The sequence below is a fragment of the Bacillus sp. ISL-39 genome (genome assembly GCF_018613295.1).
Lineage (GTDB): Bacteria > Bacillota > Bacilli > Bacillales > Cytobacillaceae > Mesobacillus.
The window spans coordinates 160,736-218,406 of record NZ_JAGGQM010000025.1 but is presented as its reverse complement, the minus strand read 5'-3'; the positions used below and the strand labels follow the sequence as shown (position 1 = coordinate 218,406).

The 57,671-nt window shown below is 40.8% G+C and carries 55 protein-coding genes and 1 riboswitch (1 of these 56 cut by a window edge); of the genes, 44 read left to right on the top strand and 11 right to left on the bottom strand.

The window, feature by feature from the left end; all coding sequences use genetic code 11:
- From J7E37_RS17955 to J7E37_RS17920, 8 genes are all read left to right on the top strand, one after another.
- Window positions 1–3,114 carry the 3' portion of a hypothetical protein gene (locus J7E37_RS17955; protein WP_215025931.1) on the top strand. It extends 450 nt beyond the left edge of the window, so the window shows 3,114 of its 3,564 coding nt (coding positions 451–3,564); its start codon lies beyond the left edge, outside the window; its stop codon occupies window positions 3,112–3,114.
- A 526-nt stretch (window positions 3,115–3,640) separates the two neighbouring features.
- Window positions 3,641–4,192, top strand: a complete 552-nt coding sequence (locus tag J7E37_RS17950) for a hypothetical protein (protein WP_215025928.1) — start codon at window positions 3,641–3,643, stop codon at window positions 4,190–4,192.
- A gap of 22 nt (window positions 4,193–4,214) precedes the next feature.
- Window positions 4,215–4,415 carry a hypothetical protein gene (locus tag J7E37_RS17945; protein WP_215025925.1) on the top strand — a complete coding sequence of 67 codons (201 nt, stop codon included), beginning with the start codon at window positions 4,215–4,217 and terminating at the stop codon, window positions 4,413–4,415.
- Between the two features lie 858 nt (window positions 4,416–5,273).
- Window positions 5,274–5,795, top strand: a complete 522-nt coding sequence (locus tag J7E37_RS17940; RefSeq protein WP_215025922.1) for a hypothetical protein — start codon at window positions 5,274–5,276, stop codon at window positions 5,793–5,795.
- 5 nt (window positions 5,796–5,800) lie between these two features.
- Window positions 5,801–6,619 carry a hypothetical protein gene (locus J7E37_RS17935; protein WP_215025919.1) on the top strand — a complete coding sequence of 273 codons (819 nt, stop codon included), beginning with the start codon at window positions 5,801–5,803 and terminating at the stop codon, window positions 6,617–6,619.
- Between the two features lie 352 nt (window positions 6,620–6,971).
- Window positions 6,972–7,799, top strand: a complete 828-nt coding sequence (locus J7E37_RS17930) for a hypothetical protein (protein WP_215025916.1) — start codon at window positions 6,972–6,974, stop codon at window positions 7,797–7,799.
- A 433-nt stretch (window positions 7,800–8,232) separates the two neighbouring features.
- Window positions 8,233–9,510: an IS110 family RNA-guided transposase gene (locus J7E37_RS17925; RefSeq protein ID WP_215025913.1), complete on the top strand. Its 1,278-nt coding sequence runs from the start codon at window positions 8,233–8,235 to the stop codon at window positions 9,508–9,510.
- A 918-nt stretch (window positions 9,511–10,428) separates the two neighbouring features.
- Window positions 10,429–11,760, top strand: coding sequence for a CoA-disulfide reductase (locus J7E37_RS17920; protein ID WP_215025911.1), 1,332 nt, complete (start codon window positions 10,429–10,431; stop codon window positions 11,758–11,760).
- Between the two features lie 104 nt (window positions 11,761–11,864).
- Here the strand turns inward: J7E37_RS17920 and J7E37_RS17915 are convergent, their stop codons facing one another.
- A complete protein-coding gene (locus tag J7E37_RS17915) occupies window positions 11,865–12,341 on the bottom strand; it encodes a GNAT family N-acetyltransferase (RefSeq protein ID WP_215025907.1) in 477 nt (158 codons plus the stop codon).
- A 552-nt stretch (window positions 12,342–12,893) separates the two neighbouring features.
- On the opposite strand from J7E37_RS17915, the gene J7E37_RS17910 reads away from it, so the two are divergent.
- The 6 genes from J7E37_RS17910 (at window position 12,894) to J7E37_RS17885 (ending at window position 17,807) form a co-directional block, all read left to right on the top strand.
- Window positions 12,894–13,742, top strand: a complete 849-nt coding sequence (locus J7E37_RS17910) for a GNAT family N-acetyltransferase (RefSeq protein ID WP_215025904.1) — start codon at window positions 12,894–12,896, stop codon at window positions 13,740–13,742.
- The gene (locus J7E37_RS17905; RefSeq protein WP_215025899.1) at window positions 13,733–14,221 is read left to right on the top strand and encodes a YdbC family protein; all 489 of its coding nucleotides are present in this window, start codon (window positions 13,733–13,735) and stop codon (window positions 14,219–14,221) included. Before J7E37_RS17910 ends, J7E37_RS17905 begins: the two co-directional genes overlap by 10 nt.
- A gap of 301 nt (window positions 14,222–14,522) precedes the next feature.
- Window positions 14,523–15,605, top strand: coding sequence for a hypothetical protein (locus J7E37_RS17900; RefSeq protein ID WP_215025896.1), 1,083 nt, complete (start codon window positions 14,523–14,525; stop codon window positions 15,603–15,605).
- Window positions 15,606–15,697: 92 nt separating this feature from the next.
- Complete coding sequence (locus J7E37_RS17895; RefSeq protein WP_215025893.1) at window positions 15,698–16,303, top strand: hypothetical protein; 606 nt, start codon at window positions 15,698–15,700, stop codon at window positions 16,301–16,303.
- Between the two features lie 29 nt (window positions 16,304–16,332).
- Entirely contained in the window at window positions 16,333–16,875 is a 543-nt protein-coding gene (locus J7E37_RS17890) for a GNAT family N-acetyltransferase (RefSeq protein ID WP_215025889.1), read from the top strand.
- 296 nt (window positions 16,876–17,171) lie between these two features.
- Window positions 17,172–17,807: a YczE/YyaS/YitT family protein gene (locus J7E37_RS17885; protein ID WP_215025886.1), complete on the top strand. Its 636-nt coding sequence runs from the start codon at window positions 17,172–17,174 to the stop codon at window positions 17,805–17,807.
- An 84-nt stretch (window positions 17,808–17,891) separates the two neighbouring features.
- On the opposite strand, the gene J7E37_RS17880 is transcribed toward J7E37_RS17885, so the two are convergent.
- Window positions 17,892–18,695, bottom strand: a complete 804-nt coding sequence (locus J7E37_RS17880; RefSeq protein ID WP_215025883.1) for a nuclease-related domain-containing protein — start codon at window positions 18,693–18,695, stop codon at window positions 17,892–17,894.
- Between the two features lie 135 nt (window positions 18,696–18,830).
- On the opposite strand from J7E37_RS17880, the gene J7E37_RS17875 reads away from it, so the two are divergent.
- Window positions 18,831–19,406: a hypothetical protein gene (locus J7E37_RS17875; protein WP_215025880.1), complete on the top strand. Its 576-nt coding sequence runs from the start codon at window positions 18,831–18,833 to the stop codon at window positions 19,404–19,406.
- 68 nt (window positions 19,407–19,474) lie between these two features.
- Complete coding sequence (locus tag J7E37_RS17870; RefSeq protein WP_215025878.1) at window positions 19,475–19,822, top strand: ASCH domain-containing protein; 348 nt, start codon at window positions 19,475–19,477, stop codon at window positions 19,820–19,822.
- Window positions 19,823–20,340: 518 nt separating this feature from the next.
- Here J7E37_RS17870 and cypC read toward each other — a convergent pair.
- On the bottom strand, window positions 20,341–21,597 hold the full coding sequence (cypC, locus tag J7E37_RS17865) for a CYP152 family fatty-acid peroxygenase CypC (RefSeq protein WP_215025875.1): 1,257 nt from the start codon (window positions 21,595–21,597) through the stop codon (window positions 20,341–20,343).
- A 502-nt stretch (window positions 21,598–22,099) separates the two neighbouring features.
- On the opposite strand from cypC, the gene J7E37_RS17860 reads away from it, so the two are divergent.
- The 3 genes from J7E37_RS17860 to J7E37_RS17850 all read left to right on the top strand — a co-directional run bounded on the left by J7E37_RS17860 (window position 22,100) and on the right by J7E37_RS17850 (window position 24,699).
- The gene (locus J7E37_RS17860; RefSeq protein WP_215025872.1) at window positions 22,100–22,771 is read left to right on the top strand and encodes an HAD family hydrolase; all 672 of its coding nucleotides are present in this window, start codon (window positions 22,100–22,102) and stop codon (window positions 22,769–22,771) included.
- A 215-nt stretch (window positions 22,772–22,986) separates the two neighbouring features.
- Complete coding sequence (locus J7E37_RS17855) at window positions 22,987–24,405, top strand: hypothetical protein (RefSeq protein ID WP_215025869.1); 1,419 nt, start codon at window positions 22,987–22,989, stop codon at window positions 24,403–24,405.
- A gap of 57 nt (window positions 24,406–24,462) precedes the next feature.
- Window positions 24,463–24,699 (top strand): Rossmann-fold NAD(P)-binding domain-containing protein, encoded by a 237-nt coding sequence (locus tag J7E37_RS17850; RefSeq protein WP_215025866.1) that lies wholly within the window; start codon window positions 24,463–24,465, stop codon window positions 24,697–24,699.
- A gap of 135 nt (window positions 24,700–24,834) precedes the next feature.
- Here the strand turns inward: J7E37_RS17850 and J7E37_RS17845 are convergent, their stop codons facing one another.
- A complete protein-coding gene (locus J7E37_RS17845) occupies window positions 24,835–25,782 on the bottom strand; it encodes a DMT family transporter (RefSeq protein WP_215025863.1) in 948 nt (315 codons plus the stop codon).
- Between the two features lie 209 nt (window positions 25,783–25,991).
- Here J7E37_RS17845 and J7E37_RS17840 point away from each other — a divergent pair, with 209 nt between their 5' ends.
- From J7E37_RS17840 to ilvA, 11 genes are all read left to right on the top strand, one after another.
- Window positions 25,992–26,474, top strand: coding sequence for an Lrp/AsnC family transcriptional regulator (locus tag J7E37_RS17840; RefSeq protein WP_215025860.1), 483 nt, complete (start codon window positions 25,992–25,994; stop codon window positions 26,472–26,474).
- A 382-nt stretch (window positions 26,475–26,856) separates the two neighbouring features.
- Window positions 26,857–26,970, top strand: a riboswitch (TPP riboswitch).
- Window positions 26,971–27,098: 128 nt separating this feature from the next.
- The gene (thiC, locus tag J7E37_RS17835) at window positions 27,099–28,886 is read left to right on the top strand and encodes a phosphomethylpyrimidine synthase ThiC (protein ID WP_215025857.1); all 1,788 of its coding nucleotides are present in this window, start codon (window positions 27,099–27,101) and stop codon (window positions 28,884–28,886) included.
- 89 nt (window positions 28,887–28,975) lie between these two features.
- Complete coding sequence (tenI, locus tag J7E37_RS17830; protein WP_215025854.1) at window positions 28,976–29,587, top strand: thiazole tautomerase TenI; 612 nt, start codon at window positions 28,976–28,978, stop codon at window positions 29,585–29,587.
- Window positions 29,584–30,720 carry a glycine oxidase ThiO gene (gene thiO, locus J7E37_RS17825; protein ID WP_215025851.1) on the top strand — a complete coding sequence of 379 codons (1,137 nt, stop codon included), beginning with the start codon at window positions 29,584–29,586 and terminating at the stop codon, window positions 30,718–30,720. The genes tenI and thiO overlap by 4 nt, the downstream gene beginning before the upstream one ends.
- Window positions 30,717–30,920, top strand: a complete 204-nt coding sequence (thiS, locus tag J7E37_RS17820) for a sulfur carrier protein ThiS (RefSeq protein ID WP_215025848.1) — start codon at window positions 30,717–30,719, stop codon at window positions 30,918–30,920. Before thiO ends, thiS begins: the two co-directional genes overlap by 4 nt.
- A gap of 1 nt (window position 30,921) precedes the next feature.
- Window positions 30,922–31,689 (top strand): thiazole synthase, encoded by a 768-nt coding sequence (locus tag J7E37_RS17815; protein WP_215025845.1) that lies wholly within the window; start codon window positions 30,922–30,924, stop codon window positions 31,687–31,689.
- On the top strand, window positions 31,686–32,708 hold the full coding sequence (locus tag J7E37_RS17810; RefSeq protein WP_215025842.1) for a MoeB/ThiF family adenylyltransferase: 1,023 nt from the start codon (window positions 31,686–31,688) through the stop codon (window positions 32,706–32,708). The genes J7E37_RS17815 and J7E37_RS17810 overlap by 4 nt, the downstream gene beginning before the upstream one ends.
- Before the next feature lie 354 nt (window positions 32,709–33,062).
- Window positions 33,063–34,496 carry an alkaline phosphatase PhoX gene (locus tag J7E37_RS17805; protein ID WP_215025839.1) on the top strand — a complete coding sequence of 478 codons (1,434 nt, stop codon included), beginning with the start codon at window positions 33,063–33,065 and terminating at the stop codon, window positions 34,494–34,496.
- Between the two features lie 130 nt (window positions 34,497–34,626).
- Entirely contained in the window at window positions 34,627–34,821 is a 195-nt protein-coding gene (locus tag J7E37_RS17800; protein ID WP_215025835.1) for a twin-arginine translocase TatA/TatE family subunit, read from the top strand.
- A gap of 61 nt (window positions 34,822–34,882) precedes the next feature.
- A complete protein-coding gene (tatC, locus tag J7E37_RS17795; RefSeq protein ID WP_215025832.1) occupies window positions 34,883–35,608 on the top strand; it encodes a twin-arginine translocase subunit TatC in 726 nt (241 codons plus the stop codon).
- Window positions 35,609–35,934: 326 nt separating this feature from the next.
- On the top strand, window positions 35,935–37,140 hold the full coding sequence (gene ilvA / locus J7E37_RS17790; RefSeq protein WP_215025829.1) for a threonine ammonia-lyase: 1,206 nt from the start codon (window positions 35,935–35,937) through the stop codon (window positions 37,138–37,140).
- A 157-nt stretch (window positions 37,141–37,297) separates the two neighbouring features.
- On the opposite strand, the gene J7E37_RS17785 is transcribed toward ilvA, so the two are convergent.
- Window positions 37,298–38,161 (bottom strand): STAS domain-containing protein, encoded by an 864-nt coding sequence (locus tag J7E37_RS17785; RefSeq protein WP_215025826.1) that lies wholly within the window; start codon window positions 38,159–38,161, stop codon window positions 37,298–37,300.
- Window positions 38,162–38,469: 308 nt separating this feature from the next.
- Here J7E37_RS17785 and J7E37_RS17780 point away from each other — a divergent pair, with 308 nt between their 5' ends.
- Entirely contained in the window at window positions 38,470–39,366 is an 897-nt protein-coding gene (locus tag J7E37_RS17780) for a GNAT family N-acetyltransferase (protein ID WP_215025824.1), read from the top strand.
- 191 nt (window positions 39,367–39,557) lie between these two features.
- Here the strand turns inward: J7E37_RS17780 and J7E37_RS17775 are convergent, their stop codons facing one another.
- Entirely contained in the window at window positions 39,558–40,073 is a 516-nt protein-coding gene (locus tag J7E37_RS17775) for a CBO0543 family protein (RefSeq protein WP_215025822.1), read from the bottom strand.
- A gap of 180 nt (window positions 40,074–40,253) precedes the next feature.
- Here J7E37_RS17775 and J7E37_RS17770 point away from each other — a divergent pair, with 180 nt between their 5' ends.
- Window positions 40,254–41,240, top strand: a complete 987-nt coding sequence (locus J7E37_RS17770; protein ID WP_215025819.1) for a Gfo/Idh/MocA family protein — start codon at window positions 40,254–40,256, stop codon at window positions 41,238–41,240.
- 415 nt (window positions 41,241–41,655) lie between these two features.
- Here the strand turns inward: J7E37_RS17770 and J7E37_RS17765 are convergent, their stop codons facing one another.
- Complete coding sequence (locus J7E37_RS17765; RefSeq protein ID WP_215025817.1) at window positions 41,656–42,342, bottom strand: TVP38/TMEM64 family protein; 687 nt, start codon at window positions 42,340–42,342, stop codon at window positions 41,656–41,658.
- Between the two features lie 380 nt (window positions 42,343–42,722).
- Here J7E37_RS17765 and J7E37_RS17760 point away from each other — a divergent pair, with 380 nt between their 5' ends.
- The 3 genes from J7E37_RS17760 (at window position 42,723) to J7E37_RS17750 (ending at window position 44,346) form a co-directional block, all read left to right on the top strand.
- A complete protein-coding gene (locus J7E37_RS17760) occupies window positions 42,723–42,890 on the top strand; it encodes a hypothetical protein (protein ID WP_215025815.1) in 168 nt (55 codons plus the stop codon).
- A 329-nt stretch (window positions 42,891–43,219) separates the two neighbouring features.
- Window positions 43,220–43,645 (top strand): ASCH domain-containing protein, encoded by a 426-nt coding sequence (locus J7E37_RS17755; RefSeq protein WP_215026083.1) that lies wholly within the window; start codon window positions 43,220–43,222, stop codon window positions 43,643–43,645.
- Window positions 43,646–43,851: 206 nt separating this feature from the next.
- A complete protein-coding gene (locus tag J7E37_RS17750; protein ID WP_215025813.1) occupies window positions 43,852–44,346 on the top strand; it encodes a CBO0543 family protein in 495 nt (164 codons plus the stop codon).
- Window positions 44,347–44,431: 85 nt separating this feature from the next.
- Here the strand turns inward: J7E37_RS17750 and J7E37_RS17745 are convergent, their stop codons facing one another.
- Both J7E37_RS17745 and J7E37_RS17740 read right to left on the bottom strand, forming a co-directional pair.
- The gene (locus J7E37_RS17745) at window positions 44,432–44,836 is read right to left on the bottom strand and encodes a hypothetical protein (RefSeq protein ID WP_215025810.1); all 405 of its coding nucleotides are present in this window, start codon (window positions 44,834–44,836) and stop codon (window positions 44,432–44,434) included.
- A gap of 345 nt (window positions 44,837–45,181) precedes the next feature.
- Complete coding sequence (locus tag J7E37_RS17740) at window positions 45,182–45,742, bottom strand: hypothetical protein (RefSeq protein ID WP_215025806.1); 561 nt, start codon at window positions 45,740–45,742, stop codon at window positions 45,182–45,184.
- 304 nt (window positions 45,743–46,046) lie between these two features.
- On the opposite strand from J7E37_RS17740, the gene J7E37_RS17735 reads away from it, so the two are divergent.
- From J7E37_RS17735 to J7E37_RS17715, 5 genes are read left to right on the top strand one after another with little or no spacing between them, the layout of a single operon-like run.
- Complete coding sequence (locus J7E37_RS17735; protein WP_251009733.1) at window positions 46,047–46,604, top strand: RNA polymerase sigma factor; 558 nt, start codon at window positions 46,047–46,049, stop codon at window positions 46,602–46,604.
- Window positions 46,594–47,352 carry a hypothetical protein gene (locus J7E37_RS17730; RefSeq protein ID WP_215025800.1) on the top strand — a complete coding sequence of 253 codons (759 nt, stop codon included), beginning with the start codon at window positions 46,594–46,596 and terminating at the stop codon, window positions 47,350–47,352. The genes J7E37_RS17735 and J7E37_RS17730 overlap by 11 nt, the downstream gene beginning before the upstream one ends.
- Window positions 47,353–48,225, top strand: a complete 873-nt coding sequence (locus J7E37_RS17725) for an ABC transporter ATP-binding protein (protein ID WP_215025797.1) — start codon at window positions 47,353–47,355, stop codon at window positions 48,223–48,225.
- Window positions 48,222–49,478, top strand: coding sequence for a hypothetical protein (locus tag J7E37_RS17720; RefSeq protein ID WP_215025794.1), 1,257 nt, complete (start codon window positions 48,222–48,224; stop codon window positions 49,476–49,478). The genes J7E37_RS17725 and J7E37_RS17720 overlap by 4 nt, the downstream gene beginning before the upstream one ends.
- Before the next feature lie 14 nt (window positions 49,479–49,492).
- A complete protein-coding gene (locus J7E37_RS17715; RefSeq protein WP_215025791.1) occupies window positions 49,493–50,635 on the top strand; it encodes a hypothetical protein in 1,143 nt (380 codons plus the stop codon).
- 1,007 nt (window positions 50,636–51,642) lie between these two features.
- Here J7E37_RS17715 and J7E37_RS17710 read toward each other — a convergent pair.
- The gene (locus J7E37_RS17710) at window positions 51,643–52,143 is read right to left on the bottom strand and encodes a hypothetical protein (protein WP_215025789.1); all 501 of its coding nucleotides are present in this window, start codon (window positions 52,141–52,143) and stop codon (window positions 51,643–51,645) included.
- A 496-nt stretch (window positions 52,144–52,639) separates the two neighbouring features.
- Between J7E37_RS17710 and J7E37_RS17705 the strand changes: the two genes are divergently transcribed.
- The 4 genes from J7E37_RS17705 to J7E37_RS17690 all read left to right on the top strand — a co-directional run bounded on the left by J7E37_RS17705 (window position 52,640) and on the right by J7E37_RS17690 (window position 57,123).
- Complete coding sequence (locus J7E37_RS17705) at window positions 52,640–53,329, top strand: response regulator (protein WP_215025787.1); 690 nt, start codon at window positions 52,640–52,642, stop codon at window positions 53,327–53,329.
- Entirely contained in the window at window positions 53,329–54,330 is a 1,002-nt protein-coding gene (locus J7E37_RS17700) for a sensor histidine kinase (RefSeq protein ID WP_215025785.1), read from the top strand. Before J7E37_RS17705 ends, J7E37_RS17700 begins: the two co-directional genes overlap by 1 nt.
- 101 nt (window positions 54,331–54,431) lie before the next feature.
- On the top strand, window positions 54,432–55,193 hold the full coding sequence (locus tag J7E37_RS17695; protein ID WP_215025782.1) for an ABC transporter ATP-binding protein: 762 nt from the start codon (window positions 54,432–54,434) through the stop codon (window positions 55,191–55,193).
- On the top strand, window positions 55,183–57,123 hold the full coding sequence (locus J7E37_RS17690; protein WP_215025780.1) for an ABC transporter permease: 1,941 nt from the start codon (window positions 55,183–55,185) through the stop codon (window positions 57,121–57,123). The genes J7E37_RS17695 and J7E37_RS17690 overlap by 11 nt, the downstream gene beginning before the upstream one ends.
- 365 nt (window positions 57,124–57,488) lie before the next feature.
- On the opposite strand, the gene J7E37_RS17685 is transcribed toward J7E37_RS17690, so the two are convergent.
- A partial coding sequence (locus J7E37_RS17685) for a hypothetical protein (protein ID WP_215025778.1) occupies window positions 57,489–57,671 on the bottom strand: 183 nt, incomplete at its 5' end.

Sequence of the window (57,671 nt, the reverse complement as noted above, 5' to 3'; positions counted from 1 at the left end):
TATGAAAACCCGGAAATAGCATTTGATTTACCAAGTGAACAATATTTTATTTCTGTTAAGGAGTATATACTTAATTTAAATTTAAACAGATATTCAAAAGAGTTTATTAAATGCCTTCTTACAGATACGTCAACAATAGAAAAAGCACATTTTATAAGAAAAGATAATAATGTTTACCCATTATTTAATGCCTCTTTAATGGTGGATGTTTATCATCATTTAGTAAAATCTTTAGATACAGTTAGTCTTGAAAGTAAAGTGCAAACCACCATATATAAAATATTAAGGAATAACTTCAATTTTTTTAATTCTAAGAATCCCAATATTATATTTCCTGTTCAAATTTTAAATAATAATGTAAAAGACCAAATGTATTTTACATTTATCGCACCAGTAGAGAATGGTTTGATAATAGTCTTCAACAAAGAAGCTTTTCCAAATCATATAATAAAACGGGACCTAAAAAAGATACACGAACTACATCAAATGGGTGAGTTAATCCTGGCTGAAATAACTAGAGGTAAGGGACTTGCAATAAAAGTGCCGAAAGAATGGAATATTTATACAATAGGTTATGATAATTACACAGATGTTACTGAAGTCAAGTTTGAAGGAATTGACCACCTCGACTATACCTATATGTCAGCATTGGATTTATTATTAATTTTAAATAACATAGAAAACTTTAGTGAGTTAGCCGAATTTCTTGAGTGGAATAAAAATAATGAAGAAATGTCGTCAATATATACATTATCAGGCACCTCTGGATTGTATCTTTTATTTAACGATATGAAGGGAGTAATTTCAGAAGGGGCTATTAATTTTAATATGATAAATGTTTCTTATGAGTTTCCAAGTAGCCACACATATGAGATTTTTAGTAACGAGTATAACAATTACCCATATTACTGCAAATCTGAAATGTTTGAACATCCACATCAATGGAAAATCAGGGAAATGGACTTTGGGTTTAAGGGCTATGCAAATAAATCAGAATATGGATTTTTCGGGTATGGAAAACAAATAACTAAAAAAGGTTTTATTTTTTTCACACATAATGCGAGCTTTGTTAGTTCACAAGAACTGGAAGAAAATTTTTACGAAAAAATAAGGACTTTAGATGAACTAAATCAGCGAATGATCGAAAGATATCAGGAATTATTAGAACAAATTGAACCTTTTAATAGTACTTGTCTACAATTATTATTTATGCCATATAATTATGCAAAATATAAAGTCAGAGGATTTCAATTTAACTCTAACAATAAGTATGTATTTGGTGATTGCAACCACTCTCATTTGGATCATATTGTTTGTAGGTTTACTGTTAATATTGATCAGTTGTTTGAAGACATTATATATGCCAATGATAGAAGTGTGGAAAACCAATACTTTATAGAATTGTTAAGTATATTTGAAGAGGTTCTAAGCAGTAAAAAGGAACTGTTATATAAAGCCATAAGAACTGATAACTCAAGAAAGAAAACAATAGATATTTTTGCTGCAACAATTGATTATTATTATAATCCAAATGTTTTTTATTCAATGCCAAAAGAGAAAGCCTTTAAGTTGGTCAGAAAGAATATAGCTGTAATCTGCAAGGAAAGTGGAATAGAGCCTGGTACTTATGAAAAGCAAGAGGCAAAAAACATAGTTAGAAGGATGCAGGTTGCTCTTGTACAAAGTTTTGAGGAAAAGATAAAAGGTTTTTCCCAAGACGAACTTCATAAGGAAGCACTAGCTCATTACTCTTATTTGTTACACGAACGTCAAGTATCACAAATGAGATATTCAAATTTTACGAATTTAGACCAGGATTTACTGGATGAATTCAGAGAAAAAACGATTGAAACTCGTGAAGCTGCGAAAAAAAATATCCGTTCAGTACAATATTTAATTGAATCCAATTTTGCAGTTAATAGGGAAAATGTTGAAAAAGACGTAGATAAAGAGGATTATGAGTATTTATTGGCATATGCTGATTGGTTAGTAGTATTACAAGACAATTCAGACGTAGCTCATTTTGAAATGGACTCTGCTGTGATAGAGATATCTTCTCTTTATAATGTGAATACAATTTTAAGTGAAGAGGTTCAGGTCCAGAGTAACGAACTAGTAAAAAGGAAGTATAATTCACCTGATTATCCAATAAAGGGTGATATGACAGATAAGGAATTTTTATTAAAGGTTTCTGATGCGTTCCAGGAGGATATGGGATTCTCTCTTGCACTATTTTTTGATGTTTTGACCTATCTAAAGTTTGATATCGCATTTACAGGAATAGAAGATAATGTAGCTAATAATGTAATTTCTGTAAAAAAAGAAGATATATTGGCTGGAATATTTGAATTAAGTGATGATATCTCAGTAGAGGAAGTAATGAAGATACTAGATTATTTAACTATCAAAGAAGAAAAGTTAAAAATGTATAATGGAATACCAACAGATTTATTACCTATATGGGAGAGAGAAAGACGAGAAAATAGATTTGACCAGAAACCACTTGTTTTAAGGAATAATTCTTATCTATATTCTCCTTCAGTTCTTCACTCTTTACATTTGCTATGGATGCACGGCTTACCTAATTTTTATCCACCCTTTGAAATAGGCATGGATAAAACATTAGAAGTATTGGACAAGTGGAAAAAAAGGTATGAAGATTTAATGGTACAGGATTTAAGTGATATCTTTCGAACACTTGGTGTTAATAATGTCTTTTCAGAAATAGAACTTTATAAATTGGATAAAAAGGGGAACCATCCAAGAAATTTAGGTGATTATGATTTATTAGTAATAGATGATAAAAATAAGGTTATCTGGAACTTAGAAAGTAAAGTCTTGCAAAAAGTCGGTTCTGTTTTTGAGGATGCAATGCAGCAAAGAAGTTTCTTTGAAAAGCATAAATTTGATGAAAAGTTTCAAAGAAGAATAACTTATCTTGAAGAAAATTATAAAAAATTGTTAAAGTCCTTAATGCTAGAGATAAATGATAAGTATGAGATTCGCTCTTATATGGTTACTAATAAGGTTTTTACATCAAGAAAGAAGAAGGTGAAATTTCCTATAGTATCCTTCTCTGAAATCAAAGAGAAGTTAGAGAAGTGCTATGGTTAACACGGAGACGTAGGGACGGTTCTCTTGTCCCATACGGGAGTCGAAATAAAAGCTTGTAGAATCTTAATTGCCATATTAATAAAGGGAAGTTAATTACTGTCCCTTTAAATTTAGTAAGACCGAAACATGCAAGTGGGGTTTTTTATCTGATTAATAATCAAGAAGCATGGGTTTTCGGGACACAAGAACCGTCCCTGTGTCACTTTAGGCATATTTGTAAAATTGAAAGCATAAAGGTTTTTATCGATCCAGTAGCTATTGAAAAGTGTGGGCAAGTTCAACGTATGAATTAGTAGATGATAATGATTTTATTGATACCCTTGTTAAAAGTATGTAAGATAAAACCTTCAATAACAAGCTCTCTTTATAAAGAGGGCTTGTTGCATTTCAATGGATGTATATTGTTTAAACAAACGGGAATTTTATCATTACCACATGATTTGTAAATAAAATCATATTGTTTGTAAATAAATTATTTACAATTCGAGTGAGATGATTTACAATGATTGCATAAGGAGTGCAACATATGACTAGTTACAACAATATTAAAAAAACTACATTGAGGGGAGCGAAGGTTAGAAAGGTTTTAAAATTTTTACAAAGTTATCAGCGGGTTTTTGGGGAGCCAAACTTTCCGATAAAAGATATTTCCGATGATCTTAAAAGTGAAAAGAGAAAAATGGAAGTGTCATTTTATGGAGTTAATTTGGCTGTTGAAAAAGTTAATAACTATGTAGAAAAGGTATTTCAGAGAGTACAATATGGTAAAAAGGAATTTAATAAGAAAATCTTTTCAGGGGCAAAAGTAGTAAACGTTTTAGAATTTGTTGATTTCGAGATGGATCATGTTCAAAGGAATATTGCCTTACTAAAAGATAAGTATGATGGTTTAATTTCAAATTCAGAAAATGTTGAAATATTTTTGGAGTTTTGGGAATTACAGTTAGATACATTTTCAAATATGAAGAAAATAATAATTATTGGACTTACTCAAGAAAAACTAGAAAGTGAAGATGAAGATATTTGGTTAGGTGTGAAGCCATTAATTTTTGATTTAGATGAAGAAGATGATGATTAAAAATATTGGAGGATTGGTATTTATGAAAGGTAAAGTTTATAACGAAAAAACAGGAAAATGGATTTCAGGTGGGGCTCTCCAACAGCATATAATAAAAGAAAATGGAGGCTGGGAGCAGCATCATCGCAAAGTTATAGAACAAACTACTGAGGAAGTATATGTTAAAATCATGACTGGAATGGATAATGAGGTAAGAAGAAAGTCCTTAAGAAGGGTAAAGTAGCAAGTAATAGGAGTCATTGCGTTAATGAAAGCATGTTGGTATTTTTATCTACTATGTCTCTATATAAAATTAAGGTTTCTTATATAAAATAAGCGTTCCTTAAATGAAATTAATTTTCCTAATCCGAAGGTTCTTCCGGTACTTCTCCCGGCGGATCTTCGGTTTTTTAATGCAATAATCTGGGGAGATCCTATCGAAATCCAATCCCATTTTCAATCAAAATTCAATCCATATCCAGTCGCTTTTGTCTATTCTGTTGTTCCTCTATAGCGGTGCCCATTCCAGGTACACCACCGTAAATTGCTTTATCAAAAGACCAATCTAATGCCTTCATCATTGAGTCGTGTGTTAAAGCTTTTGTTTTACACAATTCAACTCACCTTTCTCCCCTAGATATATGGTAATATTATACTATAAAACTAAGTTTGGAATTTAAAGTTTTTGGATAAAATCAAGGTTTTAAACTACTAAAATAATTTAAAGACAGGTGTCCTATGGAGAGAAGAAGACCAACAATACAAAACAAAGCCGAAATCCCCGTAAATATTCTCAAAGGAGAAGAATTAATCGCTGAATGTCCGAGTATACAGGTGGCGGCAAAATTCTTCTAAAAAGAAACGTTTCTAAACGTTTCAATTGGTCTGCAATTAATAAGGGGATATGGTATGGTGATTCGTATTCTAAAGATGGAGATACTTATTTTTTTACAACAGATAAAGAAGCAATTAAAATTTAATAAAAAACAGTGAAATTCCCAAACTATAATTTATTGTAAAAAGGAGGTCGTTAGTCATAAACTTTTTGTATAGATTATTTCTTACTTTCAACGCTACATCAATAATAATTGTAATATTTCTTGTGAAAGAACAAGCAGCAATACAATGGGATAATAAGCTATCCTTTGTACCGGATTTTTTTTCGTATATCCTCTATTTTTGTTTACCAATAATTTTTACTCAGATAAGTCTTCTTTTAGCTAATTTATTATCTAAGGATAGTTTGGAGAAAACCGAAAGAAATATAAAAAAAGAAAATGGCCAAATACAAACTATTAAAATGTCTAAAGTAATTGAAGTGGAGCAAGCAAATAATGCTTTTTTACCAAGTTATTTGGGTTATTTCTTTGTAGCGCTTAGCATAAATTATTTTGAAACCTTGATTTTTATTTTCTTAATATTATTTTTATTTACGTTTTATTCTCAAACCCTCTACTTTAATCCTTTATTTTTGTTGTTTGGATATCACTTCTATTATTTAACTACTGTTAACAAGACAAAAGTTTTTATAATAACTCGAAAATCTCTTAAAAATCCTGATGATATTAACTTGCCAGAATTGAGGAGAATTAATGATTTTACTTTTATTGACTTAGGGAGATGATATATATGAATTACTTAGTTGCTAGTACCAAAGGAAAAGAAGGACAAATTTATAAGATCCTATCAGAAAAAGTTTTTGATCTGCCAGAAGACTTGGATAACCCAAAAGCATATAATTCAGATTATAAATTAGAGGATGATGAATGGTTTCACATACCAAATTTCTCAAGTGAGGATTATTGTATAGAGTTTCTAAAAAAAGAATTTATTTCTACCGACTATGATCAGATAGGGACCATTGATATCAATAAATTACTTTTTTTATGTTCTTACCAAGAAGGGATATATTTTTTTCAAAAAATCACACCATCAACAATTGTTAATAAAAAGTGGTTTAAAATTGGTGAGCCAGTAATTGAAAATCAATCTCCTATTATAGTTATTAAAGAAATACCTGATGCTATTTATGTGCAGTCAGAGGATACGCTTTATTTTAAGAATATTTCATCGCTCACTTCGATTTTTAAGGGCATAATAGAACTTTACAAGGAAGCCACACAACAAGAAACAGAAGAATTTCTAAGAAGTGACTATATTAAACTTGATGAAGGTTATGATGCCTTAAAAGTAAAAACTGCAAATAGAAAAAGAATAGCATTAGCTATGGAAACATTTAAGGGATTTTCAACAAAGGAGAAGAGTGCAATCTATTCTTACATTAAAGACTATTGTAGTGAAAAGCTCTCTTTTGATGAGGAAGAATCAAAATTTAAGATAAAGAACGAAGACGAATTAAAACATTTACTTTGGGGGATTGAACAACGGTACTATACTACACCTGTTGGAAATGAAAAAATGGTAGCAAACTCTGTTTCTAAGGTGTGAACAATGTAACAACAATTAATTCTTTAAACTTGAGACTTAGGGTTGGTTCCAACATCTCAGTCAGAAGACGAAATAATATATTGAGTTGCCAAACGGACTTGAGGTTGAATTAGCCGTTAAAAATTATAAGTTAGTAATTAGCATACCTCCAGAGTTTGAATAAATCCTCAGAAATCCAAATAAAACGATAAGCAGTCCACACTGCTTATCATATTTTTTTGCCCGAACTGGCCATCTCTTTTATAAAAGCTTCTATTTAACCGTTCACAAAACCGCCACAATCTTTCCCTACCCACCCTGTCCTTTCCACTCTTTCATCCATATATAAAGGGTGAAAGGGTGGTGCATTAGCATGACAATTAAATCGGCGGTTGTTGAGAGTTTTGCGGAGTATTCACAGTTTGGTTCACTGAAGGAGTTTAATAATCATTTTGAGATGTGGATGGGGGATAAGAAGCGTTTTTTCAGTAAGGGTGAGTTGATTGGGTTGAAGCGGCTGGCTCGTTTTGCTGCGAAGGTTCCTGGGGTGGCCAATGCCAAGATCGGGACGGTCCTGAAGGCGATTTATGAGGAGTATGGGGAGATGGGGATTTCCCGTTCTACTTTTAAAAGAATGATCCTGAAGGCTAGTGAAATTGGTATTTTTACTGTTTATGAAACTGCGCGCAAGAACGGCTCGCAGTCTAGCAACCTTTATGTATTCAATCGTTTCCCGATGAATGAACTACCAGATGGCGATCAATTGAGCCACCAATATAAAACTATCATTCCTTCTGAAACTAACATAAAAAAGAATAATAAACGTGAAGAAAAGGCTGCTGAAGAACAATCATCCGAAATCCAGAAGGTAAAAACAGTTGCTGGTAAAGCACTGGAAGAGCATCTTTTTGTCAGTGACCGGGTTCCTAGTGATTTCGTCAATCTTGTTAAATACTTCTACCCAGCCGCAAAGTCAATCGAGGAATTCTGGCGGATGAGCAAGGTCGCTGCCTACCGGAACAACTATGAAGAAGAAACTGATCTCCTGTTATCCGTATCCCTTGACTCCTTCAAGCAGCTCGTTCGGAAGCTGAAGTCGAAGGTGGGAGTGAATAATCCTATTGCTTATTTTACCGGGATCCTGAATAAGAAGTTCCAGGAGCGTTATTTTGGGGAGCTTTATGAGATGGAGGCCTGTTGAACCACGTTGACCAATTCACACGGGAGTCATTTTGTTTGAGCAGCGCCGCCGTATCTGTCTCAGTCTAAAAAGTAAAAAAGTTTTATTAGAAGAGATTTACAAAACAAATTATGCTGGGTTACACCAAGCATTATCTGAACTTGAATCAAAAAATTATATTTGGAACAGCTTTGTTATTAGTCAACTTTACTTTTAATTAGTAATGTTAAAAAGTGGTTATTACTGATTAATGTCGTTTTCTTAAATACCTTTTTGTATTTTTCCCTAAGTTGAATATAAGAAATAGGCAAAAGCTATTAATATACTAAAGGAGCATTCCTGTTAGAAGGATTTTCGGGGACTTGAACAAAAAAGAGCCCTCTTGGTATGATACGGGGTGTCAAATCGTGGACCGAGATGACCCCTAACTTAGTTAACCAAGGAGGACTCCATAGTGGATTTTAAACAAAATCAGAAAATAAATCAAGTCACCGAAAATACACTCGTAGTCGGGATCGATATTGCAAAGCGAAAACATTTTGCCTGCTTTGTCGATGACCGTGGACGTGTGCTCCGAAAGTCTTTCTCGGTTTTACAGTCCAGCCAGGGTTTCGAGAGTTTTTACCAGCGCATTTTGACCGCCATGAAAGAATACGAAAAGACGGAGGTCATTGTCGGGATTGAACCAACTGGCCATTACTGGCTCAATCTGGCCTATTTCCTTGAGGAACGGGGCATACCCTTGGCGATGACCAACCCTATGCACGTCAAGCGATCAAAGGAGTTGGATGATAACCTGCCAACCAAACATGACCGCAAAGATGCGCTGGTCATCGCTCGCTTGATCAAGGATGGACGCTTCAGTTATCCTCGCATCCTAAAGGATATGGAGGCTGAACTCCGTGTGGGTTCAACGTTCCGAAGCAAGTTGACAGAGGAACTTGGGTCCGCCAAGAACATGATCATTCGCTGGATCGATCGCTACTTTCCTGAGTTCACCCAGGTCTTTCCGTCATTCGGGAAGATGGCAATGGCTGTCCTGGAGTGCACACCATTTCCGGCCGATCTTCATCAGAAACAACCGGATGAAGTATTGGCACTTTACCGTCAGGTTGAGGGGCTCAAATCCCCCCAAAGGCCGAAAGCCATACGACTCATAGAACTCGCTTCAGACTCGATTGGGGTAACAGAAGGACGGGAGATGGCCCGTATTGAAATCGCCACACTTGTTCGCCGTTATCACCAGTTGGAAGAGGAAATTGAAAGCATTACGCAGCACCTGGTCGAGCTTGTTAAAACATCAGTAGAATACGATTGGCTCTCAACTGTCCCTGGCCTTGGAGATACCACTATTGTCGATTTATTAGCTGAAATCGGAAGCTTTTCCCACTATGAAGATCCACGCCAATTAATCAAACTCGCGGGATTGACATTACGGGAGAATTCCTCTGGCCAGCACAAAGGACAAAAAAGAATCTCCAAAAGGGGCAGAAGAAAGCTTCGAGCCATCCTATTCCGAGTGATGATGCCGATGGTTCGCCATAATGATGCCTTTAGAAGGCTGCATGAGTATTATACAAATCGTAAGGATAATCCGTTACGCAAGAAGCAATCCATTGTGGTCCTATGCGGGAAACTCTTAAAAGTTCTCCATGGGATTAGCACGAAGCACAAAGCGTTTGACGCAAAGCGAATGATGAAGGATATTCCAAGTCTCGCAGAGGCTATGTAACGTCCTGCATCCCCTTTAAAGACCTAGACAAAAGGATGACACGGAGAAGCTGGCACTATTTTTTCCATCCGACCTCGAGTCCATAAAGGAGCTTCGCTAGCCTCTGCCTTATGACTAGACCGAACGAAGGAATGTAGGCACTTAGATGCCCAGAGACATGGGAGGGTACGTCATCATAAGCTACGCAGAGATCCATAGTGCATCGGATATTTAATGATCACTACTTTACCATCATTATCCAGTAGTGACCGCGTAGCGCACCCACCAATTGTAAGAGAATCACATATTTATTAATATCTGTTAGGGAGTATGTCGAAAAATATTTTTTTTGACATCCCACCAACGGGTCAAACCGTTGATATATCAATATTTATAGAGGGATGTAAAATAACAAAAGATTCTTAGTGCAGGAAATTTCTTAGCTATGTAGTAAGGAAATATGATTAGAAATATTATTGCACTAAACAAGAAAATTAGGTGTAAGTTAAACGTCAAAACAAAGCCTCCCTTTCAATTCATAATAAAAGTATGTTGCATTTTCATTTGCATCATATGCCTCTTACCGGCTAGGCAGGAGTTGGTCATACTATAGGAAGGCGAGTCTTTACTATAACTAGGCTCTGTTACCTGCTGAGCTTCCTTAGGAGTAATTACTGTAGAGCTCTGCAATTCGCCATTTTGATAAACTTTTACCTCGTTCGTCTTTGTATTAAACTCTGTAGTATATGTTCCTGGACTATCTGAACTTTTTACAACTCTATAATTTTCATCATCTTGAATAATTTCTGTTGTAACGGTTTCCCCAACTATTAGAAATAAATAGGATGTTAACCAGCATTTTTCTAAAGTTACCTATATATAGATATAAATGTTTAAAACTCAATCATAAATGGATACACAAGGAATGGAGGGATGAAGATGAAAATACTTATTATTGGTGGCGATGCGGCAGGTATGAGTGCTACGATGCAAATGGTACGAAACAGCTCTGGACATGAAATCACTGTATTGGAAAAGGGAGGCGAGTATTCGTACGGACAATGTGGCCTGCCTTATGTGATCAGTGGGAAGATTGAGTCCACAGATCGGTTAATCGCACGCACTCAGTCTACTTTTAAAGAGAAGTATGGCATTGATGCACGGGTATTTCATGAAGCCCAAAAGGTAGACGTGGGAAATAAAATGGTCAGTGGAATAAACCATAGTAATGGTGAGACGTTCAGCCTGCCGTATGACCGCCTTCTGATTGCGACTGGTGTAAGTTCGGTCGTTCCGAAGTGGGAGGGTGTGACGCTTCCAGGTATTTTCTCACTAAAAACCATCCCTGATGCAAAAGCAATCATGGATTATCTGGAAAAAGATATAAATAATGTGACGGTGATTGGCGGCGGCTACATTGGGCTTGAAATGGCCGAAAGTTTTGCGGAGCTCGGCAAGAAGGTAACGATTATTGAAAGAAATGAGCAATTAGCCAAAATATTTGATACAGACATGGCAGAACTGATTCATGAAGAAGCAGTAAAGCAAAACATTGTGTTAAAAATGGGTGAATCCGTGGAAGCATTCGGCGGAAGTGACCATGTGGAATCGGTGAAAACCGATAAAGGAGAGTATGAAACAGATTTAGTGCTGGTCGCTGTAGGTGTGAAGCCCAATACTTCCTTTTTAGAAGGAACAGGAATCAAAACCAGTTTGAATGGTGCAATCCAAGTAAATGCCTATATGCAAACAAGTGTGGAGGATATCTACGCGGCAGGAGATTGTGCCACACAATATCACCGGGTAAAAGAAAAGGATGATCATGTCCCATTGGGAACACATGCCAATAAGCAAGGGCAAATCGCCGGATTGAACATGGTTGATGTACATAAAACCTTTAAAGGAATTGTCGGCACTTCCATAATTAAGTTTTTCGATTTAACCCTGGGGAGAACAGGGCTATCAGAAACAGAGGCAAACAGGCTGAATATCCCCTGTGGCTCTGTAACCATCACAGCAAATGATATCGCTGGTTATTATCCGGATGATAAAAAAATGAAATTGAAACTTGTCTATCATAAAGAGACACATAAGGTCCTTGGCGGGCAAATTATTGGGGAAAATGGAGTCGATAAACGAATCGATGTACTAGCGACCGCCATTTTTCATTCCATGACGACCGAAGAGCTGCTTGATTTAGATCTGGCGTATGCTCCCCCGTATAATGGGGTGTGGGATCCTATTCAACAGGCGGCTAGGAGAGTGGAGTAAGTTCTATCGACAAATTCGATTTTTATCGAGTTTGCCGACAGTGAATTTTATTTTGATTCAAATAGCTAGCAAAAGGCTTGGGAACATTCCAAGCCTTTACTTTGTTATTTCAATATTATCTCCATTTTTCTACTTTTCGTTGTCATCCCAATTGACCTATAAAATTCAATGGCAGATGTATTTTCCTCGGTTACTCCTAATTCAATACTATTAACCTCGATGCTTCTTCCAAAATCAAAAACGTAATTAGTTAGTTTTTTGCCGATCCCTTTCTTTCTATGTGTTTCAGCAACGCATAAACTCTTTATATATAATACTTTCCTCGCTTTAACAAAAGTATTTTCGGTTACTTCTTCTTCCTTTGTCACTACAACGCCAACTAGATCATCGCCTATGGTAGCCACAAAAATATGCTGTTTGTTATCAATTAATTGGCTTTCAAAAAACTCTTGTTCGACTGGAGTGGAATTCTCTTTGTATACATCTGGTCTTACAAAAACGTGGTAATCATGAACCTGTCTAAATAAAGGCAGCAATGACTCGTAATCGCTTTGTTTACCGTTTCTAATAAATACTTGCATACTTTTTTCTACCCCCGATAATTTTGCTCGTTTGTTGAAGTACTTAATTTTTAAAATCTATTTTACCAGATAATGCTATAAATTGGATTTAATCGAAAAAGATTAAAATTGACATATCAAATAACAAGTAAAAATAGCACCCTCATAAACTCAAATAACAATTTCTATTGTCAAGATGCCATTAAGGGTGCTATATTCTCCAAATCTTAAAAACCTTAATGGATACTCTTCTGATGCTCATAACAATAAATCTTCCCATTGAATTTGTGGTTTGATAAATAATATGAATTAACTTTATCTGACACGGGTTTATTGCAGTTTGAAAAGGTTCAATTTGGCTCTTCGCTAATTCCGCTAGTCTTCAATGCCTGTTCGTGTTTGGTCTGATTGCAGGGTCTTTTATATTTGCATTTGAAAAAATATCGTAAATCTCTGAAATCTCCTTATGAATGAGGAAGATCTCAACCGTAAAAGCAGGATAAAACTGTGTAATAGCGAATATAGTTCTGTTATTCAAGACATTGAACAAGGCAAAGAAATGAGGATGACAGTATGATAAAGCTGCAGAAATATGAAAATCTGTTGCAGTTTAAAGATGAGGTAACGAATTTTTTGGAACAGGATGAAGTGGTGAATAATTTGCCTCTGGGAGTGCTGAAATCTGCAGAAAGAACTCCGCTGTTAATGGCTGTCGTGCGGAAGGATGAAGAAATTGCATGGGCTATGATTCAGACTCAGCCGGATAAGATCATTTTTTCAAAAGCTGCTTCTTTTTCAACTGAAGAACGTCGACAGATCGCAGAACAGATGCATCACGAGATTGAGAGTATTCCAGGTCTTATTGGTGACAGGAAGCTGCTTATCGAACTCTCTGGCTATCTTTCTAAAATGAGAGATGTGACAGCAACCGTGGAAATGGATCAGGGATTATACAAACTCGAAAAGGTGAAGAAGAAAGTTGTATCAAAAGGAAAGCTTCGGGCACTTACAGAACAGGAACATGGTCTTGCAAAAGAGTGGGTGTATCAATTTTGTGAAGATGTGAACCTGCCGATCACCATGGATGAAGCGGATACCAAAGCGGACGAGTTGATTCGGAAAGGGAAATTGATGGGATGGGAGATAGAAGGGGAGATTGTTTCCATGGCAAATGCAACAAGGCCTACGGAGAAAAATATCAACATCAATTTTGTCTATACACCCATCAAGCATAGAAAGAAAGGCTATGCATCCGATTGTGTTGCGGCACTCTCTCAAATGTTGCTGGATCAGGGCTATCAAACAACGAGTCTGTATACCGATCTCAGTAATCCTACTTCCAATAAAATCTATCAGGAAATCGGATATGAATGGGTTGCAGATTCAGTTGTGGTGGTGTTGGGAGAAAAAACATGCTCATAAAGTCAATCAGGTGTCAGGTGGCAGAACGAAAGAAAGAATTCTTTTCTAAGGGACAAACACAGTGGGAGCCACTCAGCCATATGAAAGGATTTCTTGGACAGCTGGGTGGCTGGTGTGAAAAAGATTCAAACCTGGCATGGATTATTGCTTTCTGGGAAAACCCTTCAGCTTATCAGCAGTTCATGAAGGAAGAGCATGATCGGATATTCATAGATTCAGGGCAAGGAAAAACGTATGATGCCATCTCCATTGATTTTTTTGAAGTGGAATATCAGCCACAACAGTTGGCTTCTTTGGTGGAAAAGGCTGATGTCCTTGAAGCAGAATTACTTGATTCAACTCTGAGGATTTCAAGAGGAAACAGCAATGAAGAGACAATCCTAACAGCCAATGCCAGTGGTATGAGTGGACCGCCAGTAAACAGACTTTCTGACAGAATCCAAGTAGACGAGGCGTGGAGGGTCGTTAGGAAGGATTAAACCCTTTGTGTTTAACTAACTTAACACTCTGGCTGCATTTCTTGTTGTATATTGAACGGGTTAGTTAAATGAGCAAGTTGAACAGGCGCTTTCTCCATAAAAAGGGGAGAAGGGCATTGATGACAATTGGCTGGCCGTCTGAAGTGATCGCTATGCGATTAGTTTTGATTATCCCCGGTCCCTGGCGTATGTTTTCTTAAGAATAATCCCATTTGTCCGATATGTATATCGAGATATTATTTGTGTATTAATCCTGTAGGTAAGAAGGGATTTAGAACAACATAGAATGGGGTTTGGAAGTTTGGCAAATGTGAGTATGATTTTACTAATCATTGGTTTAGTGAGTTTAGGCATTTCTTTTATCTTTTTAATCATGAGAATGGCAAAAGGGAATTATCAGATATCCGCAGTGACCTTATCAGTAATGCTAATAGGGGTTATTTGTATATTCTCTGGAGTCGGGTTGATGATTCCAGAGTTGAAAGAGAGAGTTCTAGGCTTAACCGCGGAACAAGAGGTGGATGCTGAATTTGAGGGACAGGCTGAGGAGCAGGCTGGAGAACAAACGGATGAAAAAGTGAAGCCTGATACTAGTGATGTGAAGAAAATTACGGAATTCAAACAGATAAAGCTTGCTTATCCTAAGGTGATTTATGAAGCTGAATACAGTGGATATAAAGAGTATCAGGATGCTGATGGAACAGTCTATAAAAATATGACAATGATCAATCCTGATGGTGTGATGATGGGATTCAGTGATATTACGGTTGCGCTAGTTGCATCTCCGGTTGATAATCCCAATAATGACGGCTTCGCTTACTATAAAGGGTACTATTATTACAAAGGTTCCTATCACTTTGAAGTTTCCGAGGGTACTTTTAAGTATGAATCAAGGGAAGCAGCAGCTCCATATTTTAAAGGATTCACTCCGGATAAAACAGAGCAGTACAGCAGCATGGACATGCAGCTTTATGACTTTGTCTATAAGTTCATGCCAGTCCAATTTCCACAGGAAGAGAAGCTGGTCGATGTTCCACTCCTAATAGGAGAGTGGGCTTCTTTTGAAGACACCATCATGGATGGCCCAAAGCTATTAGCGAAGTTGAATTTCTTCGAAGATGGGTTCCTGTCAATGGAGAATCGCATTATCAATTCAAATGAGATTCCGGACAACATGCAGTACAAGTTTGAACAGTTGGATGAAAATGCGTATAAACTATATCTGTATCCGGTGACCGGTACAGGGCATGATGGCGGTTATACCACATCGCTGGAGCCTGCGAAACGGAACTTCATTCTCTATGTCACTAGCAAAGATAGTTTTGAGCTAGTCTATTACGATCAGAATTTGAAGAGAAACAGCATTACGATGAATCGGATGTAAGATGGGAAAAAGGAAGTTCTTTGGTCACGTTTGGGATAGACATACTCATTGTAATATAAGATTAATTTTATTTGCAAAAGAGGTAGTAATCGATGTTGTGGTTCTTTATTGGAATATTTTTAGCTGATTTATTATTAGGTTTCCTGCAAGCGCCAGTATGGCTATTTATTTTGGTTAATCTGGTATTTATCGTCGTCTTTATGTTGAAAAGTTTCTATCCGGTCCTTTTTGAAAAGAATCCGGAAAAAATCATGGACTTTATGAAGAAATCAAAGCATCCGCAATTTCAATTTTATTATTATTTTTTCAATGATGAGTTGGAAGAAGCGGAGGACAAACTGCAAAAAATGAAATCACCTTTTCAACAAAAGCTGAATCATGTGAATCTGCTTGTTAAAAGGAAGCAGTATGATCTCGCGGAGGAGATGGCGAAAGGGTTAAAGGATAATATGTATAAATGGTATTCTCTTGCTGGAATTGCGATTGAGCAGGGAGATCGTGAATCATATAGGAAATACAAAGAAAAAGTGAGGAATCCTTTTTATCGCAGGTTATTGGAATTGGATGAGTTGGTACATGATGGGAAGAAGGAAAAGGTGCTCAATGAATTGGAGGATATGATTCCGAATTTGAGGGGAGCCAAGCTGCTTAGCGTGATTCAATATAAACAGGATTTATTAAGAAGGCAGGAGTATTAATTTTTCAATGAACAGATGGAGGCAATCGAGTGACAAATCTAACGTTTAGACAGTTAACGGCGGATGAGTGTGAACTGATGAAGGATATGGACGCTTCTCAGTATATTGGGAAAGCGTGGAGGGAAGTTGATGGCAAACGTCAACTGGTCGAGATCAATTACCAGGACCCTGATTGGCCGAATGGATATGAACATCATTTCAATAATTTGAAACAAACGATCAGCCAGGGAGGGAGTGCGATTGGTGCATTTGGGCAAGATGGTAGATTGATAGGATTTGCCACAGTCAATCGTGGCTTTTTTGGCGAGAACTTTAACTATGTATTACTTGATCAGCTTTTCATCACACTTGAGCACAGGAATAAAGGGATTGGAAAGAAGCTATTTTTCCTTTCAGCAATGCAAGCGAAAGAGTGGCAGGCTGATAAGCTCTTTATTTGTGCCGGATCTGCAGAAGAAACAGTCGCCTTTTACTTTGGAATCGGGTGTAAAGTGGCCGAAGAAATTCAACAGGAATTTTACGAAAGTGATCCAAGGGATTTTCAACTAGAGTACTCGTTAAGTTTTTTGTAAGATAGAGGACATGAGGAAAGTTTTTTTTGTGTCCCGACAGCAACTGCCCTGTGTGGAATGGCCATAAATCGAAGCATGGGGACGTATGACCCTATGCTTCTTGAAATGAAGTGAATTTGTGAGACGCCGGGCAACAGCCACTCTTTCACTTTACTATCTTGCCCAGAGCTTGGGACGTACTCTAAGATACTTGTACTTTAACCTCGTTTTCTAACTGCTAGAAATTTCTTCTTTAAATTTTCCGTGTTGTTTTAAAACTAGTCCATTAACCAAGTTGAAAGAAATGAAGTGATAAAATGAAACTGAAAATACAAGTTCCTTTTTTTATAGTCGGACTTATCCTTTTTAGTTACGGTATAGCGGTGGCCATCAAGGTTAAGTACTTAGGGGTCCACCCGTGGGATGTATTGAATATTGCACTTTATGATAAGTTTGGTTTAACTATCGGAACGTGGAACTTGATTTTTGGTATCATTTTAGTTCTTGTAACTCTTTTGATTGATCGAACTTATGTTAATATTGGCACCTTTATTAATGCGCTGATGGTTGGTCCAATGGTTGACTTTTTTCTCTGGCTGGATGCTTTGCCCCAGGCTTCCACGCTCATGGTTGATGTTTTGGTGTTGCTGATTGGTATTATGATCATGGGGATTGGAGGAGGAATGTATAATGCTGCTCGAATTGGATCAGGGCCAAGAGACGGATTTATGCTGGCGATTTCGGTTACGCTCGGGTATTCAATCAGCAGAGTGCGAATGATTGTTGAGAGTATTGTGCTGGTGGTTGCCCTATTGCTGGGCGGTCCGGTCTTTATTTTTACCTTTATTTATACATTCATCCAGAGTCCTATTTTCCAGGCTGCCTACAAGGTCTGTACAAGATGGATTGAAAAGTTATCTGGCTCAATAAACAAAAAGGTAATTTCTATGTAATTACAGACGTACCTATTGCTTCTGTTTTTTTCAGAACCTTCCCATCATCTAACTAAAAGTTGCCGGTGTGCAGGAGAACCTTCCTTACTTCGCATTCCTTTGATGATCATAACAAAAAATCTTCCCATTGAATTTTGGGTTTGATAAACAATATGATTTTACTTTATCTGACACGGGCTTATTGCAGATTGAACAGGTTGAATTTTGTTCTGTGCTATTTTCGCTAGCTTTCAATGACTGTTCGTGCTCTCGTCTAATTGCAGGGTCTTTTATATCTGCACTAGAAAAAACCTCGTAAATCTCTGAAATCTCTCTTTCGCTGAAGAGAGGTTTTTTGTTTTGGATTTTTAATACAGATAATTTCCGATGAATGAATTCTGATAGCTCGATATCATAGACAATGAGTTCGTTAGAGGCAATTTTACGGTAATCAAGGCCGACATTAAACGTGGAGCGCTTAGTAAAAGAGACGATTGATATAAAGAAATTCTGGCACTTGTGATCAATCAAAGAAGCTAGTGCTTTTATATGCCCATAGTTTTGGACAAAAGGATTCATCATGCTGAATTTCCCATTGACTGACCAGGTTTTTCTGTCTTTCCCGCCGTATATCGTTCCTTGGTAGTTTTTCGTTTCAATCACAAAGATGCCGTATGGCGTTAGCACCGCATGGTCGATTTGTGAATAACCTGACTTTGCCTTTGGATTCTTGATGAGGAGGTCACTCAAGTAGCGACAGTCCTTTGGCAGCTGGTCTAGCTGTATATCAATCTTGTATTCTCCAATTTCCCCTTTTCTTACGGCAATCTGTTTTGTAGCGGAAGTCTTCGCTTTTACAGGAGGTGCCTCTGTCTTTTGCTTCTTCAAGAAATTCAGAAATAATAACATGATCCTCTCTCCTTGCTGTTAAGTATCCTCCCTAATACTATCGTTCTAATACCTGCTTTATTTAAGCTGTTATTTGATATAATGGAAAAAATAACTAATTTTCAGTTAGTATTTTATTATTGAAGGGTGATTTAAATGGATTTGAGGCATATACAAAAAACAATTGACCTGGCTATCCGAAGTATTTGGGTGGACAAGATTTCAAAAGACCATGCGTCGTTTTATCTATTAAAAGAAGATACATTAAAAAATGCCCTGTATTATCATTTGCGAACGGAACTTGCTAGTTTGCTAGAAAAGCATAATTTAAGGATTTTTACTGAATTTTATTATGGTGGATTTATTGCGGATCTTGCCATTGCAAAATTAAATGATGATCCTGGTAACAAGGATCATTTGAAAGATGACATCGAAAATGTTCTGGCAATCATTGAATTGAAGTATAAATCATGCGGTACTATGAAGTTTTTCGAAGATGATGTACTAAAAATAAAGAACTATATAGATGCCGCACCTTCCGCTACTACTCAATACTATTTAGCTTTTATCCATGAGGCGGAGTACGAATGCATAGAAGATGACTCATGGCTGACTCTGGAGCAACAAATATGGGCAAAAGATCGATTAACGGAGTTATCTGGTCACTATATTGACGGGGAGATGACCTGGACGGTACTTTCTCATAACGGAAAAGCCGAAATGATGAACTAGTTCCTGTGATATGTATGGATTAAAATGTGCTTTGAAGAACTAATTTGAAACATTAGAGGAGTAAAAACGTGCAGCACCGAATGAGTTTATATGGAAAATACTTTCAATCAATCATTGAGGGGAAGAAGAGAGTAGAAGTTCGTTTGAACGATGAAAAGAGAAGGAAAATTAAAGTTGGCGATCTGATTGAATTTGTTAAGGTGCCTGAAGAAGATGAAACATTAGTCGTGAAGGTGATAGAACTAAGAGGCTTTGACACCTTCAAAGAGATGTATCAAAACATCCCGTTTCATGACTTTGATTGTGAAGGTTGGAAAATGGAAGAGATGGTAGACGGTACATATGAAATTTATACTCCAGAACAGGAGAAGCAGTGGGGAGCTTTAGCGATCACAATCAGATATGAAAAAAAGTGATTTAAACAGGGATAGAGAAACAATTACAGAAAAAAATAGCTTCTTATGAATCATGGGGTTCGATTCTTGCTTTACTTTATGCCACTTCCTATCCTGAGCGAGTAAACAGATCATATTAACGGCTGCAATAGGTATCACAGGAGAAGGGTTAACTGCTTTTGCCCAAGAATTAGAAAAGAGATTAACGGACGAGGACAAAATCAAGTTATCTATCTTGGAGGAAAAATATAAAAGTGCTAACTCAGCTTTAGAAGAAATTTTTGAAGTTCTAGATAGATATTACATTTATTTTGAAAAGTCATTAAAGAGAAAAAAAGAAAACAACGCTGAATACGATTGTTAATGAAACTATCGGAAAAGACATTATGGAGAATTATGACTTAACGAATAAGGTGGATCAAATTAAGGGGGAGCATGGGGACGTACCTTTTGCTCCTTTTTCGGAATTGTTTTTGGAAACAAAAGCTCCGTCCCTCTGCTTCTGCTTTGCTCCATGTCTCCCTCTGTCTCAAAACATATTATATTCTCTTTACGTTTGTCAGCTTCATTTTACTCTCAGGCAGACTTGGAATATCATTCATGCTGTAGCTTAAGTCCTGCTTCGGGACCGTAAACCTTAAACGATTTACCAAGTAATCAACCGACACCCTGAGAAGGTCCAGTGTCATCCACTCTCCAGCACAGCGGTGGCCGATATCATATTCTCCACCGCCTTGAGGGATAAAGTCAAACGGACTGCCAGACCATGAGAGAAACCGGTCAGGAGCAAATACTTCCGGCTGCTCCCATACTTCAGGATGATGGTTGGTACCGTATAAATCCAGGAGAGTAAGGGTGTCTTTTTTAAACGTATAGCCCTTCCAATCGAAATCCTGCTTCACTCGAGCAGCTGCAAACGGAAAAAACGGATAAAAACGCCGCACTTCCTGAATAAATCGCTGTTGTTCTTCCTTGCCTCCATTTTTCACTTTCGAGGCTTCCTCTGGGTATTCATAAACAGCCAGGGCAGTGAAATCCACATAGACAGAGATCGCTACAATCGGCCGCACTAAATTTAATAGTTCAACCGCCACAATAGATGAATCTAGTAATTCTCCATTTGGATTTTTGTGAAAAGAAAATTGATAAAGCGCTCGTTGCTCATTCAGATGAATTTCTTTGTCACGAACCTTTGCCACTAATGCTTCGAGCCATTCTTCTGCTTTTGAGCGCGATCGACGAGCCTGCCAATGTTTCCAACCAATACTTGCCGCGCCTTCAAACATGTCGCTGAGCTCGTCTGTCCACTCCTTCAATTCGTCATTTTGAAGAGGAATCCCTGTCCATTCGAAGGCTGTTTCCGTCAACATTTTTTTCACTTCATCATAAAGGATGATTTCCTTCTCAGCTTCCCACTTCTTGCTATAACGCTCCCACTTTTCTGCAAAGATTGTCTGAACTTCATCAAGAGACTCTTTCGTCATCAAAGACATGAACATGGCTTTTCTGTTCAAATGACGCTCACCGTCCAGACCTTGAACGCCACCTTCGCCAAATAGTGTTTTTTGCGCGAGTTTAGGAGCTGCATTTTCCCGTTTGAAACGGCTATTGTCATAAAAAATCTCCGCCGCATCTTTTCCAATCATACAAATGCCGGTTTCCCCTAAAAGGTTGGTTTCGAAAACTGGAGTGCCGTACTTATCACTCCGGTTCATTATGTATTGATAGCCTTCCCTGAGGAGGCGGTAGTTTTCAATCAATCCTGTCTCTTTCGGCATTTCTTTATGTTCTGTCATTTTTGTTCCCCCTTTATATTAGAAGTACCTTTTCTATATACCACCTCTTGAAGCAGCCAAACGAGGCCCTCGGACTAGTCCCTGTCAATGATTTTCGTCAGCATCTAAACTGAATAAGTCCAGTGCATGACTAAATTCCTCAAGTAGTTAAGTGTAAAATAGATTAAACCGTAAATTATCTCTGATCATGTTACTTAATATGAACAATTACACGAAGGAGTATGAATATATCATGTCGGTTGACGGCCTGGTATGTGGGGTTCTAGCCGGATTGCCTATACTGGCCATTTTATTTTTAATGGTTACCACTCAAATGAGTAAGCCCGAAGATAACTCCTGGCGTCACCTCAAGAGACATTAAAGATAGAAAGGGGACCTTGATTTTTGAAGCAAAAGGTCCGTCCCTCTGCTTCACGTGAAGGAAGAATAGAATGCATGGAGAACTATTAATTGTCGGGGGATTTTAGTTGGAACAGTTTATGGTATGGGAAGGGAGATTTACATGGCTGCATATAAAGTGATTTTATTGGATTTAGACGGCACGATTACAGACCCGAAAGCCGGAATTACCAGATCGGTTCAATACGCCCTGGAAAAAATGAATATAGCCGCACCTGATGCCGATCAACTTGAGGGTTTTATTGGGCCTCCGCTTCAGGTTTCATTCGCTGAGTACTTCGATTTTGATGAACGCCAAACTGAGAAAGCAATTGGTTTTTACAGAGAAAGGTTTAAGGAAAAAGGGATACTCGAAAATGAGTTATATCCAAACATTCCTGATCTATTAAAATTTCTAAGAGAACAGAATTTCAGTTTAGTTATAGCTACTTCCAAACCTACCGTATTTGCTGACCATATAGTAAAGCATTTTAAGATAGACCATTATTTTGACCTTGTGGTTGGAAGTAACCTAAATGGAACTAGAACATCAAAAACTGAAATTATTGAGTTCATACTAAATGAGTACAATCAGTATAAGCCGGAAGAATTTATTATGGTTGGCGACAGGAAGCATGATATTGAGGGTGCGGGTAATAATGGTATTGACTCAATAGGGGTGACGTATGGATATGGGTCTCTTGAAGAGTTAAAGAATTCCCAGCCTACTTATATTGTCGATAGCGTTGAACAGTTAAAGGGGATTTTGGACTTGAGCTATTCACTATCGGAATAGTTCCAGGCGATAGGTGAGACAATTGTCGACCAGGCGGATGGTTCTCGTGTCTAACAAAAAGTGTAATGATGTAAACGTTAGAGAGGGTAAGAACCGTCCCTCTGCCTGGTTAAGTCGTTTTCAGTGGAACAAGGAGTGTCGTCGCTTTTTTAATAAGGGTAACGTATAATGAAACTATAGACATAAATACGATTCCTTAGGAGGCTCAATGTTTCATGAATAGTGAACTGACAATGCCGACAAAAATATCGTTCAAATCTAATAGGGTTATGGTTAATGGAGAAGTTGTGCGGACAGCGATCTTCGCGAGGTTTATGGTTGCCGAGGTCCAAACTGAATTAACCGAAAAATACTATCTGATTTTCTACAAAAATGCCCTTATCTATGGTGATCAAATTGAAAAGGTTCAAAAAGGTTCATTTATTGATAAAGTGCTGAATGAAGGGATCGTCATAGATCAAAAGCATCCGCTTCTGCCTGTACTCATTCCCGCCACGGCTTTAACCATACCAGCTAAAAACAAGCTCTTCCATCATCTCCAGCGCCATTATTCTCTCCTTGAAATACCATGTATTGCCGCAGCACTCGACTCGTTTTTCACACCAGAACAGCTCACCAAACTCATCGAAAATATCTTCTTCGACTACAGAAGAAACGGCAGTTTTTCCAAAGCCTATCAATCGATTCGTCTTTTGTCCGACATATCTCCCTCACTGGAAAAACTCAGCAATCTCCTCCATTCCCGGGAATACAGCTCATATTCCAGTTTCTACACTACTTCATCTTTACCAGCAATCCAAAAGAAAGACCCCTTATTTGCAGAGTTTCATTGCTTTATGAATCGAAAAAACAACGAACATTTTCAAATGTTCGAAAAGATATTAAAAAACGAAGAACGATATGCAGAATGGCTGCTGGTTTGGATGGATGACAAAGGAAATCTTACTTCTGAATCCGTTAAGCGGCAAACAGAGTTGGCTTTGAAGTACATCCCGCTCGAAAACTGGATTCTAGTCTTATCCTATGCTGAAATCAATCCATATAAATGGGTACCGGAAGCTCGAACTTTTATTGAAGGATTGATGAGAGCGGGGCAATATGAGAAAGCAGCCGTTTATTTATTCCCTTTTATAGAGGATCTGCCGGCAGAGTTTCATCTGCTCCTTAATGAAATTTGGAAGCAGGTTGATGCTGAATTTGTTTCTTCTCACTTGGATGAGTTTCTGCTGCTTCATCAGCAGGTTGCTCAGGAAAATGACCCGAGGCAAGTTGAACAAAGAATTCTGCAGCTGACAGCAAAGCTAATGGAGGGGCATGATTTGAAGGTAGTCTGTGAAAAACTGAAGCCGATTCAGAAAAGCTTTCCACATTCTATTGCCATCCGAAAAATCAATGAAATGGCCGCCCTTACGGAGAATCCTGACAGAATGATGGAATTGGGGCAATTTTACGCAGATTTCAATCAATATGATCAGGCAATCGAATGTTTCTTCTGGGAAATGGAGCTCAATCCGGCTGACCCAGCTCCGGTCAGGCAGCTGTGCAAAATGTATCAGCAAAAAGGCATGGTAAACGAGGCGTCAGCCTATCAGCAAATATATACACAATTAAGGAGCGACCAGGAGACGGGCTGAAGTCTCGGGCTAGTGAATCCATTTGGAGATGAGGGAAAGCCTTAAGTGGCTGCCATCATGTCTGAAGCGATGGGGATGGAGGTTGAATATATCAACCCTTCGGTAAAGGAATTCAAGGAGCATATGCTGGCTTCCGGTGTCGATGAAGCTTTTATAAATGTGGTCGTGGGGATTCATTTTCCAACAAAGCTTATGATGGCCAAGGGGATCAAATACGATTTTGAAAAAGCTGCAGGACGAAAGCCGACAAAAATGAAGCAGTATGTAGAGGATTATAAAGAGAACTGGATTTAAGTTTTGGCGGCGGATTGCTGATGTCGATTTCTTTTGCTGCAGCAGGAGATTTATTTTCACCAAGAGAACGCGGGACAGCTTCATTCCGGCTAAAGGAAGGGTCGGGCTATGGGAGTATGAATTATAAATGCCTGTTCAACGGGGAACAGGCATTTTTTCTGCTTTGCTATCTTCACCCTCTAAAATACGGACAGAAATCGGAATCCTAAACCTGATAGGCTTGTTTTTCAGAATCGTAAATAAAAAGCAGCCTGCAATAACAATGAAACTGCCAGCGGCTTGAATCCATGTCATCTTCTCTCCTAAAAAAGTAAATGCCAAGAGAGCTGTAAAAATGGGGTTGAAATTAAGGAACAACCCGGAAATGCTTGGTCCTAGTTTATTGACTCCGATATTCCAGAGAACCATACAAAGCACGGTCGAGACCAGGCCTGTATATAAAATGCCTTGCATAAAGGAGGAATTCAAGTTGGTTACCGTGAAATCCCTGATGGAAAAAGGGAGCAAAACGAGTAGGCCGAAAATACCAGAGTAGAGTATGGACATCAACGGTGTGACGGTCGCCATCGCCCACTTGCTGCTGACCGAATAAATCCCCCACATTCCCACAGCTGTCGTCATATAAAGATCGCCTTTATTGAACTGTAAGGAAAATAATGAATTTATATTCCCTTTTGAAAGGACGAGCAAAACACCAAATAAAGAGATGATCATGGCGAGGAACTGAAATTTATTTAGCTTTTCTTTTAGGAAAAGAGATGAGAATGCCGCAATCGAAAACATATTCAATGTCGAGATTAAGCCAACGTTCGTTGCCGAAGTCTTTTCAAGTGCCATGAATTGCAATGCCTGGAATAAGGCGACCCCGGTGACTCCCATTATGAAAAGAGGCATAATGGATTCTTTTGGGGGGATCAGCTTTTTCTCTTTCCACCATACAAGCGGAATGAGACAGATGATCGCGATGGCCCATCTTAAAATGGTCAAGGTGATTGGAGAAGCATGGTCTACAAGCGTCTTCCCCACGATAAAATTTCCGCCCCAAAGAAAGCTCGTTAAAAGTAATAGGAAATGATATTTCACGTCATTTGGCCCCCCTGATCAGTACCATTGTGCACAACGACTTAAGTTATATGAATTATTTTAACATTTCCCTTAAAATACAAAAGATAATTTTGTATAATTAATTTAATTCAAAATTATTAAAAATATAATGTAAATATAGTTTAATAAATTCAAATATTGGCGGTTATTTCGCTGGTATTCGGAATTTTTAAAAAGGGGGTTGAATCTTGGAATCTGTTGTAAGCAAGGTTTTGGATAATGTGGATATTAAAATCCTGGACTTCTTGCAAAAGGATGCTCAGTTAAGCAACCTGGAACTCTCTAAGCGAGTGAATTTATCTGCGCCCGCAGTTCACGCCAGAATCAAGCGACTGGAAGGTGAAGGATATATTAAAAAGCAGGTCGCAATTTTGAATCACGAGAAGCTTGGCTTTGATTTACTGTGCTTTGTTTTTATGAGCACCAATATGCATCAGTTAGAAAAGTTGGAATCATTGGAAGAAACACTAGAAACAATGGAAGAGGTGTTAGAGTGCCATTGCCTCACTGGGGAGTATGATTATCTGTTAAAGGTAGCCTGCAAAGATCGCAAGGGGCTGGAGATGTTTATCAGGAGGCTGAATGAACTAGGAATCACCAAAATCCAGACAAGTCTGGCACTAAGGGAAATCAAAGACTCGACCGTCCTGCCAATCAGTGGGGAAGTGTGAGCAGTTTACAAGCTGCTATGGGTGACATGGGGACGAATTCGGGTGCCAGAAAAAAGTATACAAGACAGTGGAAAACGCAGCTGAATTACACGTGATAGTCACGATGCATTGGCCAGTCTTTGGCAGGCATAGTTTTTTCTTAAATGAATCTTCCCTGCGAAAGAAGAATGGAACTAAAGAGAATTTTCCTAATGAATAGATTAAACAATGGATAGAACGTAGAGGAAGACAGCCTTCAGGCATTATTTTGGTATTCTAGAGTAAAGATTTAAGTTGACTTTATTTAGTAGATTATAAAGCTATTTTTCAACGAACATAGATTATACGAATTAAAAAACTTTTGTTTGTTTTCCAAATTGTGTATAATAATAAAGAACTGAATAGCAATAACTAGGGGTGCCCAATGGCTTGGGCTGAGAAAGGAACGCGCTAAGTTTCTTGACTCTTTGGACCTGATCTGGATCATACCAGCGTGGGGAAGTTAAGATGTGCAAAGTATTTTTTGTGCAAAAAACATTCGCGGTTAAGCCGGTCCATCTTTATGTGGACCGGCTTTTTTACATACTAGAGAACTTCCTTGGTGCCAGGTCTTGTCCCTTAATTTTAAAGAGGGAGAGATGATCAATGACAACAGCTAATTCTTTAAACCAGGACAGCATTTCAATTATGTCAAGCTTTTCTGGAAGCAAAAAAGTGTATGTGGAGGGGTCTAGGCCGGATATAAGAGTTCCGATGCGGGAGATTGGATTAAGCCCGACCAGCAGCAGCTTTGGAGAGGAAAACAATGAGCCGGTTCGTGTGTATGATACAAGCGGCCCATATACGGATCCTTTGTTTACCTCTGATCTTAGAAAAGGTCTTCCTTTGTTGAGAAGGCGGTGGATTCAGGAACGGGATGATGCAGAAGAGTATGATGGCCGAAAAATAAAACCCGAGGATAACGGCTACCGCAATGAGCAAGATCCGCGTGCCAATCATAAGGTGTTTCCAGGCTTATCCCGCAAGCCATTGAGGGCAAAAAAGGGAAAGAATGTTACCCAGCTTCACTATGCAAAGAAGGGAATCATTACGCCAGAGATGGAGTTTATCGCGATTAGGGAACATATGGATCCCGAATTTGTCCGTGCTGAAGTGGCAAGAGGCAGGGCCATCATTCCAGCCAATATCAATCATCCTGAGACGGAGCCAATGATTATCGGCCGGAATTTCCACGTAAAAATAAATGCGAACATTGGGAACTCGGCCGTTTCCTCCTCGATTGAGGAGGAAGTGGAAAAAATGGCTTGGGCTACCCGATGGGGTGCAGATACAATCATGGATCTGTCGACAGGAAAAAATATTCATACGACACGCGAATGGATTATCCGAAACTCCGCTGTTCCGGTGGGGACCGTTCCAATTTACCAGGCGCTTGAAAAGGTCAATGGCATTGCCGAGGACCTTACGTGGGAAGTGTACAGAGATACCCTTATCGAACAAGCGGAGCAAGGGGTTGATTATTTCACCATTCATGCCGGCGTACTCTTAAGGTATGTGCCGCTTACAGCGAAACGATTGACCGGTATTGTATCGCGTGGCGGCTCGATCATGGCTCAATGGTGCCTGCATCATCATAAAGAAAACTTCTTATATACACACTTTGAAGAAATCTGCGAAATCATGAAAACCTACGATGTGGCGTTCTCTCTGGGAGATGGTTTGCGGCCGGGATCGATCGCGGATGCCAATGATGAGGCTCAATTTGCTGAGCTCGAAACACTTGGGGAGCTGACGAAGGTCGCGTGGGAACATGACGTACAGGTGATGGTGGAAGGCCCTGGTCATGTACCGATGCACCTGATCAAGGAAAACATGGATAAGCAATTGGAGATTTGCCAGGAAGCACCTTTTTATACGCTTGGCCCGCTTACGACAGATATCGCGCCGGGATATGATCATATCACCTCTGCAATTGGAGCTGCGATGATTGGCTGGTATGGTACAGCCATGCTCTGTTACGTGACGCCAAAAGAACATTTGGGCTTGCCAAATAAGGACGATGTGCGCGAGGGAGTCATCACTTATAAAATTGCCGCTCATGCCGCCGATCTGGCAAAAGGCCATCCAGGAGCACAAAAAAGGGACGACGCCCTGTCAAAAGCCCGTTTTGAATTTCGCTGGAAAGATCAATTCAACCTTTCTTTGGATCCTGAGCGCGCATTGGAATACCATGATGAAACGCTGCCGGCTGAAGGGGCTAAAACTGCCCACTTCTGTTCCATGTGCGGACCAAAATTTTGCAGCATGAGAATTTCCCAGGATATCCGGAATTATTCAAAAGAGCACCAGCTGGACACGGAGGAAGCAATTGAGAGAGGGCTGGTCGAAAAAGCCGAGGAATTTAAAAAAACCGGAGGAAAGCTTTATAGATAATTTGAGGATATACAGACGTTGAAAGTAGAATGCGGGAGCCGCTTTTTATTCAGGAAAGCGGTCCCTGCTTTTAATGGGGGGGAATCTGGATGAGGAAGCAGCTGCATGTCATTTCAGATGGAAAGCTTTCTCTAAAAGCTTTTGCCGAAATAGCAGGTGAGGTGGAGGCTTTTGCCGACAAGTTCCACTTAAGGGAAAAACATCGGACTTCAAGAGAGATTTATCAAGGTGTCGAACTGCTTCTTAAGGAGGGTATCCCTCTTCAAAAAATTGTGGTCAATGATCGAGTGGATGTGGCATGGGCATGTAAAACTGGTGTGCAGCTTGCTTTTCACAGCCTACCTGTGCAGGTGGTCAAAGAGCATTTTCCTAGCCTGCCGCTTGGCTGCTCCGTGCATTCGCCTGAAGAAGCCCAGGCAGCGGCAAAACAGGGGGCAGATTATCTCCTATTTGGCCATCTGTTCAACACGCATTTAAAGGATGGAATTCCGCCAAAGGGGACCGAAGCTCTTAGGGATGTCAAAAAGGGGTTGGCGATCCCGGTCATAGCAATTGGCGGTATAAAACCAGAAAATGTTCAGCAGGTACTAGAAGCTGGAGCAGATGGAATCGCGGTGATGTCGGGGGTTTTACAGGCTGCAGATCCTCGTGAGGCAGCAAAGATATTTTTTAAGAAACTGCATGGGAGGCATAAGGAATGAGAAAGCATTTTGACTCCTTAATAATCGGAGGGGGAATCATCGGCAGTTCGATCGCTTTTCAGCTGGCGAAAAGAGGATACAAAGTGGCTGTTTTAGAAAAGGGAAAGATTGCAGGAAAGGCGTCAGGGGCAGCGGCTGGTATGTTAGGAACCCAAACGGAGCTGACAGAGAATAGTCCGCTTTTCAGTCTTGCATGCAAAAGCAGGGCGATGTATCTAGGTCTGATTCCTGAACTCGAAGACTTATCCAGGATGCATATAGGCTACCAAAATAAAGGAACGTATAAAGTGGCCGTCAATCAAGACCAGGAGCGAGAACTGAAAAGATTGACAGAAAGACAGGCGGATATAGGAGAGCAGGCTGAATGGCTTTCAATTGAAGAACTGCTCAAACGGGAGCCCTCTGTATCAAGTGAATTGCGGGGCGCTATGTTTATCCCAAAAGATGGACAGCTTGAGGCGAAGGAATTGTCTCTTGCCTTTGCGAAAGCTTCATGTGTTCTTGGAGCTGAATTTTATGAGTATACCAGTGTAATAGATTTTATTTTAGAAGGTGGAAAGGTTCTGGGAGTAAAAACTATGATGGGGGATTTCCAGGCAGCTTCAGTTATTGTCGCTTCCGGTGCCTGGAGCAGGGAGCTGATTGGAAGATCGGGTCTTTCCCTGCCGATCATTCCGGTAAAAGGAGAGTGCTTCACGGTTATTCCTGAAAGACCGCTTATAAAAGGGACAATTTTTTCACATGGATGCTACATCGTTCCAAAGCGTTCTGGAAGATTGCTGGTCGGAGCAACCGTTAAGGCGAACTCCTTTGATGAGAGAGTGACCATTGAAGGCTTATCATCGCTGATGGCTATAGCAACAGACCTGGTTCCGGATATCGGGAAGGCAGAATGGGATCGAGGATGGGCAGGAATTCGTCCGCAATCGGCTGATGGGCAGCCATTTCTAGGAGAACATCCTGTTTATAAGGGATTATTTATTGCCACTGGTCATTATCGTAACGGAATCCTTCTTGCACCAATCACAGGAGAATGGATGGCAGATCTCCTGGAAGGAAAAAGAGACCAGTCCAATCCATTCGAGCTGAGCCGGCTTGCTATAGACCAGACAGAAAAAGGGGTGCATTTATGAAGGTAGTAATTAATGGAAATGCAGTGGAGCTTCCGGATTCAGTCAATCGGCTTTCCTTGCTGCTTCAGCATTTCAATTTAGAGGAGAAGGTCGTCATTATTGAGCAAAACCAGCAGATTATCGAAAAATCCTTGCATGAGGATACCTTGCTGTCGGATGGGGACCGAATCGAAATCGTACATTTTGTAGGAGGCGGATGAGATGTTGAATATTGGACCTTATCAATTTAAATCCCGTTTGTTGCTCGGAACAGGGAAATATCCAAGCTTAGATGTTCAAAAGGCAGCAGTAGAAGCATCTGAGGCAGAAGTACTAACCTTTGCTGTCCGCCGGATGAATATTTTTGAACCGGATCAGCCTAACTTTTTAGAAAATTTGGATCTGAATACATTTAAACTTTTGCCCAATACGGCAGGAGCAAAGACAGCGGAGGAAGCGGTTCGGATTGCCAGACTCTCCAAAGCTTCGGGCCTTTGTGACATGATTAAGGTGGAGGTGATCGGGTGCAGCATAACTCTTTTACCTGATCCCGTTGAAACGATTAAAGCTGCGGAAATCCTTTTAAATGAAGGATTCATTGTATTGCCGTATATTTCTGATGATGTGGTGCTGGCAAGAAGAATGGAAGAACTCGGGTGCCATGCTGTGATGCCTTGTGCTTCGCCAATTGGTTCGGGACAGGGAATCATCAACCCTCTCAATCTTCAATTCATTACGGAGCAGGCGAAGGTGCCAGTCATTGTGGATGCCGGAATTGGAAGCCCGGCAGATGTAGCACTGGCCATGGAGCTAGGTGCTGATGGCATTTTATTAAATACAGCAGTTTCGGCTGCGAAAGATCCGGTCAAAATGGCCAAAGCCATGAAACTGGCCGTTGAAGCAGGCCGGTTGGGGTATGAAGCGGGACGGATGCCGAGAAAACGATATGCCACAGCAAGCAGCCCGGAGGAAGGGATGGTTATTCATTGAATGAACGTTACTCCCGACAGATCTTATTTTCACCGATTGGAATAGAAGGACAGAAAAAGCTCAGGGACAAACATGTCCTGATTATTGGAGCCGGTGCGCTAGGGGCTGCTAATGCGGAAACGCTCACGAGGGCGGGTGTCGGAACGATTACGATTGCTGACCGTGATTATGTGGAGTGGAGCAATCTTCAGCGTCAGCAGCTTTATTGTGAAGAAGATGCTATCCAAAAAACGCCCAAAGCCATTGCGGCCGCAAACCGATTGTCGGCAATAAATTCCGAGGTGAATATAATCCCGCAAATTCTGGACATAGGAGTGCAGGAATTAGAGGAATTGGTATGTGGAATCGATATGGTCATTGACGCAACAGATAATTTTGATATTCGTTTTATCATCAATGACCTTGCGCAAAAGCACAAGATCCCATGGGTCTATGGAGGCTGTGTTGGCAGCTATGGATTAAGCTTTACGTTATTGCCAGGGGTGTCACCTTGCCTAAATTGCCTTATGGATAAATTGCCATTGGGAGGAGTCACCTGTGATACAGTTGGAGTCATCCAGCCTGCTATTCAAATGGTCGCATCCCATCAGTCCGCTGAGGCATTGAAAATTTTGGTTGAAGACTTCGAATCCCTGCGCGGAACTCTTGTGTCTTTCGATCTTTGGAAAAATCAATATAGTTCCATTGAGGTAATGGCCTTGAAAAATCCCGAATGCCTATCATGCGGACAGGCTCCAGTCTATCCCTTCCTGAACTATGAAAATCAGACAAAGACTGTTCTTCTATGTGGCAGGGAAACGGTCCAAATCAGGCCATCAGGCATTCAGCATCCAGACCTTTCATTATTGGAAAGATCCCTCCTAACTCAAGGTATTCCTGTCGAGCGGAATCCCTATTTGCTCACATTTTCAATGGACCAAACCCGGTTGGTTATCTTTAATGATGGGAGAGTGCTTGTTCATGGAGCGGCTGACGTTCTTCAGGCTAAAAAACTTTACTATCGTTACTTGAGGCCATGAGGTTTAAAGTGCTAAAAAAGTATGCATCCAGGTTTAGAAGAAGATTAAACATTAATCAGCGGAAGTTATTTTCTGACTTGTGCGAAGACCTGCCGTTTTATAGGAAGACCTTAAGAGATATCGGATCTTAGATTGATAGAAGAGAAAAAGCCTGACAGACAAGTAAATGTGCCCTTTGTATTAGACTCTTAAAAAGAGTTTTAATACAAAGGGTCTTTTGTTTAGTTTATCGTTATTGTTAATTTTCCTTTACCATCTTTATACTGAATATTTACAAAACTATGCTTTTACCTTAATGATTTCCCATTAATCTATTACTAGGTTCAAATATACATAGATGAGGAGAGATAAGGTATGACTGAGCAAATGTCTAATAATGGCTTGAATCGAAGGGATTTCTTAAAAGCGGGAGGGATGGGCGCGCTTGCTCTTACTCTTGGTTCCACTGGAGTCATGGGAATTGGTTCAACTGCACTTGCGGCTTCCGCTGATAATCCAGCCAGCGGATTTGGCGGGTATGGAGATTTGACTCCAGATCCTAATGGTATCCTCGATCTTCCAAAAGGTTTCCATTACAAAATCATCTCCAAGGAAGGCGACCTGATGACAGACGGCACCAAGATTCCGGGAGCTTTTGATGGTATGGCAGCTTTTGAAGGGCCGAACAATACGACGGTTCTTGTTCGTAATCATGAATTATCATCCGGTCCGGCATTTGGAAGAAATCCTTATGATGCAAATGCTCAGGGTGGAACAACAGCTCTTGTTGTAGGAGCAAATCGGGAAGTGATCAAGGAATATGTGACATCTTCAGGAACAATCAGAAATTGTGCAGGTGGGGCAACACCTTGGGGCACTTGGTTAACTTGCGAAGAAAACCGTTCCGAGGGACATGGATATGTATTTGAAGTCGATCCATCGCAGCCTGAAAACGATATGTCCAAAACGCCAATCAAGGAAATGGGCCGTTTTTCACACGAAGCATGTGCGATTGACCCAGCGACAGGATATGTCTACTTAACCGAAGATGCAAGCCCGAGCTTCCTGTATCGTTTTATCCCAAATGACCTGAGCCAAAAGCCAGGTGCGCTGCAGAAAGGCGGCAAGCTGTATGCGGCTGCGATTGAAGAAGTCGCTGACCCATCAGCCAGCACATTTAAAACAGGACAAACTTTCAAAATTGTTTGGAAGGAAGTAGATCCGCATTGGTGCCGAGAAGAAGCAGCTGCACAAAAATGCATTGTGTTCTCCAGACTTGAGGGAGCCTTCTTCCAAGAAGGGGTCTTCTGGTTCGATGATACCTCTGCAGGTGATAAAAAACTTGGACGAGTTTATCGTTATGTTCCTCACACGAATACATTGGAGCTTTTCTACGAGGGAAATGATGCGCGATACATGGAATATCCGGACAATATCTGCTGTACCCCTTGGGGCGACCTCTGGTATGCAGAAGATGGTTCTGGACAGGACCGCATTATGGGAATTACACCAGAAGGCAAGGTTTATCCTTTTGCTGCCAACCGTTTAAGCGGTGCGGAATTGGCAGGACCAACCTTCTCGCCAGACGGGAATACCTTATTTGTCAATATCCAAAGCCCTGGCAAAACGTTTGCGATTTGGGGACCATTCCAGCGCCGTAATGCTGCGCGCGCAAGGGAAATGTCCTTTGCTGCACCAGCTAATCTTGCACCGCAGGTTTCTGAAAAAATGGCCAAGGCTGCCAAGGCGCAGGGTATGTCCATCCTGGAAGCAGCAGCATTTGAGCGTCATGGAATAAAAATGATTTAAATCGTTAGTTGATACCATAAAAAGATGTAAGCTGAACACTTTGTATGGTTTACATCTTTTTTAACATTCCGGTTATTTGTTGGTGGGCGCGTGACCAGGAGAGAACCTTTAAGTAATGGAGGTTATATAAATGTTACAGAATATAGGAATACCTGGTTTGATTCTTGTTCTTGTCATTGCATTGATTATTTTTGGTCCATCCAAGCTGCCCGAAATTGGCCGTGCGTTTGGATCGACTTTAAAAGAGTTTAAAAAATCAACTCGTGAGCTGGTTTCAGATGACGAGCTGAAAAAAGACGAAAACAAAAGCAGTGTAACTCAATAAGAAAGAGAAGGAGATGCAGGTATCTACCATACTTTCATCTTCTTTTTTTAGAGGTGATTTCATGGATGGAAAACAGATGAATCTTGTAGACCACTTGAGTGAATTGCGAAAACGAGTGATGATCATCGTTGGAAGCTTTATGTTGATTGTCATGCTGGCATTGATCTATGTACAGGATATTTACCATTGGCTGGTCCAGGACTTATCCATTAAATTAGCCGTTCTCGGTCCAAGTGATATTTTGTGGGTGTATTTGATGCTTGCCGCTGTTATTGCCTTAGCAGGTACAATTCCCATTGCAGCCCATCAGATTTGGCTTTTTGTAAGACCTGCTTTATCAGAAAAAGAGAAAAAAGTTACATTAGCCTACATACCAGCACTCTTCATGCTTTTTATAGCGGGCATTAGTTTTGGTTATTTTGTTATTTTTCCGCTGGTGTTTCAATTCCTGCTGTCGCTATCAAAAGACATGTTCATGGAATTTTTCACAACAGAGAAATACTTTCGTTTTTTAATTCATATGATCCTGCCCTTTGGTTTCCTATTTGAACTTCCTGTCATTATCATGTTTTTGACAAGCCTTGGTGTGTTGAATCCATACCGTTTACAAAAAGCCAGGAAGTATTCTTATTTTATGCTGATTGTCACAGCTGTTCTCATCACGCCCCCTGATCTTCTGTCAGACATACTTGTCATTATCCCGCTGCTGTTTTTGTACGAATGCAGCGTTCTATTATCGAAGATCGTTTATAGACGAAAACAGGGATCTGAATTATCGGCAGCATGAACTTTGCTATCTGGCTGGACAAGAGAACAGGCAGTCCCTTACATGAGGATGTCCCGCTTGTAATCTATCTGAATTTACCAAGGCCTAAATCTCCAAACTGATAATAAATAAAATACAAGTAAAGAATCGAATTGAGTAAAAATAGATTTTTGAACTATTCTCCACATCAAAAAAACAATAAAGAAGTTAATCAGTACTAAAATAAATGTATAGGTCATGGCAGCATCTATCACTCGCTGAGAAGTCCCATTCAGATTGCATTTTACATACTTTTCCTCATCCTGAGCAACATAAAAAGAAATGAATGGAAATCAGGGGGCTTCACAATGAATTTGGATGATGTGATTTTAGCACGTGAAAAAATGAAGGGGATTGTGCATTCGACCCCTCTTGATTATTCTAAAACGTTCAGCACCCTTTCGAATAATGAAGTGTTTTTGAAGCTTGAGAACCTGCAAAAGACAGGTTCCTTCAAGGTCAGGGGCTCTTATAACAAAATGATCTCTTTGTCTCCTGAAGAGCTTCAGAAGGGAGTAGTGGCAGCTTCTGCCGGAAACCATGCTCAGGGTGTGGCGTATTCGAGCCAGATGCTTGGCATTCCATGTACAATTGTCATGCCGAAAGGTGCCCCCCTCAGCAAGGTTCTGGCAACGCGGCAATACGGAGCTGAAGTCATCCTCGAAGGTGCCGTTTTTGATGATGCACTGGCATATGCACTGGAGCTGAAAGACAAGCTAGGTGCCACTTTTATCCATGCTTTTGATGATGAAGCCGTCATCGCTGGACAAGGGACGGTTGGACTTGAAATCCTTGATCAGCTTCCGGATGTCGAGGCAATTATCTGTCCAGTTGGCGGGGGAGGCCTGATTGCGGGTGTAGCAATGGCGGTGAAAGAGAAGAAACCAGACATTAAAGTATACGGTGTCCAGACGCTTGCATGTCCGAGCATGAAACAGTCGTTAAAAGAGAACCAGCCAGTTGCGGTTGAAGCAGCCCCGACGATGGCAGATGGAATTGCTGTCCAGAAACCCGGGCAGAAGACTTTTGAAATCATCAGGGAATATGTTGATGGCATTTTTTGTGTGGATGAGATGGAAATCGCCAGGACCATGCTCCTTGTCCTGGAGAGAAATAAGCTGCTGGTTGAAGGATCGGGGGCAAGTCCGCTGGCTGCCCTGCTGTATGACAAAGTGAATCTTAGCGGCAAGAAGGTTGCTGCTGTTTTAAGCGGGGGAAATGTGGATGTCAATTTCATTTCCCGGATCATTGAACGCGGCTTGGTTGAATCGGGAAGGTTTGCCCATTTTACGATTAATGTAAAAGATAAGCCGGGGGAACTGCAAAGGGTTTTAAGCTCTGTAACTGATCTGAATGCGAACGTGCAATTTGTCAATCTTCACCGGATCGGCAAGCATATCTATCCAGGCAATGCGCTGCTGGAGATCTCAGTAGAAACGAAGGATCATGCACATATCGAGCAGCTTTATAAGAATTTAAGAGGCCAGGGCTTTCAGCTGAAAATAGAGGAATGACCATGGATATAAATAGGTGCAGGCACAGTTCTATGTCTCAAACAAAAACAATCTTCTCATAACGATTCCGGTGCCCGGCTGAGAAGCGAGAACCTCCGCTGTGCCCAACTATGCTTCATAAAAGTAAAAGCAAAGGGATGTCCCATTGCTTTTACTTTTATGCCATATGAGTATCCGACATAAGGATTTTATTCGCCTTCAATGCTTGCTTTAAGGTTGCCTGTGTTGGCACTTTATGAAAGTTGATTCCTAGCTGGACTGCTGTCTGTGCTATTTCTGGGCGGATGCCGCTGATATGTACCTTTACTCCGATTAACTTCAAGATGTCGATAATTTGGAATAACTGGTTTGCTACCATTGTATCGATAATGGAAACACCTGATAAATCGATGAACAGATGGGTTAAACTATAATTTTTGCTTTGCATCAGTATAGATTCCGTAATGTACTTTGCACGCTGGGTATCGATTTCTCCCACAAGCGGCAATACCCCGATAGAATCAGAGAGTGGTATAACCGGGGCACTCAATTCATTGATCAATTCACTTTGCACTGAAAGTCGATCATGGTAATAGCCATAATATTTTTCAGCAAAGGTTTCAATAATTGTATCGAATGTAGAATGGATCAATTTGCTCCACTGCAGAATTTCTGAATCGGTAATGTCCCCTCTGTTTACTATAATAAATTGGTGAATATGTTCCCAGAAAATACCTCTGAACACCCCGAATTGATGAATGACCTCATGGATGGGGGTCCTCGTTTCCACACGGTCCATCGCAACGGTTTGTGCCCATGATTTAATCTCTTCATTTACATCTTTATGTGCAACTATGAGTACTTTGGCTAATGTTTTAATAAAAAGGCCGTTCTGTTCCCTTAAGCGTGCCTCTGCTTGATGGTTGTCACAAGAGTATACGCTTGCTGGGTTGTTGGATCTCTTGCTTAACCATTTATTCGTGAGGATGGAAGGGTCTTCAGTAATAAAATCATAGAGTTTCTTATTATTAATAGAATTCATAATTTCTCCTTAATTTTAGTCTGATTTCCGAATGGCTATTTTAAGTTAAATATATAGAAGATGTGCTATAAAATCAATTTATTGTATGCGCAGGATTGCGCGTGCAATATTTGGCTTTGACCCTTGCTTATATTAGTCTGAGAAACAGTATTTTTCCGACCAGGCTGAGGTAAATTCTAAACCTTAAAAGCAGGATATTTCCGCGGAATAAAGAATATAGATTTGGTATTGAAGCAGGGCGGGATAAGGGAGCAGTTTTCCTATCATGTGAAGCTGAAAAACGTCTTTTTTTGAAGGGATGAATCATCATGAAGGTGGAAGCACTAAAAACAGAGCGGCAGGGAGATTTTTTCGAATACTGTAAAAAACATCGAAAGGAGCTGGATGATTCTTTTTTGTATGATGAAGACTTCCAGAGTTTTAAGGTGGATGCAGAAAATCCTACTTATATTGTGACTGACTCAAAAGCGCAGATAAATGGTGCTGCCTCGCTGATTCTCGATGACTATCATCGCAGAGGGAAAAGGGCAAGATTCCGGATTTTTCACTGTGAGTCACATGATGACCAGGACTATAAAAGGCTGTTCGAGCAGATATTGAAGCATACAGAGTCATTAGATCATGTGTTTTTATTTGTCCCCTTGCTCAATCAGAAGCTGAAGGATGCCATGGAGAAGCTGGATTTTGCTGTAGAGAGATATACCTTTCTGCTCGTCAGGGAGGGTTTGGAGATAAAGGAACTGTCTCTTCCAAAAGGTTTTGAGATTAGGAGTTTCAGGCCTGGCTTGGATGAGGAAGCCTGGTGCAAGGTTAGGAATGCCGCGTTCTCGACGCTGAAGGGAAGTGAGACGGCAATTACACCCGAGATGGTCGCAAAAATGCCGTCAGATTCTGATTACCTGGATGGCGGCATGATGATTCTTTATGAGAACGACCAGCCAGTTGGGGTCGTAAGAGGTGCTGACGATGAATATGAAGATTCACCAATCATGAACATCGGGCCACTGGCCATTTTGCCGGAATACCAGGGAAAAGGATTGGGAAGGGCCCTCTTAAAAACTTCGATCAAGTTTGCTAAGGAAAAAGGATACGATCGATGCGTGCTGTGTGTAAATGCAGACAATCAACAAGCTAAAGCGCTATACCTGCAGGAAGGCTTCGAGCAGACAGAAGGGGTCGTCTGTTATCGATATGAACTGAAGTGAGGCATGGTCGTTCCTCGGGCTCTGCTGTACTCGATTCATTTACCAGGGAAAGGTACAGCGGAACGGCTCTCAAGCCGTTCCTTTTTATTTTCTTCTCCTTAGTTTCTCTATGTAGAGAGCCATCCCTATGTATATGCTAAAGAGTAAAAACATGAATAATGGAGTGGAGAGAGAATCCATCGGATCACCTTCTATTTCATATCGTGTAACGCCGGATGAAAAAACATTAGGAGAACCGCAATGATTGGTGCCGATACCAGGAATGCTGCCAGAGCATTCTTGTAGTGGATTCTGATTACAGTAAAAGTAATGATATTAAACAAGACAGACCACCATGCATTCCAGCCATTTTCATAAACAAACAATCCCTTTGCCTCAAATAGATATTCAATCAGCGAGAAATATGCCACCCAGATCAGCAGATACAAAAATCCTCTTAACTTTTCTTTCGGAAAATATTCCAGGTATATCATCAAGACGACAGGGACAATGAAAAATGTGAAGGCAATCTCGATCAGAGTATGATTTAACCAATCTACTGTAACAGCTTTATACTTCCATAAAGTATGTTGATAAAAGAGGAAGTTATACAGAAGATTGCATATTATGTAGAACTGAATTGTAGGGTAGTACTCTTTCCACCTTTTCCAATTGACGAATTTTTTTGCAAAAATAATATATACAACAATTACGACTAATAGATACATGTCTGAAAACCTCATTCAACAACTTTTACTAAAATTCTCTCCAAAAAGGCCGTTCCATAGACCCAAGAGACACGGGGGTCACAGTAAAACCGTCACTGGCCGAAAAATTTTAATAGTATAATGGACAAACAAGGTTTGTTCTTTATAGTGCTACTATGTAATTAAGGAGTTGATTGAACGATGGGCGAAAGAATAATCAGGTGGGGGATATTAGGAACGGGTGGAATCGCAAGTGCTTTCGCGAGGGATTTAAATTTTGCTGGAAATACGGAAAAGACGGCTGTTGGTTCGCGGACAAAAGAGAGTGCAGAAAAGTTTGCGGAGGAGCATGGAGTTTCCCGTTCATATGGAAGCTATGAAGAACTAGTGCAGGATCCGGATGTGGATGCCATTTATGTTGCGACGCCACACCCTTTTCATAAAGAAAATGTATTGGCATGTCTTCGTGCTGGCAAGGCTGTGCTCTGCGAGAAGCCATTTACGATGAATAGCGGGGAACTAGAAGAAATCATTCAGTTTGCCAGGGATCAAAAGCTTTTCTTGATGGAGGCGATGTGGACAAAGTTCCTGCCTCCGATTGTTAAAGTGAGGGAATGGATTGACAGCGGGAAAATTGGCGAAGTCCTTCTTGTGAAAGCGGATTTTGGTTTTCATGCGCCATGGGAGCCCGAGCGCAGATTGTTTAATCCGGCCTTAGGAGGAGGAGCATTACTTGATGTGGGGATTTATCCTGTCACCCTTGCATCGATGATTTTCGGAACAAACCCGGAGAAGATTTTGAGCACTGCCCATATTGGTGAAACGGGTGTGGATGAACAGTTTTCCATCATCATGTCCTATCCTTCTGGAAAAACCGCCACGCTCAATGGTTCCTTCCGGGTTGGTTTAACGAATGAAGCCTACATCCATGGAACGGAAGGATACATACGGATTCCATCGTTCTTTAGTGCAAAATCCGCAACCTTATATAAGGACGGAGAGGAAGCAGGGACATTCCATGATGACAGGAAATCAGCAGGTTATGCGTTTGAGATAGAAGAGGTAGGCAGATGCCTGAGGCAAGGACTTTTAGAAAGCCCTGTCGTTCCGCTGGATGAATCATTGAAGATTATGAAACTGATGGATGAAATTCGCGGACAGTGGGGGTTAAAATATCACTTTGAGTAATGGATGGACATGGGGACGCTAGCGGCTTGCGGTGTCCCCATAATTATTTAACTGAAGCACGCTCTCGTTTTAGTTGGAGTCCCAAATTGAAACAGCAAAACTATCTCATTTCAACTGGAAAAAAACAGCCGAAATTTCCAGTTCGCGAATAAATTTTGATTTTCGCCAATAAATCGTTGATTTTCGCCAATAAAAACATTTTTTCGCCAATAAAACTTGAAAATCGCCAATAAAGTTGTGAAAACCGCCAATAAATTTTTCAGGAGGGTGAATATTGAATCATCACAGACATATTGATCGCATTCACCTTCACTTTTTACCAAAGATTGATGAAAATCAAATGCAGAAACACAAATTTGACACGAAAACAGTACTAAATCATTAAAAGGGCATTTCATATACCCATAAACCCCACTTAATACCCGTGTTCCTTGCTTAATAACTTCTTTGTTAAAACGGTGATCCCAAAGAGAGTAAATACAATAGCTGAGAATCCGAACATCAATTGAGATGGTGTTAAAGATAGTGTCTTGGCCAGTTCCGCTGAGTAGGCGAGCAGTGTTGCAGTGAAGAGTTTCGAGATGGAGGCAATCAGTAAGAACCTTTTTGGTGATACTTGCCCTATACCGGCTCCTACACAGATGATTTCGTCAGGAAGGATGGGAATGATGAATAGCAGGAACATGATCATTGTTTCATTTTTAGAGACATAATGTTGGTACTTTCTTAGCTGCTCTTCCTTGATGAACCTCGAAATGAATTTCCTGCCTCCATATCTGGCTGCGAAAAACATGGCTGTTATCCCCAACAGTGTTCCCAAGAAGGCAATAGCTGCAGCAACAGCTGGACCGAATACTGCACTTGCACCTGGAACTGTAACAGCTTCGGGGATCGGAAGGATGATAGGCTGGGCAAAGCTGATGAAAAAGAAAATATATTTGGCTGTTTGCAGATGTTCTTTTAACAAACCTTCAAAACCGTACGCATCGGTAAAAACAACCACTTTTGTTACATAGAAGATTGCCAATACCAGAAGTAAAATCGCCCCTAAATATAAAAGGAGCATCCGATTGATTTTTAAAAGGTTGTTCCGCTTCGTCATGATGAAAAATCCATCGATTAATAAAACCAGGAGCAAAGCGCTTAAAAATAGCCATTTAAAAATGGGGAGTACTGTGGGCAATAGACCAAATACAAAAAATATGGACACTATGCTTATAGCTAGGTGCAAAATCCATTCCTGCACTTCATTGCTTTTTTCTCTATGTGTGACCAAGTACATTCTCCTTTATGCCAATGCTGTTCTGTTTTTTGTTTGTATGTACATTATAGGAAAGGCATGGATTGGATTCGACGCGCTAAGGTTTGAAATATTGGTAGGACCTAAGGCTGATGATTAGAAGGGGTCTCAGTGTTTTTCTCATTGCGAATAAGAAAATACCTCCAGGAGAAAAATACAGAATAAACTTTGGAGGAAAAACGATGAGAGATAATAAGCATAATCAGAAGGTTAGCCAAATGAGCAACAATGCTCAGAATGAAGAGTTACTGGAAATCAGCCAAACAGGATACGGATTGGAATCCGTTACAGAAGGTACTGACTACATGGAGGGCGATCAAAAGAATTCACCAAACTGCGGCGGGTTATGACCGTCGAAGCTAGTGTGTTTTGGCTGGATGAAGCCGTTTATTAATAGCGGATAATATTAGAAGCAGGTGTCCTGAAACGGGACAGCTGCTTTTTTTGTTTTAAGACTTCGGCGTTTTTTTTCACGGTTTATACAGATTTTTATTGAACATGAAGCAAAAAAATAACTGACAAACCGGAAGGCTAATCAATCACTTTTTTGCGCGACCATTTTGATTGCGGGGGCTAAACATCTGTAATCATAAGAGACAGGATATCCGGTCCCATGTTATTTGAGGGATGCCCAGGAGATGCTATTGATAAAATAGTTGTTAAGTCAGAGGGTGTTGATGTGAAGGTGTTGTCGATGATTCAGCCTTGGGCGAGTCTGTTTGTCTTGCGTGAGGCTCAATTTGAAACGAGGTCATGGAGTACAAAGTATCGCGGCCCTCTTGCGATTCATACCAGCAAAAAGGTCGATAAGGCAGTCTGCAGCCATGTGGCCATTAAGTCACTGCTTTTAAAGCATGGGTACAAGTCAGATGATCTTCCAACTGGCGTGATCATTGCGGTCTGCCAGCTTGAAAATTGTCTGAGGGTGATGGAAAACAACGAGACATGGGCAGTCTTGGAGGATGGAAGAATCGTATCCGGCAATGACTATTTCCTCGGTGGCTATAAAGTGGGAGACTATGCCTGGGAAGTACGGGATATGAAGATGCTGGACAGCTTCATCCCGGCAAAAGGAAGGCTTGGGCTGTGGGAGTATGATTTATAGAGTGCTGTTCATCGGGAACAGGCACTGTTTAAGCATCTGCTGCACACGGTCTTTTTGATTCGAAATAGAATGATTGACCGCCTTGAGACTGAGTTTTTACAAACATCGGGTTATCCCTTAATAATTCCCATGATTCATTGGGCAGAATAGTTAAAGAACAATATTTAAATAACTAACGAGAAGTAACTATTTTGGGGGATTTACTGTTGGAATCACAAACGATTTTTGTGTTGATTTCTAGCTTGATTTTTTCAATAGTGGCTTATGTGATTCCAAAAAAAATGAAGCAATTTGAAATTTATGCAACTTCACTATTTGCAGCATTGTTTGGGCTTCTTGTGGATACAGTTTTAGCTATAAAGTATAAGCTTTATGTACTCGACCAGCCAGGAGTACAAATTCCGCCATTAGCCGGGCAAGTAATTTTATATTCCGCGGCCAGTATAATACTCTTGAATTTATACCCTTATGAAAGGCCGATCAAATGGCGATTAGCTTACATCATCACTTTTGCTTTACTAACTGTAGGATTTGAATTGCTATCTTTTCACTTTGGATTTATTAAATATAATGAGTGGAAAATTTGGTATTCAGCTCTGTCCTACCCATTTCTCATTTATCTTCTCGTTTTACATTACAGATTTTTTCAATGGTTGGTGAAACGGGGGCATAGCGATGGTTTCTTTGCTCAAAAATCATAAGTATACTTCTAAGACAGCGAAAATCGATTCGCTGTCTTATTTACACTGTTTTGAAGTAAAAGGGAACCAGGCACTAAAGGAATATTCACTCTTCCCTGGACATGGCATTATAATGCTTGAGACTTTTAAACCGCTTTTTCTTTTTCATGTACTTTTCGTTCAGGACGAGGACTTTCCCATTCTCGGCAGCTGAAAATTTGCGGTAGACGGATTTATATTTTTCAAAGGCTAAGTGACCGGAAATATAAACAGGTAAGATGAGGGCGATCAGGATCAGTACGTCCCGGATTAAATGAAATTGCTGCTCGAAAACATATCTCGTCATCACAGCCTGGGATGCAAAAGCCACCATTAAAATGATCAGCACATTGCAGATGTGAAAAGGGAAAAACTCCTTTCCTCTTCGAAACATCCGCTCCAGTTCATTTTTAAAAAAGAGGGAAATGAATGCTGAAATCACAATGAAAATAAGTGATATGAAAAATGCCATATTACCTTTCCTCCTTTGTGGATGATCCCTTTTCAGCATTGTAACATAATGGGGAGAGCCCACTGAACGGGCCGATCGGATACAGGAGAATGTTCCCCAGGCTTATATACTCACTAGTTAACCAACCCAAACCAATTCGCAAAGGAATAGGTCAGGAATCCTGTGCCAAAGAGGATAATCAGGAATCTTGCCATCCAAGGATATCGGTAGGGACGGAAAAAAGAAACAGCGCCAATGCCTACGAATAAAATTCCTAATAAAAATATATAGATAGTCATCATCGATATTCACGTCCTTTGGTTGTTAACTTGCACCAGACCGCGAACTGGAACAAGAATGATGCGGCTAATTTTTAGTGCGTTTCATAAATAAGAAAGCTGCGAGTGCAACGATTGCTAAGGCTCCTGCGATCCATAGATCAAACGGCTTTCGGTTTTCGTTGCTGCTGCTCAAATCCACTTTTTTCGTTGGTGCTTCTCCTGCACCTAATAGCTTCAGGTCATCCTGTAAAGTACTTAATGTATTGGTTCGGTCACACATGATGGTTGTAAGCGATTTTGCTCCATACATGTCCGATTCGTTTGCGTAGACCAGGTATTCCTGGCCCTCGATAAACCGGAAACCACAGTCCCCGCCGCCCAATCCAGTCGTGATGGTGATTTGGGATTCCTTCATGCCTTTCCATATGTTCGCGACCTCAAACACCACTTTTTTCGTCATGTATCCTTTTACCTTCTCTTCTTTTATCTCCATGACCTTCCCGCTGAAAATAGCTTCAAACTGCTCAAGTTCTTCAGCTGCGGTCGGTAATTCCGCACAAGAACACGCACTTGTTACAGCTGGAAAGGAAGCTATCAGGAATAAACCTAAGAACGAAAATGCGATAAATGGGGTTATCTTTTTCAATCCCTTCACCTCCTGCTATATATTGATTCTATTATATGGAATTCATTTCCTTCTTTATCAGCAAAACCGTACAAGAGAAGTGTTCCTAAGTGATCAAGGCATTCTCTTAAAAAAAACTCAATTCGATATAATAGAAAAAGTGGGGAAGCAGATTCTGGTCGGTTTTACAGATTACAGGGATTTCTTGAGACAGAAGAACCGAACCGTTCCTATGTCACAAAAAAAGTTATAAACTTTCAAAACTATTTTTCTCACGTTTACGAATATATGTGTGAAAGGATAATTTAACAGGATGAGGCTAGACATGATGATGGAAAAAGCGTTGATTAGGAAGGTCCAGAGGAAAGGCGATGAACGGGCTGCGAATGAGCTGGTGAAGTTCTATTATCAGCAGATTTATGCGTTTGTGTACAGGCAGACGTTTGACAAGGAGCTGTCTCTGGATTTGACTCAGGAAATTTTCATAGGGATGCTGAAGTCGATTCAAGGCTTTGATCCGGCCAGAGGTTCGTTCAAGTCCTGGCTGTACAGAATTGCGACGAATCATGTCGTGGATTATTTCCGGTCGCGGAGCTACAAGTATAAGAAGATCGTGGATTCGATGGAGGAAGTGGATGTGCTGGATCAGCATGATTTTACCCTCGAGCTTGAATACAGGGAAGTGATTGAGAAGGCGGGCGTATTTGTGAATGAGCTGGATGCCTTCTCACAGCAGGTCATGCGTTTGAAGCTTTTTGCTGAACATACTTTTCACGAGATTGCCAGTTTGCTTGAGAGACCGGAATCATCCGTTAAGACGAGATATTATTCGGTGATGAAAAAATTAAAAGAATGGATGGAGGCTGAGCGCATTGAAGGATGACAAATGGTCTGTGGACTATCCGGATGATTCCGAAATGGATGGTGAGATTCAATTCATTGTTAACAAGGGTCTTGTTAAACCAAAGCCTTTTCATGAGTATCTTATGGAAATGTATAGGCAGCTGGGGTTCAGGTATCTGTTCCGTGATGCAACGGAGGTTCTCTTCACCGTGCTGCTGGTTTCCTTTGCGATGGTGTTCGGCCTTTTCCAGGTCATGGATAGCGGGAAGGATGATGGCGGGCTGTACTCCTATCTTTTCACGATGTCCCCCATCCTGTACATGCTGATTGCGTCGATCTTTCTGGTGAATCTGCGTAACAGGTATACTTTTTCAGTAGAGATGACGTGCAAATACCATGTTTACCAGCTGGCGGCGTTCAGGATGCTTGTGTTCAGTATCTTGACGGTGCTGCTGAACTTGGCTTATATCATGATTTTGTTCATGTTTTACCAAAATTTCAATATTGCGGAGGCAATGCTGATCTCGGTCAGCTCATTGAGCATTTTCTCCACGGGCTATTTATACATCATACAAAAGGTGAAATCGAAGATAACCTCTTATGCAGTGATGGCGGGCTGGCTGCTCGTGAACGCAGCGCTTGCATATTTCAGCAAGGAGTTATACGCCGCAGTGTTGAGCCAGGTCCCGCTTTATGTGTATATGAGCGTGATTGCGGGCTGTCTGTATCTCTACGTACGCCGGTTAAAATATTTCATTACATTCCGTAATGTCGAAGGAGTCATGTAAATGTTAATCGTTCAAAATGTATCGAAGAACTTTGGGAAGTTCAATGCGCTGAAAGAAATCAATCTGGAATTCCATAATGGTGTCTATGGGCTGCTTGCGCCAAATGGAGCCGGGAAGACAACGCTGATTAAAATGCTCACCACCCTGCTGTTCCCGACAAGCGGTTCGATTTTATATAACGGCAAGGACATTATCAAGCTCGATGAAGAGTACAGGGAGATACTCGGATTTCTTCCCCAGGAGTTTGGCTATTACAAGAATTATAGTCCGACAGCTTATCTGCTTTACCTGGCTGCCTTAAAAGGAATCGAGCGCAAGTCGGCAAAAGAAAGAGTGAAGGAGCTGCTGAAGCTGGTCGCGCTCGAGGATGTGGCGGATAAGAAGATGAAGAAGTTTTCTGGAGGGATGATTCAGCGTGTCGGGATTGCCCAGGCGATGCTGAATGATCCGAAGATCCTGATTTTGGATGAGCCGACAGCGGGACTTGATCCCAAGGAACGCGTCCGTTTCCGCAATCTGCTGACGGACCTGGCGAGGGATCGGATTGTCATTCTATCAACGCATATCGTCTCGGATGTCGAATCGATCGCGAATGAAATCATCATGATCAAAGACCAGCAGGTTCTCTATCAAGACAGCGTGTCGAATATTTGCAACAAACTGGACGGACTCGTCTATGAAACCGAAGTCGAGTACGAGGCGGCTGCTGCGTTTCGGAAGAAGTATTTTTCATTATCGGAAAAACAGGAGAGCGGGAGGATGTATATCCGCTTTCTGACAGAGGAGCCGGCCCGTTCGGAATGGAGAGTGGCCAGGCCGAATCTTGAGGATGTCTTTTTGCACACCTATCAAGATGAAGCAGGTTTAGTATGATTACGAGACTGGAGTTAAAAAAGATTGTAAGCTCGCCGATAGTGATCGCGTTGCTGCTGCTTTTTACAGCTTTTAATTTATATCTGATTTATGTGAATGCGCCTAAGAGTGAGGATGTTGTGAAAATCAATGAGGTTATCGATGAGTATGGTTCATTGATGGACAAGGATGGACGCTATCTTTTAAAAGATTCATATGAAATCGGACTGGGGAGCTGGAATGCCCGGAATGGCAAAGAGTTTGAATCAGCCTCTGAATTTTTCCGTGCTGAAAACTATTATCCTGCGATTGATTCAGGTGAGATTTCGGATAAAGAGCTTGAGAAAATAGTTGACTTGAATGTAAAAGAATCGATCCTTTTAACAGCAGAGGAAATTGAGCAGCAATACCAGAAATGGGATCTTTTAAAAAGTGCAGAGGCCCAGATTGAATTATACGGGATTAAGGGTGAAGCCGCTGATATGGTAAGGGAGCAGTATCAATCTCTGATTCCTAGATTTGAGGAAATCAAATCCAACCAGGAGCATTTGCATGTTTTCCTCCCGGGGAAAATCTTCAGAACCCATTCACTATTATTTAAAACATTATTTGGTGTCGTCCTTTTCCAGATCATGCTGCTTGTTGTGCTGTTCACAGCGTTTTCGACGAATTATGAATTTGATCAGGGGTCACATCTTGTTGCTTTTTCAACCAGGAGGGGAAGAGGGCTGATGTGGGATAAGCTATTGGCAGCCTTGTGTGCGACGGGAATGGTGACGGCATTCATTCTGATCGCCACCTTTGGCACCTATTTTCTGGCGGTTGATTATTCGCGGCTGTGGAATTTGCCGATCAGCACTGGATTCATGATTGAGCCGGATGGCAATCCCTTTATCAGCTGGTGGGATTTGAGCTTTATTCAGTATTTCTGGCTGGGGATCCTGATGATTTTTGTACTGCAAGTTCTTTTTACTTTGATTACGTTTGTTCTGTCACTTTGGATGAAAAACAGCTATGTCGTGTTCATTGTTTTCGCGATCCTGTTTGGATTGGGGTTGCTTGTGCATGGCGAAATGCCGAAAGACTCGATGCTTTCTCTTTATACGACTTTTAATCCCTCGTCTCTGGTATTGGGGTCAAAGAAATGGTGGATGGAGAGCGGCGCATTCACGACCTTCAAATACTATGAAATCATCACAGCTGGCGGGTGGATGGCAGGGTTTATTTTAGCGGGATGGTTTAGCATGAAGAAATTTCACACTAGGAATTTATAGATAGGAGAAAATACATGAGGATTATCTGGAATGAACTGAAGAAAATCTTGACGTTGAAAATTATCCTGTTGCTGGTGCTTGTCAGTGCGATTTTCTATCAGCTTTTTATTATGTTCGACTTTGAATATTTCCCGAATGGAAGGCCTGCAGGGGATACTTTCAAAGTCGGCGAGGAAATGATGGCGAAGTATGGTCAGTTCATGGATGAAAAAGAATTTGAGGATTTCAAAAAGGTGTATGAGCAAAGGGTGGAGGATGCGACGGCCTATCTTCAATCCGAGCCGGAAATGAAAGCGGCGGGTATGGGCAGCTATGAGGAATTTAAGAATGCTGACTTGGAGCAGGATCAGAAGAAGTCTGAGCTTCACGCCAAAGTGATGTTTGAGGACGGAGTGGACGTCATGTGGGAGCTGCAGGCGAGGGAATATTTGATTGATTTGTATGAACGGCCTGAGTGGTTTGGTTCTTATGGCATCGAATTGACGGATGAACAGTCAGACCGTGTGGAAGAGTTGCTTACGAGCCGAAATGCCAGTGCGATATTTCTTCAGGAAGTTTTTGAGAATTATAAAACTCTTTCCGGCAACCTGGCCATCCTTATTTTGATCAGTGTAATGATAATCGTGACGCCATTGTATATGGCTGACCGTAGGAATAAAATGAATCTGCTGCAGTATTCAACGAAAGTGGGACGTAGGCTTTTTTACAAAAAATTTGTAGCAGCCTTTATTGCTGTTGTTACGGTCATTACCGTGCAATTAGCGGTGTTTTTCTATCTGTACAGGGGGAATGATACGGCGCAATTCTTGGACAAAAAAGTCAGCTCGATCTTCAGCTTTTTTATTTCATGGTGGGACCTGACATTCCTGCAATATATCCTGCTGACAGTTATGAGCATGTACATAATGGGAATCGCCATCTTACTGCTGGTTGCCTTCATCTCAAGCGCAGCCCCTAACTACATGACCAACATCGGACTGCAAATTCCTTTGGCTGCTATCTTCATTGCCATTGGAATTGAGTATTGGGTCAAGGATCTGACCAGTTTCCAGCTGCCAAAAGCATTCCTGCCTGTGTCACTAGGCATGCTGCTGGCAGTAAGTGGTCTAATCTTTCTTTTAAAATGGAGAAAAGAGCGAGTAGCGGATGTTCAGTGAGACAGTGGATCAACACGCTGTGACTGGATTTTTAAAAGTGTAAGGGTTAATAGAAGATTGTGGATGATCGGGAGAAACCGAGAGTATAAGGCGTGATTAAGCGAGAAAGGTACCCTTATGTAACGAGAATGGCCTTCATAAGGGTACGATTAGTCAAGAAAGATACCCTTTTGTAGCTGGATTGGAGTTCATAAGGATACGATTAGTCAAGAAAGATACCCTTATGTAGCTGGATTGGGTTTCATAAGGGTACGATTAGTCAAGAAAGGTACCCTTATGTAGCTGGATTGGGCTTCATAAGGGTACGATTAGTCAAGAAAGGTACCCTTATGTTACTGGATTGGAGTTCATAAGGGTACGATTAGTCAAGAAAGGTATCCTTATGTAGCTGGATTGGAGTTCATAAGGGTACGATTAGTCAAGAAAGATACCCTTTTATAGTTGGATTGGAGTTCATAAGGGTACGATTGGTCAAGAAAGGAATCCTTATGTAGCTGGATTGGAGTTCATAAGGGTACGATTAGTCAAGAAAGGTACCCTTATATAGCTGGATTGGGCTTCATAAGGGTACGATTAGTCAAGAAAGGTACCCTTATATAGCTGGATTGGGTTTCATAAGAGTACGATTAGTCAAGAAAGGTGCCTGTTATGAAACGAAGCAAGATTACTTCCATTGTCTCCACTTTGTTAAGATGAAAGTTAGTCTTATTGAAGGGGGGATATTTTGAAAAAAGCAGTGTAGTTGGCTTTATCCATTGCGGTTATGGCGATTGGGTATGGTATCTATTACTTTATTCAATATCCAATCGATGATAACGAAGCAGCTATTCAATCTGGTGTGCAGGAATGGAGTAATCGGACGTCAGGCAGTATAAAAGCAGATTTTTCAAAATTGCCCCTCCAAAACATTTGGTTTAATATAACTATTCTAGAACTTTAGGTCGTTACTTTCTTTAACTTGCAACTGATAAAAAAGAATGCCTTAAAATATAGGCATCCTTCGATGTTTATGACCATTTTTCTTCATCATCAATCCATTGTTTATTCTTCAAATCATATGATTTATAATCATCGTGAAAAACAAAATACGATGGCAGGTTCATTGAAGTTCCGCCTGCTTCTTCCCAGCATTGCCTAAACCAGTCTGTAAAAACCTCTTGCTCTTGTGGAACTAATGTCTCTTCATTTTGCTCATAGAACTCAAAAAAACCATCTAACTGACTGTCGTTTATCTGATGATATTCGACCTCTGGAAGAATCTCCTCACTGCCAGCAAAAACCGTTGGGTCAATTCCTTCATAGAAAACTTCATTGCCTTCTTTATCCATTGAGAACATTATAATTGATAGCTCGAACCTTGTTGGTTCAATAGAAGCGGAGAAATCCAATAAATCTATATCTGATGAGAAGTTGTATGCAGTGATATTTTTAAGATTTCTCACTAATGAACCCGATTGTTTCTCAAGGTTGGCTTTGATAGAACCAATATATTGCTCGACTGTAAACATAACAAGAACCTCCAACAAAAAATGAAATTAAGCGCTACACTGAAATTCTTCAAAGAGCATTCGAAATCCTTTTTTCAGAAAAAAAAACCATGCCCACTATTGCTTGAACATTGCAGCTTCCTATTTCAGCCAGAGTTTTACACAATCGTAAAAGTTGCGTTTTGCACGAAGTTTTCCATACGTGAATTTTTGCCGTAATGTAAATGAGCCAAATTAATTACTCCACATTGTTTTCGTCGCTGATCACATTGTTCGAATTAATTTGGCTTATTTTTTTATATACGAAAGCCGATTGGTGCGCAAAAAACCCAGAAACAGGAAAAAGAGGACACCAATAAGCCCGATTGGTGCCCGGAAAATCCAGAAACTAGAAAAAGAGGTAACCAATAAGCCTGGTCCTAAACTCTCTGCTCCTGTCCTGCCCCTACTAATTCTGGTATATAGAAAATACTTCCTTTAAAATAGAGAAGATAGAAGTGGAAGTGTGGTGGTTATAGTGTTGAAGCTTTTGCTGATTGAGGATGATGCTTCTTTGTTCCAAGAGATTCGGGAGCGTCTGACTCAGTGGTCGTATGAGGTGTATGGGGTGACGGATTTTGGTGATGTTATGGGTGATTTTACGAGGGTGAAACCTGATTTGGTGATCATCGATATTCAATTGCCGAGGTTTGATGGGTTTCATTGGTGCCGGATGATCCGGTCGCATTCGAATGTCCCGATCATTTTCCTGTCTTCACGGGACCACCCTACGGATATGGTCATGTCGATGCAGCTGGGGGCGGATGATTTTGTCCAAAAGCCGTTCCACTTTGAGGTACTGATTGCAAAAATCCAGGCGATCCTGCGCCGTGCCTATAATTATAATGCGACCCAGAACCAGTTGAAGACGTGGTGCGGGGCAACGATTGATTATGATAAAAATACGGTTGAAAATGAGATGGGTCGGATTGAATTAACGAAGAATGAAATCTTCATTTTAAAGCTGCTGATTGAGCAGAAAAACAGGATTGTCAGCCGTGATGAGGTAATGAACAGCTTGTGGGATGATAAGCGGTTCATCAGCGACAATACGCTGACGGTCAATGTCAATCGCCTGCGGAAAAAGCTGGATGAGCTTGGGCTGGGCCGGAGAATTGAAACGAAGGTTGGACAGGGATACATGGCCGTTGAAGAGGAACATGCGTGATGTTAATTACCTATCTAAAGGAACGGCGGAGCTGGATTCTGTTATTTCTGCTGCTTCAGTTTCTACTCGTTTTTATTGCTTATATAGATTCCGCTGTTTCGATTGATTCGGCTCTTTATTATGTTTTTCTGTCTGCTATTATTTTTGTGATTTTTATCCTGATACGTTACCAGAGAGAAATGAAATTTTATCAGGAGTTGGAGGAAGCGGAGGATCTTCTTGATTTTTCAGACAGAGAACTCCTGAGTCCTTTTGAAGGGATGGTAGCAGAGAGCATCACCCATCATTTTGAAGCGCTGAAAAAAGCAGTTTCCGAGAATGAGCGCAGGCTGGACCAGGAAAGGGATGAGTTGCTTTCCTGGATTCATGAAGTGAAAACGCCGCTGACAGCTTTGAGGTTGATGATTGACCGGCTGGAGGATCAGACGCTGAAAAGGGAATTGACCTATGAGTGGCTGCGCATCCATCTTTTATTGGACCAGCAGCTCCATCAGAAACGAATTCCGTTTATGGAGAACGACTTATATATTGAACAGACCGATTTGGAAAGCGTGATTTTCAGCGAGGTGAAGACCCTGCAGTCTTGGTGCATCCAAAAAGGCATCGGCTTCGATATCGACCTGAAATACAACGAGGTGATGACAGATGCCAAATGGCTGGCGTTTATCCTGCGGCAGCTGTTGACGAATGCTGTTAAATACAGCGATGCATCTGATGTTCAGATTAGAAGTGAACAGCGGGATAGGCAGATTATCCTTGTGATTGCGGACGAGGGCAGAGGGATTGCTTCCAGGGATCTCCCGCGCATTTTTGAAAAAGGTTTTACGTCCACTGCCCATCACCAGGATCATGCTGCAACTGGAATGGGCTTATATCTGGCAAAAAAAGCGGCACAGCCGCTGAAAATCAGGATTGATGTAAAATCCGCACCAGGAAAGGGAAGCACATTCACTCTTACCTTTCCGAAAAGCAATGAATTTCTCCAAATAACAGGCATGTGACAAAAATGTCACATGCCTGTGTTCATTTGTTAGCTGAATCGAAGGAAGGCATATGGCTGGGATTTTATAATGAAATTATCAAAGAAAGGATGTGCAAAAACATGATTTTACTGGAAGCTGCCAAACTTCATAAAACATATGGAAATAAATTCAATAAACAAGAAGTGTTAAAAGGGCTGGACCTGAAAATTTTCAAAGGGGAGTTCGTGAGCATCATGGGTGCCTCTGGCTCGGGAAAAACGACGCTGCTGAATGTGCTTTCCTCGATTGATCGGGTGTCCAACGGGTCAATTATGATTGAAGGAAAAGACATTACCGGAATGAAGGAGAAGCAGCTGGCGGAATTCCGCAAGCAGCATTTGGGCTTTTTGTTCCAGGATTACAATCTGCTCGATACGCTGACGGTGAAGGAAAATATCCTCTTGCCTCTCTCGGTCAGCAAGACGCCCAGGAAGGAAGCCAATCAAAGGTTCGAGAAGATTGCCAGCGAACTGGGGATTTCCGAGCTGAAGGATAAGTATCCGAATGAAATTTCCGGCGGGCAAAAGCAGCGGACGTCTGCTGCGCGCGCTTTTATCCATGATCCAAGTATCATTTTTGCAGATGAACCAACCGGTGCTCTTGATTCGAAATCGGCTTCAGACTTGTTAAACAAACTGAGTGACTTGAATCAAAAACGGCAGGCGACGATCCTGATGGTCACTCACGACCCCGTTGCGGCAAGCTATTGCAGTAGGGTTATTTTTATTAAGGATGGCCTGATTTACACAGAATTGAATAAAGGCGACCAGACGAGACAGGAATTTTTCAAGGATATCATGAAAACCCAGAGTGTATTGGGCGGTGTGCATCATGAGCGTTAATCAACTCATTCTTCGCAATCTGAAAAAGAACCTGAAAAATTATTACTTGTATGTGTTTGCGCTGATGTTCAGTGTCGCGCTATATTTCGCATTCGTCACTCTTCAATATGACCCTTCTATGGATGAAGCAAAGGGTTCGATTAAAGGGGCGGCCGCGGTTAAGTCTGCTTCAGTCCTGCTTGTCGGAATCGTCGCGATTTTTCTGACGTACGCCAATCGGATTTTTATCAAAAGGAGAAGCAAGGAAATCGGGTTATTCCAGCTCGTGGGGATGACGAAGGGCAGGATATTTCGGATCCTGAGTGTTGAGAACTTTCTGCTGTACTATGGCTCTTTGCTGGCTGGCGTTTTACTCGGGTTCTCCGTTTCTAAGCTGATCATGATGATTCTGTTCAAAATCACACAAGTCGACGGGATTGCGACACTGCAACTTTCGGGCACAGCCCTGGTCCAGACACTGATTGTTTTTTCACTGATCTACGTATTGCTGCTGGTGCTGAACTTTATTTTCATAAAAAGACAAAGCATACTGTCTTTATTCAGGGTGGTATCAAAAACGGAAGGCCGGGTAAAAAAGATCTCTTTCTGGGAGATGTTGATCGGTGTCCTTGGCATCGGTCTGATTGGGATTGGCTATTATTTGTCATCCAAGCTGTTCGAAGGGGATTTCACGACCGTGAACGATCTCTTTTCGGCCATGGTGTTTATTTTAGCTGCGGTCATCTTCGGAACCTATCTTTTTTACAAGGGGTCTGTCAGCTTCATCGCCAATCTTATCCGGAAGAAGAAGGATGGTTATCTGAATATCAATGAGGTGCTTTCGCTGTCCTCGATCATGTTCAGGATGAAGTCGAATGCGCTGCTGTTGACGATTATCACGACAGTATCGGCATTGGCAATCGGGTTGTTGTCGTTAAGCTATATTTCCTATTATTCTGCTGAGCAGACGGCGAAAAATATGGTCCCAGACAACTTTGCCTTTGTTGATGCTGATTCTGCTGCTGATTTTATGGAGAAGTTGAAGGCGAAGGATATTGATTTTACGGAAAAAAGGATTGAGGTTCTGCAGGCGGTGATGAACGCGGAAGAAATCATTGGACTGAAAATGGAGGGTTTCACACAGGATCCGCGATCCATGAGTGTGTCGGTCATTAGCGAGAAGACGGATGGCCAAAGGGAAGTAAGCAAGGATGAAGCCTACATGACAGGCTACAGTGATATCATGATGAAATTCATCTCAATGGATGACTCAGGCCCGATTGAGATCATCGGGAAAAATCAAGCCATTCCGCTGCAGTATCAGGGAATGGAAAAGGATTATCCGGTTTCCCGGTATTTTGGGGGATCTCCTGTGGCCGTGGTGGATGAGTCTGTATTCAAGAAGTTAAAGGCAGACGCAGATCCTGCCATTCAAACAGGCTCTTCAATGTATATCGGAATTGAAATTCAAAATGATGGTGAATTGGAGAGAGCAAATGACCTGTTCAATGAAAACAAATACCATGATGCGGGTATGAATGAATCTCGCCTTGACAGAGAAAATATCCAAAAGAAACTGATGGGTCTGACCATGTTCATCGTCGGTTTTCTTGGGCTGACCTTCCTCGTCACATCAGGCTGCATTCTGTATTTCAAACAAATGGACCAGACAGAAGATGAAAAACCGAATTATACGATTTTACGGAAACTGGGATTCACCCAGGGAGATTTGCTGAAAGGAATCCGGGCAAAGCAGGCGTTCAACTTCGGCATTCCGTTAGCAATCGGGCTGCTGCACAGCTACTTCGCCGTCCAATCCGGCTGGTTCTTCTTCGGCACAGAATTATGGTGGCCGATGCTGATCGTCATGGCACTCTACACAGCACTGTATTCCATCTTTGCTGTACTCTCGGTTGTGCATTCAAAGAAAGTCATTAGGGAATCTCTTTAAAAAGAGAGTGGCGGAGCTTTATCGATCGAGCTTTTTAGCTGTTCGATATCTATGCCAATAAGGTCGGTTAGTGAAAGAACTACATCATTTCATCAGAAACCAACCCGCTGGCGATTTATGTAGAAGAAGGCGATCAGGTCGATATCAGGTATATGGATACCGGCGAAACCTTCCTGCCAGTGAAAGAGTTAGTGATACAAGGGTTAGAGTAAAGACAATAAAATCGCCTGCCCTCCGGTGAGTATGCTAGACCGGAGGCAGGCGATTTTTTTGGTTATGGAGTATTAAAAGGAAAGATAAAATGTCTTGAGGACTTGGGAAGCATTTGTGTGTGGGATATTTAAGAGATGGTGTGGTTGCGAAACTTACTGCTGTTTTTCATTGAGTATCTCTAAAACATCCTGATGCTGCTTCTGAACATTGGAAACATGCTTGATCTCACTGGATAGTTCTGATTTCGTTTCATCCAGTTTCTTCATCAGGCTGCCATAATAAAATCCCATTTCCCTCCGCATCTCACTTTGTTCCGAAAGTAAAGATTGCTGGCC

Bases quoted from the DNA above. Each gene is read 5' to 3' on its own strand.
- J7E37_RS17905 (WP_215025899.1), top strand. From the start codon at position 13,733: ATGCTCATAAAGTCAATCAGGTGTCAGGTGGCAGAACGAAAGAAAGAA.
- J7E37_RS17765 (WP_215025817.1), bottom strand. From the start codon at position 42,342: ATGACGAAGCGGAACAACCTTTTAAAAATCAATCGGATGCTCCTTTTA.
- J7E37_RS17805 (WP_215025839.1), top strand. From the start codon at position 33,063: ATGACTGAGCAAATGTCTAATAATGGCTTGAATCGAAGGGATTTCTTA.
- thiO (WP_215025851.1), top strand. From the start codon at position 29,584: ATGAGAAAGCATTTTGACTCCTTAATAATCGGAGGGGGAATCATCGGC.
- J7E37_RS17920 (WP_215025911.1), top strand. From the start codon at position 10,429: ATGAAAATACTTATTATTGGTGGCGATGCGGCAGGTATGAGTGCTACG.
- tatC (WP_215025832.1), top strand. From the start codon at position 34,883: ATGGATGGAAAACAGATGAATCTTGTAGACCACTTGAGTGAATTGCGA.
- J7E37_RS17725 (WP_215025797.1), top strand. From the start codon at position 47,353: ATGTTAATCGTTCAAAATGTATCGAAGAACTTTGGGAAGTTCAATGCG.
- J7E37_RS17715 (WP_215025791.1), top strand. From the start codon at position 49,493: ATGAGGATTATCTGGAATGAACTGAAGAAAATCTTGACGTTGAAAATT.
- J7E37_RS17700 (WP_215025785.1), top strand. From the start codon at position 53,329: ATGTTAATTACCTATCTAAAGGAACGGCGGAGCTGGATTCTGTTATTT.
- J7E37_RS17780 (WP_215025824.1), top strand. From the start codon at position 38,470: ATGAAGGTGGAAGCACTAAAAACAGAGCGGCAGGGAGATTTTTTCGAA.
- J7E37_RS17695 (WP_215025782.1), top strand. From the start codon at position 54,432: ATGATTTTACTGGAAGCTGCCAAACTTCATAAAACATATGGAAATAAA.
- J7E37_RS17720 (WP_215025794.1), top strand. From the start codon at position 48,222: ATGATTACGAGACTGGAGTTAAAAAAGATTGTAAGCTCGCCGATAGTG.
- thiS (WP_215025848.1), top strand. From the start codon at position 30,717: ATGAAGGTAGTAATTAATGGAAATGCAGTGGAGCTTCCGGATTCAGTC.
- J7E37_RS17690 (WP_215025780.1), top strand. From the start codon at position 55,183: ATGAGCGTTAATCAACTCATTCTTCGCAATCTGAAAAAGAACCTGAAA.
- J7E37_RS17910 (WP_215025904.1), top strand. From the start codon at position 12,894: ATGATAAAGCTGCAGAAATATGAAAATCTGTTGCAGTTTAAAGATGAG.
- J7E37_RS17770 (WP_215025819.1), top strand. From the start codon at position 40,254: ATGGGCGAAAGAATAATCAGGTGGGGGATATTAGGAACGGGTGGAATC.
- J7E37_RS17880 (WP_215025883.1), bottom strand. From the start codon at position 18,695: ATGTTATTATTTCTGAATTTCTTGAAGAAGCAAAAGACAGAGGCACCT.
- J7E37_RS17775 (WP_215025822.1), bottom strand. From the start codon at position 40,073: ATGTATCTATTAGTCGTAATTGTTGTATATATTATTTTTGCAAAAAAA.
- thiC (WP_215025857.1), top strand. From the start codon at position 27,099: ATGACAACAGCTAATTCTTTAAACCAGGACAGCATTTCAATTATGTCA.
- J7E37_RS17800 (WP_215025835.1), top strand. From the start codon at position 34,627: ATGTTACAGAATATAGGAATACCTGGTTTGATTCTTGTTCTTGTCATT.
- J7E37_RS17885 (WP_215025886.1), top strand. From the start codon at position 17,172: ATGAAACTGAAAATACAAGTTCCTTTTTTTATAGTCGGACTTATCCTT.
- J7E37_RS17815 (WP_215025845.1), top strand. From the start codon at position 30,922: ATGTTGAATATTGGACCTTATCAATTTAAATCCCGTTTGTTGCTCGGA.
- ilvA (WP_215025829.1), top strand. From the start codon at position 35,935: ATGAATTTGGATGATGTGATTTTAGCACGTGAAAAAATGAAGGGGATT.
- tenI (WP_215025854.1), top strand. From the start codon at position 28,976: ATGAGGAAGCAGCTGCATGTCATTTCAGATGGAAAGCTTTCTCTAAAA.
- J7E37_RS17735 (WP_251009733.1), top strand. From the start codon at position 46,047: ATGATGATGGAAAAAGCGTTGATTAGGAAGGTCCAGAGGAAAGGCGAT.
- cypC (WP_215025875.1), bottom strand. From the start codon at position 21,597: ATGACAGAACATAAAGAAATGCCGAAAGAGACAGGATTGATTGAAAAC.
- J7E37_RS17945 (WP_215025925.1), top strand. From the start codon at position 4,215: ATGAAAGGTAAAGTTTATAACGAAAAAACAGGAAAATGGATTTCAGGT.
- J7E37_RS17760 (WP_215025815.1), top strand. From the start codon at position 42,723: ATGAGAGATAATAAGCATAATCAGAAGGTTAGCCAAATGAGCAACAAT.
- J7E37_RS17855 (WP_215025869.1), top strand. From the start codon at position 22,987: ATGAATAGTGAACTGACAATGCCGACAAAAATATCGTTCAAATCTAAT.
- J7E37_RS17935 (WP_215025919.1), top strand. From the start codon at position 5,801: ATGAATTACTTAGTTGCTAGTACCAAAGGAAAAGAAGGACAAATTTAT.
- J7E37_RS17785 (WP_215025826.1), bottom strand. From the start codon at position 38,161: ATGAATTCTATTAATAATAAGAAACTCTATGATTTTATTACTGAAGAC.
- J7E37_RS17745 (WP_215025810.1), bottom strand. From the start codon at position 44,836: ATGGCATTTTTCATATCACTTATTTTCATTGTGATTTCAGCATTCATT.
- J7E37_RS17895 (WP_215025893.1), top strand. From the start codon at position 15,698: ATGTTGTGGTTCTTTATTGGAATATTTTTAGCTGATTTATTATTAGGT.
- J7E37_RS17710 (WP_215025789.1), bottom strand. From the start codon at position 52,143: ATGTTTACAGTCGAGCAATATATTGGTTCTATCAAAGCCAACCTTGAG.
- J7E37_RS17950 (WP_215025928.1), top strand. From the start codon at position 3,641: ATGACTAGTTACAACAATATTAAAAAAACTACATTGAGGGGAGCGAAG.
- J7E37_RS17930 (WP_215025916.1), top strand. From the start codon at position 6,972: ATGACAATTAAATCGGCGGTTGTTGAGAGTTTTGCGGAGTATTCACAG.
- J7E37_RS17915 (WP_215025907.1), bottom strand. From the start codon at position 12,341: ATGCAAGTATTTATTAGAAACGGTAAACAAAGCGATTACGAGTCATTG.
- J7E37_RS17875 (WP_215025880.1), top strand. From the start codon at position 18,831: ATGGATTTGAGGCATATACAAAAAACAATTGACCTGGCTATCCGAAGT.
- J7E37_RS17850 (WP_215025866.1), top strand. From the start codon at position 24,463: ATGTCTGAAGCGATGGGGATGGAGGTTGAATATATCAACCCTTCGGTA.
- J7E37_RS17860 (WP_215025872.1), top strand. From the start codon at position 22,100: ATGGCTGCATATAAAGTGATTTTATTGGATTTAGACGGCACGATTACA.